Here is a 57671-nt window from a genome sequence, read left to right as displayed (position 1 = left end):
TGGCATCTGAATTTTGAAATAACAACTTCCAACATGGTCTTTCTCGGCGTTTTATTCTTCGGAACCTGGGGTATTGGTAAAGTTTACAGCAGTACCTGTTCATTATTGGCAGTAGCGGGTTTTCATTCCCTGAATAATTTTTTCAGAAACGGACTGCATGAAAGGGAATTGATCTTAATTCTGGCATTATTGGTCATCTGGATTGGATTTATGGTTTGGTATAAGCGGTAAGTATAATGCCAGTGCTAAAAACTAAATTAGTCTCTAATAAATAGCCGGATGCAAATGAGAATAAAAGACGTTGTCGTGCTAATAGTCGTTTTGTTTTTAGCTTGTAAGGGAGTAGCACAGGTAGAGACTGCGATCCTCCTGCCTGAAAAGAAAGATAGCATAGCATCCAGATACCTGGATAGGAAACAGGAAATATTAATTCATCTTCCCGGCAGTTATGCGAAGTCCGGACTGAATTACCCGGTTATCGTTTACCTTGATGGCCAGGATCAGGGGCTTAAAAATCTATTGATAAGTAACCTGGACAGACTGATGTATGGAAGGGAAATTCCAGAGGCCATTGTAATTGGAATACCCCACCATCATGGCCGGGGCGACTTATCCATAGAAAGCGCATCGGAGGATACAACCCCATTCATGAAATTTGTTACTACTGAACTCATCTCTTTTCTTGATCAGAATTATAGAACACTGGATTTTCGCACATTTATAGGGCATTCATTAGGCGGGCAGTTCCTGGCTTACAGCATGACACGCTACCCCGATGTTTTTAATGCTGTAATAGCTATTAGTCCGGCGTTAAACTATCCGGATACCGAAAGTTGGTATAAAAGAAAAACACTGACGGCCCTGGAGCACTTCGCCCAAGGGAAGCGCCACAACCATCTTTACTTTTGTGTAGGTGATGCGGGTTTCCAGGATGCTGGATTCAAAACCGGGGCGGAAGAGCTGGCTGCTATACTCACTAATGCCAATAACTCCGGGCTTTACTGGAAATTTGATGTATTGCCCGGTTTCACCCACGGCAGTTCACCTGCTGCGGGTATCCCGATGGGATTGATACAGGTGTTTAAATATTGGCCTTTCCTGGAAACAAGGTCTTATGAAATATTGGTGAAAAATCAGGGAAGCCCTTTAAAAGAAGTACTTGAGCAGGAAGCAAGAATTAAAGACATTTATGGGGTTGATATTCCGCTGCCCAGGTCTGTTTATTGGCAGTTCGGGAAATACGAATTAGGTAAAGGGAATTATGATAATGCCGTAAAATTTTTTGAAAAGAACATGGCATTGGATAAGAATGGCTCTACACCAAGAAGTTTAATGGGGGACGCTTTAGCAAAAATGGGAAAGAAGGAAGCTGCTAAAAAATACTACCAGGAAGCTATCAACCTGTTGAAAGAAGGTGAATCCAGGAAGGAGCTGGAAGAAAAAATAAAACAATTAGACGGGAATTGAGCTCGTGGCGTTTTTTAAGAGAGTATAACGTCCTGGTATAAAAGATTTTTAATATTAAAAGCGACAAAAATGAAGTATTGTATAATATTATTGGCAGCTATTATAACATTGGTTTCCTGCAATGAAAAGAATAAAACTAATCATATGGTGAGTGAAAATGAAAAATTGGTTCAGCAATATTTTGAACATTTCAACAACCATGACTGGGAAAAGCTGGCAGCGATGTATACCGAAACTGCTGCATTCAAAGATCCAAGCCTGGGAAAAGGTATAGTTAAACAGACCAGGCTACAAGTTGTTAATAAATACTCGGAGTTAGCTCAAATGTTTCCGGATGTAAAAGATAAAGTAATCCAGACTTATCCTTCGGGCAGCAACCATATCATAGTTGAATTTGTGTCTACAGGTACCGCACCAGATAACACCAAATTCGAGCTGCCAATATGTACCATTTTCACTATCGAAAATGGTAAAATCAGTAAAGACTTTTCCTACTTTGATAATTTTTAATAAGAAATATCCTGCAATATGACCAAATCCAGAATCGTTTTCAGCATCCTGATCTTATTGGCTAATGTTTCGTGGAGTAATGCGCAGGACAGCGTCAAAGTTTCTGCCAGGGATTTCAAGGCTTTAATCGGGAGCTGGCAGGGCGCTTTAACCTATTTAGACTACCAGTCCGGCAAACCCTACACGATGCCTGCAAATTTGAAAGTTTACAGGATCGGGAAAAGCAACAACTATGTACTTTCCAACATTTATCCCAATGAGAAAAGTGCCAACAGTACCGATACTTTAAAAATAGCATCCGACGGCAGATCTATTGGTACAGAGCGGATAATATCTAAACGGAAGCTCGAAAACGGCGACCTCGAAATTGTTACCGGGAAATCAGGTACGGATGGTAATGATAATAAACCAGCCTTATTCAGATACACCTATACCATTGGCAGATCTGTTTATAAGAAAAAAAAAGAGGTGCAATTTTCCGGGGAAACCACCTGGGTAAAGCGGCATGAATATATTTATCAGATACACGAATGAAAAAAGGATACAGTTAATGCCGTTTGTGTATAGGTTTAAAATTATATTCGTTTTTTCTACTTATACCTATTTTCCCGTATAAACTAAAACTAGCCTGAATGGACCCAAAAGAACTTGCAGAAAAGAACAAATTCCAACTCGACAGAATTGCCTTATTCAGTGATGCCATCTTCGCCATCGCCATTACATTGCTGATCATTGAAGTGAAAGTACCCAAACTCGAACACGAGTTTGTCAATGATCATGAACTCTGGCATGCACTTTTCCACCTGTTGCCTGAGTTTATCGGCTTCTTTATCAGCTTCCTGGTGATTGGTATGTACTGGATGACGCATCATCGTTTATTCAAGTTCATAGTAAGAGTAAACCAGAAACTGCTTTGGGGCAATCTCTTATTTATGCTGCCCATTGTAGTCATGCCATTTAGCACTGCCTTATTCAGTGCCTACTACAACTCTTCCTTAAAAGCGCCCCTGCTGATCTATGCTGCCAATATTCTGGTGGCAGGCTTGCTTGTGTACAGGTTATGGCGACTGGTATACAACTCTAAAAACAATTTATCGGAAGGACTCACTCCCGAGCTGTTCAAATACAATGCAGCCAGGGCCCTGGTCATTCCTGTTATTTTTGCTTTCGCATTGTTGTTATCTTTTGTAATGCCCAACCTGGCCTACATCATCCCGTTACTCACCCCGGTGATAACCCGTTTAATCAACTGGTATTTCATTAAACGTTATCCTGCGGCCATAAAAACCTACCTGCAATAACGATCTTCGTCACTGATTGTAGAAGCCTGCAACCTTTCAATAACAAAAGCCTGTATCATTCTCATGATGCAGGCTTTTTTATGCTTGCGGTTAAACTTCTCTTCAACGCTTTCGTTTAACCAGCTTTACTTTTAAAATTCTCACATCTTTTAACGGCCGGTCTTTATCTACTCCCTGGCTGGTAGGAACGGCTGCTATGGCGTCAACCACTTCCATGCCGCTGATCACTTCTCCGAAGATGGTGTAGTTTTGGTCCAGGTGCGGGGCGCCGCCTGTTGTTTTATATACTTCACGGTGTGCGGCCGGGATCTTTCTTTTAAGTCGGGTTTGTTCTAAGGTGTCCAGTTTCCCATCGGTAAAAACACGGCCTTGCACAATATAAAACTGCGTTGAGGCGCTGGCTTTCTGCGGGTTTACATCGTCTCCTTCCCTGGCAGCGGCAAGTACGCCTCTTTTATGGAACAGCGTAGTCCTGAATTCTGCCGGAATAGTATAGGGCAAACCACTGTCGCCCAGTAATTTGCCTGCTGGTGCATTTTTACTTACGGGGTCGCCGGCCTGTATCATAAAGTTTTTGATAACACGGTGAAACAGGAGGCTGTCATAGTAATGTGTTTTTACCAGCTTCAGGAAATTATCCCTGTGTAAAGGAGTAGAATCTGATAAGCGCAGTACAATGGAGCCGGCAGTTGTTTCCATAAGTATATCGCGCTTGCGGTCTCTTTTGCGCAGTTTGCCCGGTGCCTGGGCGAATAAGGTGGCCGACATTGCTGCCATAATTGTGAGGAGCAATAGCCTGGTAAGCAGATTAGTTTTTTGCATGCAGTAAAAATAATCTATTTCGCCTTAAGCTATCCCGCCGATAACATACCCACGCCGGCTGCCGCACCACGCTGGCTGCCGCACCACGCTGGCTGCCGCACCACGCTGGCTGCCGCACCACGCTGGCTGCCGCACCATGCTGGCTGCCGCACTACGCTGGCTGCCGCACTACGCTGGCTGCCGCACCACGCTGGCTGCCGCACCCACGCTGGCTGCCGCACCCACGCTGGATACCGTGCCCACGCTGGCTGCCGTACCACACTGGCTGCCGTACCACACTGGCTGCCGTACCACACTGGCTGCCGTACCACACTGGCTGCCGTACCACACTGGCTGCCGTACCACACTGGCTGCCGCGTTAACTAAACCCAGGCTTCAGTAACAGCCCGTGCGCTCATCTCCACCCACGACGCACAGCCCGATTTAGAGAGTATCTTTTTCCGATGCGTATCCACCGTGTGTTTTGAAATGTGAAGTGTTTGCGCTATCTCATGTGAATTCTTGCCCGAAAGCACAAACCGGATGATCTGTTTTTCCCTGCGTGTGAACCGTTCTTTTGAGGCAGTAAGCAAAGGCTGGTCTGGTGGCACATTGTAGTAAGAAGGCTCGTTGTCCAAACCAATAAACGAAAGCGTGGGCGTGCCGGAAGGTTTAAGATGCGTAATATCCGTATGAATGCCAAGTGACCGGAGCAGGTTGCTGTTATTATGTTCAATGATCACCAGCTGGTGCAGGATCCGTTTATAGTTATCATTACTATCACGTACCCTGAAATCGTACTGCACTTTATACTTCAGGATCTTATCCTGCGGAAGTTTACTGAAAAAGTTGACGAGCTGTTTCTCGAAGGCTATAAAATAAGGCTGGTCTTCTGCATGTATTCTATTGAGAAAATCAGATGCTTTCAATGTTTTCACATCATAGCCGAGAATGGATTGGATCTGTTCACTTACAAATTCAAATTCAGCGTTACTGACGTTAAAAATAAAATAGTAATAATTCCCCGGTTGAAACAGGTTGAGTAACTTTTTATGGATCTCCAGTTGGAATTCCAATGGAGTGTAAGCTACATTATGGGTAACCTCTTCCCATACTTTCCTCACCTCGTTATAGAAAACAAGTGTCTGTTTACCCATCCCAGCTGAATTTTGGTAGCTAAATTTAACTGAAATTAGCCTATAAACACGCTGTTTATCCCATTTTACTTAAGTTTCATCTATTAATAATCCACCATTCTAATTGCTCAACCTGTAGTAAGGAAAAGTCAACGCCACTTCAAACCCCAGCTTTTGCGCCAGCATTACAGAGCCTGTATTCTCCAGCCTGCACGACCATAGCGGCTCGTAGTTGTTGCTGATACAGAAATCAATCAGTGCAGCGCTTACAGCTGCTGCATAACCTTTTCCCCTGAATGCAGGAAGCGTTTCAATACCCAGTTCCAGTTTATCGCTGGTCATATAAGCAGAAAATGCGGTAGCTGCCAGCTGGTTATTATCAAGTAAGCTGAATGCTTTGCCATTGGCGAGAAAATCATCTTCGCTGTCCCAGAAGAAATTTGGTGTAACACTGCCTTCCATTTTACGGAACAGCTCACGATCGGTTTCAACAACCGCCACGCCCGGCGCCGTGCTTTTGTGTGAAACGGCCTGGTATTTTTCAATATTAAATTTGAAGTTAACCCTGCTGTTGAGCTCCACAATTCCATGCTGCTGCTGGCCGGTATTTTGTGCGTTGGCAATCAGTTTATCGCCAAACAGTTCACATAATACCAGGTGCCATTTATTAGGATAGGCCTGCATCCACTCATGCTTGTTCCTGCTTTTGTTTGTATTGAGCGCATGCTCTTTAAAGGCAGCATTGAAAACAGGATCATCACTGCGGCCAAGCAAAAGGCTCATCCCATAGGGGTGTACAATGTAGAAACTTTCCGGCGCTTCTGTGTTATCAACAAATACCTGTCCGGATATCTGATGCTCCACTACCGAACGGGCAAACAGGTTATTAAAGCTTACCCGCTGCAGGGCAGCGTTTACTTTTGCATAGTCTTTTGGAGACAACAGTTTCATAGCAGTGTATTTATGAATGATACAATAAGAACAAAACCGCTTATACGGAACAGTTGAAATAGTTCTGCATTGCTTGTTAGGGAAAGGTTGCTCTTTTTTTTGAAATACACGGTGACTTAAGCGCGAAATGGGGTATATGGAACGTTACAAAGGCCATAAAAAAAAGCGGCGCAATTTGCGCCGCCCTATAAAAGATCTGTTTTCTATTCTCCCTTCCCTTTTTCTCCTTCAAAATTATCTGTCTTATGTTTGAACAGAATATTGAAGGTGGTAAGGGAGCCATAGATCCGCGTAATATATTGTTGCAGGTTCACCTTGTCTTCATCGGTGAGAATGGTATGCGCATTAATGCGTTGTTCCATTACCCTCAACCTGTCGCGAAGCATCACGATCTTATGGAAGAACTGGTCGATAGGAATTTCTTTTTCCTTCAGACTGCTGTCGCCGGGGCGCAGGATCATTACGCCGTTTTTCCATTTTTCACCCAGGGGAACGATTTCAGTAACATCGCTCCAGGTGCGCAGGATCTTGATCAGCGCTTCTTCGGCTTCATTAAAGCTTACATTGTACTCAGGTTCAATCCTTTCTATCACTTCCAGGTCTTCTTCTTTCTTCAGTTGCCTGATACCCTGTTCTATAAAGGCGATCTCATAAAAACGCTTGTGTACATGTATAACAACCCCTTTTCCGAAAGAGGGATGTTGTACACGGGAGCCTACTCCTAATATTTCTTCCATAGCTTCGGTTTGAGTTCCGCGAATATATTATTTTCTTTCGCCTATCTGCTGACGCCACATGGCGTAATACAGTCCTTTTTCGGCCAACAGGCTTTCATGACTGCCGGTTTCGGCCATCTGCCCTTTTTCGAGCACAAAAATCCTATCGGCATGCATAATAGTGCTCAGCCTGTGTGCAATAAGCACCGTGATCTGTTCGCGTTGTGCGGAGATCTGTTTAATGGTGCCTGTGATCTCTTCCTCTGTAATGGAATCCAATGCAGAAGTAGCTTCATCAAAGATCAGCAGCCGCGGATGACGTAACAGGGAGCGTGCAATACTTAAACGCTGGCGTTCGCCACCGCTCAGTTTCAGGCCGCCTTCACCAATTACCGTGCTGATGCCATGTTCTGCCCGGGACAGCAGGTACTGGCAACTCGCCTGTTTCAGCACATCTACCAGCTCTTCGTCGGTAGCATCGGGGCGAACAAAAAGCAGGTTTTCGCGGATGGTGCCGGCAAACAGCTGGGTATCCTGTGTTACAAATCCTATTTGTTCACGCAGGCTGTCGAAATGAATATCCTGGTTCTCTACGTTGTTGTAAAGGATCTTTCCCTGCTGTGGGGTATATAAGCCTACCAGCAGTTTCACCAGGGTGCTTTTCCCGGAGCCGGAGGGGCCTACAAACGCAATGGTCTCTCCTTTCTTCGCGGTAAAGCTGATACTGTCCAGTGCATTATACATAGCCGTCTGGTGGCGGAATGTGACGTCTTCAAAAGAAAGCGTTTCCAGTGACCCTATATCTTTCGGTTGTGACGGCATACGTTCTACCGGTTTGCTCATCAGCGTTTTGAAATTGTGCAGCGACGCCTCTGCTTCACGGTAAGAAAGAATAATGTTCCCGATCTCCTGTAAAGGCCCGAATATGAAGAACGAATAAAGCTGCATGGTAAACAACTGGCCTACGCTCAACTGGTCTTTAAAGATCAGGTACATGAGCAGGAACAGGATGGTTTGACGTAAAGTATTTACAAAAGTGCCCTGTATAAAGCTGAGGGTACGGATGCTTTTTACTTTTTTAATTTCAAGTCCCAGGATCTTGTAGGTATTGTTATTCAACCTTTTTATTTCCTGTTCGCTGAGGCCCAGGCTTTTCACCAGTTCAATATTCCGCAGGCTTTCAGTAGTGCTGCCCGCCAGCGAGGTGGTTTCCTGTACAATCGTTTTCTGGATGACTTTGATCTTGCGGCTTAAAAGGCTTGTAAGCCATGATAGCAGCAGGATCCCCACAAAATAAGTAGGGGCTACCGACCAGTGGATACTGATGGCATATACCGCTACAAACACCACACCTACCACGATGCTGAAAAAGATATTGATGAAATTGGTAATGAATTTCTCACAATCAGTACGCACTTTGGTAAGGATGCTTAGCGTTTCTCCGCTGCGCTGGTCTTCAAAATCCTGGAACGGCAGTTTCAGGGAGTGTTGAAGTCCGGTGGTAAAAATGCTGGCCCCGAATTTCTGGATAACCACGCTCACACAATAATCCTGGAATGCTTTGGCAATACGTGACACCATGGCCACGCCCATACTGGCAAGCAGCAGCAGGGCCACTCCGCCCAGGTATTGACTGATGCCACGGCTTTCCAGTCCTGCCTTATCTGTAGTATGCGGATGATTGGCGAACCGGTCTATGATACGCCCGAAGATGAGCGGGTCTAATAAAGAGAATGTCTGGTTGATACACGCCAGGAACAAAGAAAGCACTACAAGCCATTTGTATGGCTTGAGATATTGTAACAATATTTGCATAGTGCGTGCAAAATTACGTCCCTAATCCAAAATAATAAGTTACTTCTTAGTTACCCTGTATCTTCGTCCGCCCATTCTCCTCTTTCCACCCAATTCTCAGCCGTCGATTCTCTACATTCGCCACCTACACCTTTGTCCTCTGTTCTTTGCTTCGTCTAATTAAACCTTTGTCCCCCATTCTCTGGCTTCGTACACTTACATCTTTGCCAACTAATCCAAGGCTTTCATTCATCCGATCAGCCTTCCTATATCTCCGCCCTCTCAACCGACTATTTATATGCCATGACCTGGGCGCCCATTGTCCTGAATCTATTATTCTATCTTTTATTCATACTCCTGCCCCCACTGTTCGCGGTCGAGGCTACGGTAATGGATGGCTTCTGCCAGGTGGGCGGCCGAAATAGCAGCTGCGCCCTGCAGGTCGGCAATGGTGCGGCTAACTTTAAGTATCCGGTCGTAGGCGCGTGCCGAAAGATGCAGCCTGTGCATGGCGGTTTTGAGTAGTTCAAGACTGTCGGCATCGAGCTTGCAATACCGGTTTAGCAAACGGGTGTTCATTTGGGCATTGGTAGTAATGCCTGCACCTGCAAAACGCGCCGCCTGGATGGCCCGCGCTTTCACTACCCGCTCCCGGATAGTGGCGGACGATTCTGGTATACGCTCCCCGGTATGCGCGATGGCTTCAAAAGGAACCGGCGTTACCTCTACATGAAGGTCAATACGGTCTAGCAGCGGCCCCGATACCCTGTTAAGGTATTGCCGCACTTTACCGGGGGCACATACACAATCTTTGGCCGGGTGATTATAATAGCCGCAAGGGCATTGATGCGTTGCCATTTTCCACATTTTCCAAAATTATACCTAAGCCATTGAATTGTAGGTATTTAGAGAATCCTAAGACTTTAAATGAGAAAATTCTCAATAAACGATTGGAAAAGCGGATGTTACAAAAGGAAGTAGCTAAATTTATAGGGGTAACAGAAGATTGTGTAACACTGTGGGAGAATAACCGGTCAAAACCAATGGTAAAGTACTATCCCAAAATCATAGAATTTTTAGGCTATTTTCCATTTGAAATCGATATTTCCAGCTTCGCAGGTAAGATTAAATATTATCGTTATATTAACGGGTTTACTCAAGAGGATCTTGCTAGAAATCTGGGAATTAATGAATCAACAATTTTTCATTATGAGAAAGGAACCCATAAACCTAATGGCAGAATACGCCAGATTTTGTCATTGTTACTTTCTGAAGTAGATCGGCATATCTCAATAAATCCTGAAAAGTCCTGTATTTATACATAACTTTTTGGCTTTGGGAATTACTCGATTTTAAATTCTTGTTCTCAGTGGTGGAAGTTTGATGCTGGCATTGCAATAGGAATTCTAAGAAAATTGTATATATATTATGTGGACTCCGTTTAAAATCAATTGAACGGAGTCTTTGTTATTATATAATATAACACTGATCTTTTACAGTCGTTTTTGCCTGGACTCTTATCGAGTCACATATAATCTCCTTACTTCCATAAATGACAAATTTTTAATGTACACCTGTAGGTTTGGTGTACAGAGTCGCCTTTTTGTTACACCATCTTTGAAGTATCTAAAATGACAATAATGACAAAGTGCCGCCAATTTAAACCGCCCGAACGAAATGAGGTATATGTCTATTTCCGGCTGTTGAATTTATCAGAGAAGCATTCCGACGCATTCTATTTTTACTATGAATCAAGAGCGTGGAAGAACGAAAAAGGAGAACTATTTAGAAATTGGAAAGTCCTTGCCTACAATTGGATATTAAGTTTCCGAACCTCAATTCCTTTTAAAAAGAAGGGCAAAGCCAGTGCAAAAATCGTCGGACACCTTTTTCCTATCAGATAATGCGATTTGAATTGTCAATCATATCCAGATTAGTCAAATTAAAACTGTTGCTATGAATAATAGCGAAACAAACTTTGATGTAGTAATTGGCCACCGTGACTTTAAGAATTCCACTGAAACACATCATTTTGGGAATATGAGAGATGCGCTTTTAATGCTATGCGAGCAAGATCCTACCGAGTTATTTCGTTTAGATGCCTCCAATCCCTTACAGTCTTATCAAGAATATTTTATAGCTGATGCCGGGAAGAAAGTTGTCGAGATGAAATTTTTTGAGCATGGACCTAAACCATACCAGGAAGCTCCGCCCTCTATATACTTATCTTTTCCGGATGGGGTTGCGGAATTTGAATCGAAGTATCAAATTCCCTTGAATTTACTGCATGGTTATGGTCAATCCGATTTGTGCCTGCCCACTATTCATGTATTAGGTGCCGGAGTGATGTCTTGTCCTTGGGGATATATGTCTGGATTGTCAACATTAGATGTTGACCAATTTAATACTAATAGGAAGTTCGCTGTCACCAGTGTTTCACTAAAAGCATTTAAAAATGAATCCGATTTGCTGTTTGGGAAGGATTTTATAGTAAGCAGCGATACCCATCATTTCCCATCCTTAGAATCCGCAACCAAACATGCGCTTCAAAGTAATTTTGACCTGATGTTACATTGGGGGGATGATGTAGAGCAAATTAGGAATATATCAATTTCCGAACGTGTGCAGTGGAACGGCTCATTCAGGGATGTGGAAATAGCAAGAATTGCACCCAAGGGAAGTGAGATTGAGTTTAAAATTATTGACCAAAAACATCTAAATGCCCGGTTGGATATTTTGGAAACAAAGGGAAGAACAAGTGCTACTACCATCGCGGTATTTGATGAAGTTAACTCAACTTATGGACCTTGTATCAATTCCGAGAGGATTCTACAGAAAGTTAGCGACTTCCAAATGAAGGAATGGAGCGCTCAAGGTATGAAGTCTAGGGTGTTATCGAGTGAGCCAAATGACAGACGAAAAGGGATGCGAGCGTGATATTCATCCCCTGTATTAATTATTCTTGCACAAATGGCTTAGAAAACTCAATCGGCGGCAGCCGATGCAACGCAAATTGAACTTGCAAAGTTTACTAATTGAAGTTTTGTTTTTGGTTTTTCAACTTTTGATTGTCGTTGGGGCCTCTCAATGTATCTGAAGAAAATATCCAGTCTTCCACAATCTCAGTTGAGTCATATTTTCTATCTCCTAAAATTTTATTTTATGTACTTGCATTATAATGTTGAACCCCACTTTTTGAAAGAAAAGTTTGAAATATTCCATCCAGTTGGGAGTATCGCTGAATCAGACTCATTTGCAAAGCAGTTGATGCAAAAACAAGATCAGGGGAAAACCTATAGCGATTTTTGCTTGATGGACATGTCAAAAGAGAAGGTTTTGAAGCCATATTCAATAGACGAACTTGCCAAAAAGCCTCGTGTTATCAAAGAAAGAGGGAATGAGAGGGGAATGAAACTGTAAGATACTTGAAATGTTCCATCCTTATTGTTAACATAGAAAACGGATAGAAATGAATGAGATTATAATCACAAACGAAGAATTTGTCGTAGATCTATTTAATAATTGCATTCGACAGAATGATAATCGAGATAATAAAATTCTATTATCAGACATGGAGGTAGACAAGGGTACTGGTTTACATCGATTTTTATTCGACTACAATACCAAGAATGTTTATAAGTTGCCGCAAAACTGTCATACCGTCCCTATGGATGTTGCATACATTGAACTCCCCCCGATGCGGGTCTTTACTCAAAACAAAGACAATGTTTTGTCATCACAAACGCCTGATAACTTCAGCCTGGAAATTAGTTCTTCAAAATTTGTCGGAAGGGAAATTCCAATAATGACGCTTTTAAGTGTTGATTTTCTTGTTGACACCAGGAACAAGGAATTTACACAGTTATCAAACAGAGAAAACAAAATTCCATTTACAGCAGTCGGCTTGGATAAAAAAACTGAGATTTTTCAGCTTAATTACTGTACCGGCATAAAGAATCTGGTAAGCCTATCCAATGATAGGGATTCGCTAAAAGCGACAATTAATATTCCTGGGTTATGGAATATAGACCCAGTTGGCGAAGCAATCTGGAACGGAAAAATTTCGGGTTTTAAACAAACCGAAGAATATATGCACCATTACAGAATGTATCATAAAACAAATATTAATCTGAGTGTTCCAAAAAAGCAGCGTACCGTCAACCCATCTTCAAGTGGACGAAGAAAACGAAATGGGTGAAGTTGGCCTTATGGATAAGATGTTTCAAGTTTTAAGGCGTTATAGGATATTCTATTACCAATTATTTATGTGTTATGGAATATGAGTTTGAATATGAAATTTATTCAGAGATTAAAGTTTTGCAATCGAAAGGCTTTTTGTCAGACGACCTAAATTCAAAAAACAAGTTCGGCAGTGTTGAAAAACAATTGCGGCAATATTTATATGGGGGATCAGTTGACGAGTGGAGACGCGAATATTACATGGGAGAGTTCGATCCAACTCCAATGACAGTTTACACAGATGGACATTTAAATAATATTGAAATAGCCTTGTCGTTTAAATACCAGTTTGATAATTCTGGACTCAATTTCCGTGGATTGGGTTATTTAATTGATGGACAAAAAGGATCTTTGGATGTCCATTCAGTGAATTTACTTCCCTCAGTATCAGAAATAGTCACAACTATAAAAGCTCAATCTACCTTGAAAAATAAAAGCAAGCCCAGGGTAATGAATGACCTTTCTAAGAATAATCGTCGATTAAAATGAGGCGAATTTAATAACTTTTTTACAATACATATCTGCTATTAGTGGTTTCCTGGCTAATAATAGGGGGCCTGTGTGCCTGCTCCGCTGCACACAGCAAGCTGTGGGTTTGTTACACAAACCCGCTTGGATGGCATTGCTCCGAAGTCGCGCCATCTGGATTGATTAGGTCATGATTGTGGAAATGAAATTGTAATTAAATCAGTATTAGATGAAGAATAGTGTGAGAGAAAATCATGATAAGCGCACCTGCTGGTGTAATATTCGACTAACGGAAAAGGAACATGAAGCCCTTTTCGGAAAATTAAAAGATACCACATATAATAAGCTAAGTGACTATTTGCGTAGTATCATTTTTAATAAGCCGGTGAATGTCAAAGTTCGTAACCAATCACTGGATGAATTTATGAATGAACTTATTGGCTTGAGACAGGAATTGAATTACCTGGGTAACAATTTCAATCAAGTGGTAAAGAAGCTAAATAGCATACCGCCTTCTAGGGAATATTTGACTTGGTTAGGTGTATCAGAGGATTTACAACGACAACTACTTTCTAAAATAGGAATCATTCAGGTTCGCATTGACCAATTTTCTGATAAATGGTTGCAGTCGTAAACGAAGGCACAGATATACGTGGAGCTGTCGAATACAACGAGGAAAAGGTCGCTTTAGGTAATGCTAAGATGCTGTATGCACATCTATATCCTAAAGATGCTTTCGATCTTTCTTTTAAGGAAAAGCTATTTCGCCTAGAACATCTTGCAAGGTTAGCGCAGAAGGCCGATAATGTTTGCGAACATATTTCTATCGGTTTTCATCCATCAGAGAATATATCTGAGGAACTTTTACAACAGCTAGCCGTTGAGTATATGGAGAAAATTGGTTTTGGCACCCAGCCCTTTTTGCTCTATCAACATTTGGATACGGCTATACAGCACGTACATATTGTTAGTACCAAAATTAAGGATGATGGACGCGCAATCGATACATCCTTTATAGGAGTAAAGAAATCAATACCGGCAACTGAACAATTAGAGGAAAAATATGGATTGGTAAAAGCTAAAGAGCAGAAATCTAGCGAAAGTATTGCTATCAGAGCTGCTGATATTGACGCTATTAAATATGGTAAGAAGCCCACCAAAAAAGAAGTATCAAAGATTGTTCGGTCGGTTATATCTCTTTATGAGTTTGGAAACCTGTCTGAATTCAATTCCATATTACGACAGTTCAATGTAGTGGCTGATCCTGGTGAAGAGGGTAGCAGGTTGCGAAAAAATAATGGACTTATCTACCGTGCTGTTGATGATGATGGCGAGGTAGTCGGGAAACCAATTAAAGCAAGTTCAATTTATGGTAGCCCCACTTTGAAGATTCTTCAAAAGTGTTTTGAGAAAAAGCAGGGATTGGCGGAACACAAGGAGCGGCTATTTAGAATAATCGATGAAGTTCTAAATAGCGGCGTTGATGAGAAACGCTTTTTAATGGGGCTGAAGGAGAATAGAATTTACGCTCAAATCTATAAGAATAAAGACGGTATGGCCTACGGAATTAGTTTTGTTGACAATGCAACTTTAACTGTATTCAAAGGAAGCGATATAGATCGATCATATTCTGCTAATAGGATTTTTGCGCGTATTCAACCGGATGTTGATAATCCAGCTGTTGCCTGGAACAAGCAATTTGTCGATTCTGTCATATCAAGAACAGATTTCAAGAAAGGTATTAAAGGGGTACTGTTGCAATGGTTAGGCGCTGGCATGCGTATTCGTTCATCCAATAATGAAGATGCCAGTCCGATTATTTCAATGGGTCATTTAGAAATACAGCCAGATCAATATTGGAAATGCGATAAGCGAATTGTTAATTATTTGGTTGCTAATGGAATCTCCGCAAGAAGAATTAATTACATAAACACGCATTTACCTAAAATAATGCCAGAAAGGTTTGCTGGTGAAGCAATAAAAGTACTATCTGAATATGTAAATACCCAGCTAAGTAATTTAATAGATGCTGCATTTGATGTAGTTCAAGATGAAGGAATTTCATACGAATTATTAAAAGAAGCTAGAAAGAAGAAAAAGAATAAGAGGGGTTAGATTATAATAATCTACCTAGATCCAATTGTCAAATCAAAATTGTGTGATATGAGTACAGGTGAAAATGAGCAGGGCCTTCGTAGCATTATTGATTTTGTCAGAAAGGCTAGTGTCCTTTTGTTGGCATTACATTTTTATGTGTTTTGCTATTCGTTTTTTGTGAACGTCGGCTTGTCTGCTGGTATGGTTGAACGTATCTTACTAAATGTTGGAGATACCGGTATTTTTAAAGAACCAATTTACACGAAGTTATTCTCCTTATTTCTTTTGGTTCTCTCACTCTTCGGTCATAAGGGCAAAAAGGAGGAAGATTTAAAGCCTAGAAATATTTTTGCATACATAGTTACTGGGGGGGTGTTTTATTTCGGTGGTACTTTGTTTTTCTACCTACATGCCGATCTAAATGTGATAGCTGTTTGTTATATGTTTATTGTAATCCTTGGCTACTTACTGATGCTATCTGGTGGAGCAAAACTATCCAGGTTAATTAGGCTAAATTTTAGGAAAGACATTTTTAACGAACTAAATGAAACCTTTCCACAACAGGAAGAGTTGATTAATAATGAATATAGTATTAATCTTCCTGGAGAGTATAATTTGAAAGGTAAAGTACGTAAGATGTGGATTAACATTCAAAATCCTTTCCGGGCGCTGCTCATTATGGGCACGCCCGGGTCCAGGCGAAAGGAAGTAGTAGAGATCCGGTAAGACTTATTTTGTCGTCAGGCACGTAATTACACAACATTTAGCTAAGGGCTTTACGATGTTTGTGTATGATTTTAAGTTTGATGACTTGACTCGTATCGCATACAATGCGTTTCTTAAGAATAAAAGTAAGTATAAGAATAAACCCTCGTTTTATGTAATCAATTTTGATGACCTTCAAAGGACACATCGATGTAATCCTCTTGAACCATCTCAGATGATTGATATTACGGATGCAAGTGAGTCTGCTCGTAGTATCCTTTTAGCTCTCAATAAGGAGTGGATAAAAAAAAGTGGCGAATTTTTCACGGAAAGTGCCGTTATTTTTGTTACGGCTGTTATATGGTGGCTTAGAAAATATCAAGATGGTAAATACTGCACACTTGCTCATGTTATTGAACTAATTCAAGCTGATTACGATGACCTGTTTCCATTATTGGGTTCTGAGCCTGAGTGCGAGTCTTTAATTCAAAGTTTTGTTTCTGCTTACTTGAACCGGGCGCTTGAACAACTTGAAGGGCAAATAGCATCTGCACGAATTGCTTTAGCTAGGCTGAGTTCACCGACAATCTATTATGTCATTACTGGAAACGATTTCACGCTGGATATTAATAATCCAGAGTCGCCAAAAATTGTCTGTATGGGTAATAACCCGTCAAAAACGCAGACTTATGGCGCAGTATTGTCATTGTATACAAATAGGTTGCTGAAACAGGTGAATCAAAAAGATAAACTAAAATCCAGTCTGGTTTTCGATGAATATCCTACTATTTACCAGCCACTTGATTACAGTGTTTCTGTGAGTAGAAGTAATCTCGTTTCACATACAATTTGTATTCAGGATTATTCGCAGATGAAAAAGGATTACTCTAGGGAGCAGGCAGAGGTGTTAATGAATGTTTGCGGTAATATTATTAGCGGTCAGGTTTTGGGAGATACAGCAAAAATGTTAAGTGAACGAATTGGGAAGATTGTACAAGAGAGAGAAAGTGTAAGCATAAATAGGAACGACACTAGTATCAGTAGATCAACACAAATGGATTCGGCAATTCCACCTAGTCGTATTAGTGCCCTCAGTTCCGGTGAATTCGTAGGTCAGGTTGCTGACGATCCTTTAAAGATTGTGAAGCTAAAGAATTTCCATTCTCGTATTATAAACAATCACGATGCTATAAAGGCCGAAGAGAAGGCTTACAAGTCATTGCCAATAATACGACAATTAGCTATCAATGAAGTTGAGAACACCTATATTAAGATAAAAAATGACGTAGTTGAAATAATTGAAAGTGAGATTCAGAGAATTAAATCAGATCCCGATTTAGTGCATCTACTTTTCGTAAAGCCGGACCAAAATAACAGCCGAAAAGCGGCATAGGTAAAAATCTAATCTAATCTTAATTGTGTTAGTAAGTGAGTTTACGGGCGACAGTTTTATGTGTATAGCATTTTTGCTACACATTAAGGCTGTCGCCCAGTATTTGATTGTTGCTTGTATCAAAGTTCTCCTGAATTATTCCGATTAGCTCTGAAATGTCTTCTGAATTCAATTTTACAGATTTATGCCATTGCCACGTAAGTACGCGATTACCGCCATAATTATGATATACAAAGCTACCCCAATAATACTCGTCCACATAAAGATGGTAACTACCTTGAACGTTGGATAGTTCAACTATTTTCTTACTATGACCGAACGTCGCCTGCCAGGTTACACTTTTCATACAGATGGTGAGATCGTGAGTTAATAGCGTTTTGGTAAGAAGTTCCTTTGGTATCAATCATAGTATTAGTTCCTGCTTGTATCCCTTGTTGCTTGGTAATATTCCATTATAGGAGAATAATAGCGTGAGGGATATTTTCAGGGCTTCAGCAATTTTGGCTATTGTTATGAGTTCAACATTATGGCTGCCATTTACAATTTCGCTTATTTCTCCTTCACCAATTGATGTCATAATGCTCAGATCTTGTTGTGATACACCTAAATGGGACATAATTTGAAGTAACCGACGCCCGAAATTTAATTTTTCTATATCTAATGTAACAGGAGTATATGTCATTTGCTTTACGGGTAAGAAAGGTGCTTCAAACAGGAAATTAATATCTATTTGTAGGCCAGATTTTAGTTTGTAAAGTGTAGCAAACTCAACATTGTTCTTACCATTTTCTATTTCACTGATCCTTGTAGTTGCTAAATTTGTTGAAACAAATATATCTATCTGTCTCTTTTTGCTTTCTCTTCTTATTCTCTTACAATTATATGCCAGCAGCTGCTTTCCGTTGTTAAACCGATCCTCAAACCCCATGTAATCCTTTTCTCTGAAATCTGCACCTGCTTTTTAAATATTGGATTCGGTTATAACGTAACTTTTGATAAAAATAATTATATTTGAATTATTTGGATAGCGGTTTGATTTTAAAAATGTACCGAGTTAAACGGTATAATCATCAATTAACCAACGATAATTAGATCCAAATCCCTTGAATGTCTAGAATATAGTTTCTTCAAAAAATTTATTATAAATTATTGATATAGAGTTTAGTTTCTACAGTTTAGATAAGTTAGAATTGCTATCTAAACTGTGATACATGACTATTTGATAATTTGAAACTATTATTTTTCTGCTATCAAGGCAACTATGTATTATTCTCCTTTTAGCTAAGAGTGCTATTTTGGACCAAATTTAGTTTGTAAAAAGAAATATATTTAATCAATTGGCAACCCTGAGTAAACCTCTTTATTTTATGATCTACTCCCTCTGGATGAACCTAATTAATATTGGCGTAGATGCCAAAACTCCAACTGACACAGCAACTAGCATTAGGTTGGTAAACACAATGAATGCTGTTACAGCAGGTTCAGCAATTTTTTTAGCTCCCTTGCTTACCTATACAACCGGAAAGCCGATTCTTCTGCCTGGTTATATAGAAGCAAGTTTGTTTCTTATTTCTTTTTGGTTAAATCATAAGCGTAAGCATTTTTTAGCTGCCTCTTTAATGTTATTTACCCAAAACGCGGCTGCTTTGTATTTTGGTTTGCATTTTGGTCTTTTCGTTCCAATTGTTAGTTTGTGCATTGCATTGGGGCTTACATCGTTTTTTTTATTTCAGGGAACGATCAAGTGGTTACCCGGCTTTCTGCTTTCATTTCTTGTTATAAATGCCATTTACTTTTCCGAAAAAAGTAACTTAATTGTTCCTTGGAAGTTCCAGGTCAATGAGGAAAACAGTATTGTTTATTTAGCTAATGTGGTAATATACTTGCTAAGTGCTATTGTAGTGGGATTTTATACGAAGCAAATTCGCGCTGCTAATCGGTATAAGACCAAATATCTTACGAAGACCAATCATGAAATCAATCGTCATGTGTTTGCTTTGCAGGATATAGTGAATGGGCTGCCGATTAATAAGGACTCTGGTAAAATTGTAATATCAGACTCAGATATAAGACTACTAAAAAAGTATATTCAGAGTATAGGGAATGTTGTGCAGGGTGGTTTGCAGCTTGTTAAAATTGAAAGCGGTCACTATGAAAGAGCTAATTACGAGCATTTGGAGTTGGATTCCTTGCTTATTGACATAAAAGATGAAGCTGAGGCATTTTTAACCATGAGAAACCTTCGTCTAACATTTAATGTTGATCCAGCTGTTCCAAAGGTAATTTATACTGACAGAAATAAACTAGGTTTTATCTTGTCCAATTTAATTTCAAATGCTATAAAATTCAGCAATAAAAACAGTGGCATAATAGTTAATATATCAATGTCTCAAGATTCTATTATTTATCAAGTGTTGGATTTCGGTAAGGGAATGAGTCGGTTGAAGTTGAGTGAAATATTCCATAGGTTATTTGTAACCGAAGACAATCTTCTTGTACAAGGGAACGGTATTGCCCTGCCGATGATAAGAGAGTTCGTTGACTTGCTAAAGGGCCGGATAACGGTAGATAGTGACTTGGGAAAAGGTACATGCTTTACGGTATATTTACCTAACAAGGAAGAGGATGAGACCGTGGAACAAGGTGATATTAAATGGGACGGTTCAATATTGAAGGGGCGCAAAGTGATTGCCGTGGATGATGATATAATGGGGCGTGAGTTTATGAGGAAAATCTTATTGCAAATGGGAGGCGAGGTCTTTTTGTGTAAAGATACCTTAGAAGCAATGGAGGCATTCAGATCGGTGAAAGCAGACTTAATCATGATGGACATTCGTTTAGAAAGAAATGTTGATGGCCTTGATTTTATAAAAGAAAACTATTCCTTAATCAGTGGTATCCCAGTAATAATGCATTCTTCCGAAGACAGTGATATACTCCAAGCCCAAATAGAAAAGGCTGGATTTATATATTTGAAAAAGTCATTGTCAGCTGATGATTTGCATAATACTCAAAGAGTTATTCGCAATTTGATGAGGTTGCCATTAAACCTATAACTGTTAATTTCTATTTTGAAATCCTCCTAACATAATTTTATGGGGAAGGCAATATAATGCCTCCAGTATTGAAAGTGCGTGCATATGTAAGGCCGGCGCTGTAAATTTTCGCAGAACCAAAACCTAACATATGTTTGACATCGCCCTTTTTCCCCCACCAAGCTATCCATTTGAGCCAATGATGAGCAATTGGTGTGATCAAGTAATCGAGGACACCTCGAATTGGCTCCAAAATGATTATGGTTTTTTACCCCCGAAAATGCAGGAAAAGTATCAACGGAGCAATTTTGGGAAAATTTCTGCAAGGTGTTTGCCTAAAATGAACAGTTACAGGCATTTGCAAGTTGCGGCCAAATTCATGCTCTGGGGTACTATCTTTGATGACTACTACGAATTCGCGAAAATTGACGAATTGAAATGCCTTCTGTTAAAAGTCAAAGGCATACTGGATGGCAATTCTGAATTAGCACTAGACAACCCTCTTTTGTGTATTCTATGTAATATTCAAAGAGATCTTAAAGAATTGATGTCCGATAGTTGGATAAATATTTTCACTTCCAATGTTTGCGTTTGGATTGAAAGCATGCAAGAAGAAACTTTTTTTAAAAGTTTTGATAATTTCCCTTCAATTGATTATTTCTATGATCTTCGAACAAGAACTATCGGGGTACAGAGTTACCTGGATTTAATTGTGATGCAATTACCTACAGAGTTGCCTATCGAGGTAATGAATAGTCCTTATTTTAGGGAGTTATATCATTTGTCTGCGAGAATTTTCAGTTGGTGTAATGATTTTTTTTCGCTACCCAAAGATTTCAATCGCGAACCCCTGAATATAGTGTACGTCCTTCAAAACGAGTATAAGCTCGATATTGCCAGTGCCTACAGGATGGCAATGAAAATACATGATGATGATGTAAGGAAATTTTGTGAGCTGGCAGATGCAAAACCAGATTTCGGGAAATGGCAGCAATCGGTCAGTTTTTTTGTTAGGCTTTTAAAGACTATGTTTCGTGGTCAAAACGATTGGTATCTATATGATACACTTCGCTATAGAATGGATATTAGTCAAAATTTAGATTTGAAGTAACTTTTGAGAGTTGAATGGTTTAGAGTCAAGGCCAAGTGTCTCGGCTCTAAACCACTATTCGCTAAAGTTTTTCTTCTAATTTTGCTTTTCTATAAGATTAGCAATGAAACAATAAACGAGCTTGAATATAGCCCTAGATGATTGAACTATATTGCCCACCTTCTAGTACATGACACGTCTATATATTCAGGTCTTATAATATCTTTTAGTTTGTTTTATCCTCTATAAATTTAGTTTTTATCGAGGTTAGTTTACTTAACGTTTCTTGCGTTATTTTTATGTAAACATCCAGAATTCCTATTGTTTCGAGATAGCTTAGACCGTCTCTTGAGTGTTCTTTGTGGCTCCTAGGTGGGAATGTGACAGCGCGAAGTCTTCTATAAAAGGTTGGAATACTCCATCCGCATATTCTGGTTACTTCATCACGTGCAGCTCCGGGAACGCCATTTATGGTATAAAATGTTTCACTGAAAGGATGTATTTCAGTTGCTTTATTAGGGCTTGCGCTTTTATTACGCTTATCCGTTTTTGATCCGGTCCTTTTCTTTCTATTCATAATTTAACTTTTATTAATTATTACTTTATGATACACTGGTAAATAGTGCTTTTTATATCCCAATAACGAAGTGTGAAAAGATTCGACTTCAATACACACTGTCATGGCCATTTTGGGGGAAATAAATAAAGTTGTAGTCTGATAAATTAAGTTCATCCAAGATCTTAATAATCAGGTACGATGAATCATAGCATGCTGTTGTTTTACATGCTCCTTACTCATTTTTGATCTTGGGTGAACCACTTATTTTTCAACCTGTTTGGCAAGCGGAAATAAATGAGTCAGCGGGTTTTGCTTCCCGACATGAGTTATAAATTACCGTTAATAAATTGAATAGGCATTTACACAGAGGAGTAATAATTGCCTCTATATAACAAACGACTGGGGAGCGCGATTTTCTACCGCGAGATATATATTTATTACCTTTATGTGTTATGTCAATAAAAAGAAAGAAATAGCGACGATGCTTAGGGTGAGGATAGCTATTATTAAGATGAGAATAATTTTGTTTAGACGTTTTCTTCGTTGACCTCGTCTGATAATCTCGTTTATCTCATTGGATTTAGGCCGATTAGCAACTTCTGAAACTATAGCAGGAGGGAAATACCATTTCTCAAAATTCTCGTAAATGTCATGCCATTTCTGGTTTTCAGCTACTAGCCGGGCGAGCATAGCTTCTTCCTCTTCGGTTGCCTCGAAGCGGAATTTCTTGTTAACTAAAGCTATAAATTCCTGTTCGCTAATGCTCATATGAAAGTGTAAGAAATAGTTCAATGCCGAAGGGCTTCTTAGGAAGGAAGTTTAGTCGGCTGATTTTGCTTTCCAATTTTAATTGGGAAGATCCTTTTGCCAAAATAGTAATTTCATCTTGTTCTTTTGATGGCATTTTGCTGGTCAATTTCATTTGATAGCATCTTCTGAACTTTGATAACCAGATTTTTGATTTGTTTCCAGCTCGTTTTATATTTCAGATTTACAGCATTTGCAATTTCCTCCTGGGTGGCTCCAATGGTTAATAGAGCAATAAAACGTACTTGGTTATCGGGAAGTCTTTTAATAATGTTGGATAGATCCACTTTGCGCTCGATTTTTTCGGCTTCAGTAAGGGTATAGCTATAGGATTGGGTTTTGTTATGTTCGTTGATGACTGCTGCATGTTTTTTATCGTCTTTTAGTTTGTTAATAGCAATTTTGAAGATCAAAGTTCTTAAGTCTGGATACTTGCTGTAATCATCTATCATCCAAAATCTCGTAAAGGCTTCCTGTGCAATATCCTCTGCCTCTGCTCGATCACCGAGCTGAGTAGTAAGCCAAGCCACTAAGTGCGGAACCATTTGCTCATAAAAATTGGAGAACGCTTGGTGCTTTGTGGACTTGTTGTTTAGTTGTTGTTTAATGTTTTCCTCAATAATAGGTAACATGCAGCCTAGGTTATTACGGTTGTTTGGCCGAATGTAAGCTATTTTTTTATTTTTTCTCTACTAAGCCGAACGCTACGTCACGTATACAAGAATGGTTAGATTCTACTTTCTCAGATAGATCTTGTTATTATCTATCGAGTAGTTTACCTCATTTGTTTCCTTTAAAGTGTTTAGAAATTCGGAAATAGGTTGATTCCGATCCATAACGCCATAGAACTCTTTCTTTCTTATATCTGGCGCGACATTTACCTCTACTCCGTACCAACGGCTAACTATTTTACTTACTTCCTCTAAAGAGGTATATTCAAAATAGTATTTCCCTTTTAGCCAACTCAACACTTCCTGTTCATCGAATTTTTCGGTACGCATAAATTTGCCAGGAACATGGATCGTTTCAGTGCCCGGTGTTAATACCAAGCTGTCTTTTTCCGTGACAGTCTTGATCCTTCCTGTAACCAATGAAATTCTTTCCGCTTGGTTATAGGTGTTCACATTAAATGAAGTACCAAGAACCTGTACCGACGAATTTGGCAGATGAACAATGAAAGGCTTGTCCATTTTTTGCGCTACTTCTATATATGCTTCTCCGCTAACCGTGATTTCCCTTTTCGTGCCAGTAAATGATAGTGGAAACGATAGTTGCGTAAGCGAGTTCAGTTTTAGTCGAGTCCCATCCGAAAGGATGATATTATAGCTTTTTCCAGCCGGTACTGTTAATGTACTGAAGCCGGGATTAATATCTGTATTATTTATTGTATATGTCAAGGTGTTTCCTTGGTTTTTTAGTACCAGTTCGCTTTTAGTAAGCGTATCGACGTTATCAAGGTTGATGATCTCACCATTGGAAAGCGCCAGCTGTATACTATTAGAATCTACCTTGTGTCCAATTTGAGATGTTTCTTTTCTTTGATTTAGCACAATAGCTACAGATATTACACAAATCAAGGCGGCAGCAGCGGATGACAAGAAAATTAAACGACGAATTGGCCGTCTGGTGCCTTTCGGTGTTTCTCCAGTAATGTCGGATAGAGAAATATTGTTACTTAATTGCGCTCTTCCATTAACTGCTCCTTCACTATTGTAAACATTCTCGTAATATCTATATAATTCCCGCGCGTGTTCACTCTCCATTAGCAGCCTTTTCAGTACTGCTTTTTCTTCTTCCGATATAATACCGGTAAGGTCAGCTACAATGAGGGATTCTATCTCAAAATCTTCAGTGTTCATATGCTATTCTGTTATATAGACAACACAAAACGGGAATCATACCTTTTTTCAGGAAATTTTGTTCAGGAAATTTTTAACCAGCTTGCGTCCTTTCGAAACGTAAGAGCGGGAAACCTCTATGGGAATGTTCATTTTGGACGCAATTTCCTCATGTGAGTTCCCTTCATAACTCAGCTGGAACGCTTCTTTCGCTAGTCCACCCTTGATTTTTCCAAGCGCCATTTGGACGTTGTTATGAACTTCTTTCAGGCTCATGGGTAGATCAGGAGGCTGTACCTGGCTTTGCGTATCGGCGCATTTTTCAATAGTAGATTGATACCGATAGTTGGTTTTAATGAGATTGAGGCTGCAATTAACAGCGGCAGTAAGCAGATAGTTTCTAAAGTTGTTAATTTCTGGAAGGCTTTCTCTGTTTTCCCAAAGTTTCTTAAACACCAATTGAACGACCTCCTGAGCGTCGTTTTGGTCGTGTAATTTGGCATATGCCATTGTATGAATGGAATTACTGAAGCGTTGAAATGCCCAGTTGAATGCCTTATGGCTTCCATTCCTTAAATCTTGTATAACGTCCTCATCGCGACTATACATATTATTACTACGTATTAGTAAAAGCTGTTTTCAAATATAATGGTACATAGGTAGTAACGAAAACATAATCTCTGTAGCCCCTTCGTTTCCGGAATATTTGTCTAAGACCAATCGTAAAATTAGAAATATTTCTCAAAAGGTTACCTTAAATATCGATTTGCAATTTCTAAGGATCAAGTTGCTTTTCACTATCGAAAATAAACTTGCTTTTTATTGCTTCACTAGGGCAGATCTATAATATGTACGCGTGTACGAGTGATTGAGATTTGTGTAATACTGTTTTAATTATATTTATTAATATCTGATAATTAGTTAATTGCATTTTTTCTCAAAAAAACTTGTCCTTTTTAGCTATGTTTTTCTTTTTGCGTTGTCTAATCTATACGCACAATCATTTCGACCAAAATCAGTAGGGCCAATCATTATTCAACCAAACGCAACTGCACACTTATGGTGACAAACAAAAGGTATGATTACCTCTTCTTAAGGAGGTGGTTTATAATTATTATTCTACAGGTGGCTTTTTTCAAAACCTATTCACAAGAAATGGAGCCAGGTAGTAAAAGGGTTACAATACATGCCAAGCAGGAAACGCTTGCCTCTATTTTCAAAAAGATTACCCGGCAGACAGGTTTAGACTTTGCAGGGTCAGAAGATCATTTAGATAGACAACAAAAAGTCACATTGAATGCTGATAATATTACTGTAGAGCAGATCCTATCGACATTATTGGCAGGGAAAGGTGTTATATGGTCAATAAAAGATGGAAGAATTACAATAAAGAAAGATGTGTCAGCCAGGGAGGGAGATGTAAATATGGGGGTTAAAAACTCCCTTTCCGCTGATGCTTTAAAGCCTGTGACTGGTATTGTTTTAAACGAGAAGGGGGAAGCCCTGGCTGGCGCTACCATTGTAGTGAAAGGTACAAACGGCGGTACTACCACTAATTCAGAGGGCAGATTCATTTTGCAACGAGTGGCTGATGGCGCTGTTTTGTTGATTACCTACACTTCCTATGAAAAGGTAGAGGTTATCGCTAACTCAAATAAGCCGCTGCAAGTCAATTTGAAACCTGTGGTGAATTCGTTGGATGAAACCATAGTGATCGCCTACGGAACTACCACAAAACGTGTAAGCACCGGAACTGTAAGTAAGGTGACAGCCGCCGAGATCTCCATGCAACCTGTCTCCAATCCATTAGCCGCGTTAGCTGGGAGAGTTTCAGGCATGACGGTTACTCAGACAAGCGGAAATCCCGGAGCGGCCATTAATATACAGATTAGGGGAATGAATAGTATTTCGCAAGGTAATTCTCCATTGTTTATCATCGACGGAATACAATTCACTAATGATTACTTGGGACCTAATACCGCTAATCTTACCGGAGCTAACAGGGGACAAAGTCCTTTTGCCAGTATTAATCCCGCAGATATAGAATCTATTGAAGTGCTGAAAGATGCCGATGCAACAGCTATATACGGAAGTCGTGGTGCCAATGGTGTGGTTCTTATTACAACCAAGAAAGGCAGACCAGGAAAAACTAAGGTTGATGCTAATGTATATTCTGGTATCGGTAAAGTAACGAGGAAAATGACATTTTTGAACACACAAGAATATATTGCTATGCGGAAGGAAGCGTTTAAAAATGATGGAAGGACAATGACAAATACAAATGCACCTGATGTACTATTGTGGGATAACAGTCGATATATAGACTGGCAGAAATTACTGATTGGAGGTACAGCCAATTATCTAAATGCTAATATTTCATTATCTGGAGGTAATGCACAAACTCAATTTCTGCTGGCGGCCAATTATAATAAGGAAACAACCGTCTATCCAGGAACGTCAAGTGATAAACGAGCAGGTCTTCATATTAATTTAAATCATACGTCGGCTGACAATAAATTTTCGGTGAATGCAAACGTATCATACACCAACGATAATAATATGTTACCACAATTTGATTTAACCAATGCTATCAACTTATCACCTAATAGTCCTTTTCCCTACGATAGCTTGGGAAATTTGAATTGGTCTGAAAAGGGAGCTAGCTTTTTAAACCCATTAAGTAACATACTTACAACTACTAAAAATATAACAGACAATCTTATCACGGGGTTGAAACTAAAATATAAAGTAATTCCAGGGTTAGATATTCTTGTTACTGGCGGATTAAATTTCATTCAATTAAACCAAACGTTTTTATATCCTAAGGCAGCACAAAATCCAGCCTATTCTCCTATTATATCAGCATCTTTCGGTAATACAACAACAAGAAATTGGATAATAGAACCGCAATTAAACTACACTAAATCTATCGGCAGTGGAAAAATTGACGTTTTGCTTGGAAGCACATTCCAGAAGAATAAAAGTAATATAGGAAACACTGATGCTTCTGGATTTCCCAATGACGGATTAATTACCGCACCCGCATTTGCGACCTCAATAACTAGTACTAACTCAATAGTTGACTACCGTTATGAGGCGATATTTGGAAGAATTAACTATAATCTTAGCGGAAAATATTTGCTAAATTTTACAGGTAGGAGAGACGGTAGCAGCCGTTTCGGGCCTGGGAAGCAATGGGCTAACTTCGGATCGATTGGAATTGGATGGGTTTTTTCTGAAGAAGATTTTATAAAGCGTTCCTTTAAGTTTTTATCTTTCGGAAAGTTTCGTTCTAGCTATGGTATAACTGGAAATGATCAAATAGGTGACTACCAATTTAGAGACAATTACAGTAACGCCCCTTATCCTTACCAAGATCAAACAGGGTATATTCCTTCCCGTTTGTTTAACTCAAATTACGCATGGGAGAAGAATAAAAAGACGGAAGTTGCAATGGAGTTAGGATTTCTCCATGATAGAATATTACTGGCAACAAACTACTTTCAAAACCGTATCGGTAATCAGTTAATAAATTACAAAATACCATCTCAATCCGGGTTTGAAAATGTTTTAAGAAACTTTGACGCAGTTATTGAGAATAAGGGTTGGGAATTTGAAATTTTGTCAAAGAATATTTTACAAAAAAACTTAAGTTGGATCACCAGTTTTAATTTGTCAATCATACGAAATAGGTTAAAGTCTTTTCCTGGTTTAGAATCATCTAGTTACGCTAATACACTTGTTATTGGCGAACCGATAGGTATAATAAAAACTATTGAAGTTGTTGGTGTCAATAAAGAATCCGGCGAATATGAATTTAATGGTTCAAGTATTCCTAAAGATCAAATATTTGTAAATGACCTATCCCCAAAATATTTTGGCGGTCTTTTGAATGATATTACATATAAGGGGCTGACACTTAGTTTTTTGTTTCAGTTTATGATTAAGGACGGTTACAATTACAATGCTTCTATTTACTCTCCGCCTGGGGTTGCAAGTAATATTCCGGCCTACCTTGAAGGACGTTGGCAAAAAAAAGGTGACCAGACAACTATACAACGATATGCCACAAGAGGGAGTGCATACACTGCATATCAAAATTTCGTGTTTTATTCCAATGGCATCTTCTCCAATGCTTCTTATGTAAGGCTGAAAAACTTATCGCTTTCTTACAGTTTACCTAAAAAAATACTAAAAAATTTGGCTGCAAGAATATATGTACAGGGACAAAATTTGATAACATTTACTAATTATAAAGGCTTAGATCCAGAGACTTCAAATTTTTCATCTGCTTCATTGCCACCGCTTAAAGTTTATACTGCTGGTATTCAAATTACTCTGTAATCTTTTACTATAATAAACCTTGTCTATGTTCCTTTATATTTTTAAGTGTAATTATAAATGCACTATATATGGAAAACTTAAAATTTTTGCTGCAATTATTTCCGTTGGTTTTATAGTGTCATGTACTAAGTTTCTCGAAGTTGATGCTCCTAACGATAAATTGGAATCTAGCAACGCATTTCAAGATAGTGTAAGTGCTTCTTCAACCTTGACGGGAATTTATAGCAAGTTGATGGAAGGAAATAATGGATTTATGGGCTATAAGTCGGTTCTGCCAGCATTGGAGGCTGACGAATTAATTTATACGGGATCAAATAATACTTTATTAGAATATCTAAATAATAATATCCAGGTGAACAATTCTATGGTAAGTGCTATTTGGACCGAGATGTACGGAAACATATATAGATGTAACTCTACCATTGAAGGTGTTACTAAATCAAATGGCATTAGCCCATCAGCCAAAACGAAGTTAAAAGCTGAGGCTCTTTTTATTAGGGCATTCTGTTATTTCTATTTGGTAAACAATTTCGGTCCGGTTCCACTAATATTAGAAACAACCTATCCAAATTCAGCGCAAGCTAGCAGGAGTGACGTTCAGGAAGTTTACAAACAAATCATTTCTGATTTAGTTACTGCAAAAGCTGGTTTGCCAGATGTTTATCCCACTTTAGATAGGGCACGTCCTAATAAGTGGGCTGCCACCGCACTTCTATCTCGATCCTACCTATATACGAAGGACTATTCCTCAGCCGAATCAGAGGCGTCAAGTATAATTCAAAGGACTGATCTTTATAATATCAATCCAGATTTAAACTTGGTTTTTAAAAAAGAAAGCTCAGAAACAATCTGGCAGCTTGCACCGGTTACATCTATCTTCAACAGTTTTGACGGTGCTCTTTTTATCGGCTCGTCAGGAAATATCCCACCATATGTATTGACACCAGAATTGTATAATGCATTTTCGTCCGGTGACAAACGAAAATCTTTCTGGATCGCAAGTCAGGTAATTGGCGCCAATACTTATTATTATCCTAACAAGTATAAAGTAAAGTCGGGGAGTGCTGGGAGTATTATCGAATATGAGATTGTCTTTCGTTTATCTGAACAATATTTGATAAGGGCAGAAGCCAGAGCGATGCAAAATAAGCTGATCGGTGCAAATAGCGCTTCCAGCGATATAAATGCAGTTAGATTTAGAGCTGGCCTAAATGATATAACAGCTACTACCCAAGAAGCAATTCTTTTAGTCCTTGAAGCCGAAAAGCGGTGTGAATATTTTGCAGAATGGGGTCATCGTTGGCTGGATATTAAGAGATGGCCCAGTATTGCTAATGCTGGAAGTAGCAGAGCTGACGATATTTTAGCCCCGGTTAAAGGATCGAATTGGCAAGCAACCGACGTACTTTATCCGATACCGGCTGATCAAATTCGTTTAAATGGGAATTTGACTCAGAACGACGGTTACACTAAATAGTAAAATTATTAAGGTTAGTTCATTAAAATGTGGATGTTATGCGTATAATATTTTTTGTAATTGGCGTACTGCTATTTTGCTTATCAATCGTTGGTGTGTCGAATGCCAGACCAACAGACGTGAAATCGCCGTTGAAAATCGGTGCTAAGGTACCTGACATTAATTTTATTAATGTTGTCAACTCTGATCGCAAGCAAGTCAAACTTTCCGATTTTAAAGGAAAAGCTATTATTTTAGATTTTTGGGCTACTTGGTGTGGTACCTGTGTTGGGAAAATTCCTGCTCTTAATAAATACCAAAAAGAGTTTGGGAGTGACTTGCAGATATTTTTAATTGCCAACGACGACGAATCTAAAGTCAGGACTTTTTATGACAGACGGCCTGGACTAGTGCTACCTAGTGAAATTATTTCTTCTATTAGTGCGGGCAGCTATTTACAAAGCCTCTTTCCGCATTTAGTAATTCCACATTATATATGGATTGATCGGGAAGGTTACCTTGTTGCAGTGACTGGCGCTGAGGATGTTACAGAAGAGAATATTAAGTCGTTTATTGCTGGCAATTTAAAACGCCTTGAAATTAAAACTGATTCGATTCAACTTAATTCGAAAAGTGGAATGGTTATAGATAGTATTCACGGTACACGTGCCAAACGAATTTCTATTAACCCGCTTATCAAGGTTCAATCTATGGTTACCCAATTTGATTGGCGTGTGACTCCCGGATTGGGAAGAAGTAACCAAACGGATAATATCCGATTCGTTGATCTCTGCAATATGCCAATTTCAGCACTTTACTGGTATGCTTTTTTTGGTTTAGATAACTATAATCGGCTCTCCGGTATGTTGATTGAGACTAAGGATTCAATCTCGATTAGTAGTCCCGGCAGTGAATTGAGGAAAAACGAGTCGCAATATAATTTATGGCAGCGTTCGAATTTTTACTCATATCGCTTAATAACCCCCAAATCTTTAGACAGTAGTGCCTTTATGGAAAGGATGCAAAATGAGATAGTGTCAGCGTTTGGTTATCAAGCCAAATTCGAATACAGAGAGGAACCCTGCTATGTACTTAGACTTAATAGTAGATCGGAACACTTATTAAGCAATGGTAAAGTTCCTAACATAGATGCTTCTTCATCGTATATGCAATTAGAAAATATGCCAATCTCAGCTTTAGTAGATGCTATTAGCAACCATACAGGTTTATTGGTTAGTAGCTCTCTAAGGAGACCTCGGCTGAATATCTATGACGAAACAGGATTAAAACAGAATATTGATATTACTCTTCAAGGTGATTTAAGAAATGAAGAGGTGCTTAAGACTGTGCTTTACAAAGAGGGTATAGATCTTGTAAAAATAGTCAAGCGCCAGAAATTCCTTGTAGTGAAAGACAAATAATATGAGAAAAATGACAGCTTATGCTGTCATTTTTCTGTGTGATACTAGTTTTCGTTCTTGAAGATTGTCTGATCTGGTAATGTTGCTCCTTGTGCAAAGTGGTATGCGCAATCAATGGTACCACCTGGGCACATTGCGCGAGCCTGTGCCTCGGTTAATCTAGTTCCGGTGCCAGTTGGGTTTAAGTACCATCCTTCATTAACAAAACGAGAGCCTGCAAATGCAGCGCCAAATGCGAATACTGCTACTACGGCAGTTAAAAATTGTTTTTTCATAATACGCTAGATCTTTTAAATTTAAAAGATCCGAAAACTTAAAAACGGTTAACACGATATGCCTACTCTTTTATTCAGGTTTTCGGCTACCCCTGATATGCGCATATTCTTTTATCTATACAAATTCTTTAGATAGGTCAGTAATATATAATATTAGTTCGCTGTATCGTCACTCATCTCTAAAAAGAACTATATCAGGCGTGGTTGCTCCTTCAGCGAAGTGGTATGCACATGGGATAGTGCCTCCTGGGCACATTACGCGAGCCTGTGCCTCGGTTAATCTAGTTCCGATGCCAGCTGGGTGTAAGTACCATCCTTCATTAACAAAACGAGAGCCTGCAAATGCAGCGCCAACTGCGAATACTGCAACTACGGCAGTTAAAAATTGTTTTTTCATAGTGCTGTTATCCTTTTAAATTTGAAGAATTATTATTTTTTGAATGGTTAACTAATTCCTAAGCTAGCTTATGTCGATTTTCGTTAGGTATAAAATTTGCCCAGTTTAAATGTTATTTTAAATCGTATATCTCCAGGGTGGAACTTTTAAGTACCAATATTCGATTGTCATTTATAACCCAACTTCGCAATTTCTCTTTAACCCCTTTTGCGGCTATAGAACCTATATACTCCATGTTTTTTAATGAATAGACATCCAGTACTAGATCTTTTGAGAATGAATTACGGTCGTCCGAATCTGATCTAACTCCCGATTGTACATAAAGAAAATCTGCATTTATAGCGGCACCAATATTTATATATTGGATTGGAGCACCATTAGTTACAACATTTCCACTTTTAAGCTGGTATTGAGAAGCTGTATATCTATTGGTAAAAAACGTATCAATAGTTTTACCAACTTTTTTGATAGTCATATCTTCATTCAGAACTGTTACCCTATTTGAATTTCGTCCAATGTACATCGTTGACTTGTCTACATTATTATAAAGTAAGATTCCCTCGGTTGATAAGCCACCATCGCCATTATCGTCTGTAATCCTTGGAGCGGTTGTAAGCATCTCCCCCAATGAATTAAGTTTGTATAATGCTTGATCCCTAACTCCTGGTATAAACTTTCTCACAATCATTCCCGAATCAGTTAAAACCAATTTAGTAAAAGGTTCCTTCAGTTTAACGATACTTGATACGTCGCCTTTCAGGTTACCTTTGATTATCAAAGCTGGTGTAGAATTGTAGAGCCAAAAGGTACTATCCCTTACGATTAGCTGGTTCGATGCATCTAATTGATTTATCAAGTTTGGAGTTGATAAGAATTTTATTGATTCTTGATTTCCATTTGATAAATCTAGCCGGACAGCAACGCCCTTCTCCTTACTTGAAAAATAGATGAATCCGTGTTCCACACCAGCGATATTTTTTATTGTCGGTAGTATAGCGAATGAATTTGTCTTCGTTATCATATCGTACAACCAGGTACGTCGAAACCCATTCCCTGATTTGTTAATATCGGGGGCCGCCGCAGCCAACAGGCAGATAACTCCTACTGGAAGTAGCAAACATATTATTAATGGTATCCATTTTTTCATATCCCCATTTTGACATTGGTTAATCGATGTTGTTGGTAAGATCCTGCTTTGATCTCAACAACTGAACCTACAACCGCAATAACCAGAAAGGCTATATTAAACCATAGATGTGTATTCCAATCTAGTGCGGATAAAACACCGCCGCAACTGCAAGGCAAGTAGTAGCTAAAGTGAAGCATTGCATATACATAAGAAGTGAACATACTCATAAGCAATACCGATGCGTGAAAGGCGTACACCCGTAGTTGTTTTACATACAATGCAATAGATATAATTATTTCCGTGACAGGTACTAACCATGCAACAATGCCTGACCATCCGAATATAAACGGCGACTTAGCCATTTGTTCGCGTGTCATGTCATAATCGAATAATTTGGAGAAGCCGGTATATATAAAAAGCAGTATTAATAACATTGCGCATCCATCCGAAATTCTATAGTTTTTCATGGTAAGTGAATATCCTAGTAGTAAATAATTGGCCTAATCAGCCTTGGGAACAAACAAGTAGCTTATAAATAGATCTTTATTATGTAAACGTGGTATGGAGCTACTCTTTGTTGCAGCATGCATTTACCTGGGGTGCCAGGGGTAACAATGTTCTTGCATAAGGCTGTTTCCGTAGTAAAGGTAGGAAGGACAGAATAGCAATAGTTAGGAGATCGGGAATATGTTTGTGCTTACTTCATTTTGACCGACTCATTTAATTGATCACAAAAGTCGGCTTATTAACCATATAATATTCCGGTTTGATTAACTATCCATACATGAGTGGGGCCGATTTGAAAAATGATAAAAATCATTAATTTATCCAATATGAATTAGTGTTTGGCAACCGGGAAAATCGTTAAATTTAGGTTCAAACCTTAAATGATGCAATGATCCATGACAAACCCACTCAATTCGCTGGATCGTAACTAACCCGGCTATGAAACCTATATGCAAGGTGACAGGTTTGAGCCAGGATTAGATTTGAAATCTTGAATATCCTTGAACAAACACCGAACTAACCCAAGTATTATGGAAACCTTATTTGCGCTTCTTAACAGCATACAGCCTCTTTCAGCAGACTTGCAGGAGTACCTGATAGAAATTCTTAAAACCAAAAGTATTAAGAAGAAAGATTATGTTTTGAAAGCTGGACATATTAGCCGTGAAATATATTTTATTGAAGAAGGATTGTTTAAATGCTTCTATCTGGTCGATGACCGCCCCGTGTCCTCCTGGTTTATGAAAGAACGGGATTTAATCATCTCGGTTAAGAGTTTTTTCGGTCAGGTCGCGAGCTATGAAAGTATTCAGGCTTTGGAAAATAGTGTAGTTCATTATATTTCCTTTGACGACTTGCAGCATATATATCGCCGGTTTCCAGAGTTTAACTTTCATGGCCGCATTCTTACACAAAACTACTATATCCTTTGTGATTCCCGCTTATATGCAATGCGTACTAAAAGCGCATTACAACGTTATCAATTCATACTTCAAAATGAGAAAGATCTAATCGACCGCGTTCCGGCCAAAGATTTGGCGAGTTATTTAGGTATTTCAGAATACACATTTAGTAGAATAAAAAAGTATGGAGTTGCTAAATAGCAATTTTTCCAATTTACTTCCTTCTTTATTTTGGAGTAAATTAAAATTTATGAAATACAGATTCCTATTTATGGTTCTTCTTTGGGGTATGTATTCCTGTCAGAAGTCCACTTTTTCAGAACAATTCCGCATAACTACGGATTCATACCAGAATAATGTTGCAAGGGCATTGTATGATAGTATGCCTCATGAGGTATATCATTTGCTGGATATGACGAAAATGAAAAAAGGTAATCCCATCAAAAACAAATACGGTGTGCGGATTCCATTTAGGGACGTACCTATCAGTAAGAAATTTGTTCAATTAGTAACGGATAGCAATGGTAGGGTTTTATCAGGAAGGGTAGTTGAGATTGCTCAACTGTATGCAAAGCCAAATATTCCCCACAACCAGCAATCTGTAACAGGATCGTTTTCAAAAACTTCATTGGATGGAAAAAATACATCATACTATAATATAGTCGATGGCCGCGCCGTTAAGACCAAAAGTACGGCTTCAAATCTTGCTAGGGGAGGGGGTAGCGGAGGTGGAGAAGACGATGCAGACGAACCAGACCCTATTATGGATGATGGAACTAGTCTCCCGGACTTTATTTTAGTATGTACACCTGCTTCGGTAGGTTATAGCATGGATTTTTACTTCATTTTGCCGGATTTCTCCGATTACACTAATGACAGCTATTATCTGGGCTACTATCAGGAGCTGGATGTGGACACTAATATCCCTGGTGATGTTATTACAGAAGTAGAATTTCCCATTAATAATGATATTGTTGCATTGGAAAAATTGCTAAAGTGCTTCCAAAACGTTTCATCCTATGGAGCAACATATTCTGTTAAACTTTGCACTGATATTCCGGCCAACAGTAACTCTGGATGGCTCATAAATGGGAATTTGTCTCCAGGTCATGCCTTTTTGACCCTAACCAAAACTAACGGAGATAATAGCGTTACCCAGTCATTCGGATTTTATCCAGGGGAGGATGGACGGCCAAGTGATATTCATAATGATGCCAATCATGAATACAACGCGAGCTTAACAATGAATATCAGTGAAGCGCAATTTCAGACCGTCATACAGACTGCTGAGAATAAAGCCCAAAGTGAATCCTATGACTTAAATACTCAGAATTGTGCTAATTTTGCTTTAGACGTGTTTAATTCCGTCCGAAGTAATCCTATTCAAGTTGATCCTATTATCGTCACTGTCGGTATTCCCGGAAATCCACCTTCGTCAGTTGATATATCAATTGACAAATCTCCACAAAAGTTATTTGATAAACTATTGGATATGAAAAATGGAGGTGGAAGCGAAGCTGGCGCTATATCTATTGATCGAACCCATGATTCTAAATCTCCTACAGGCAATGGAACCTGCAACTAAAAAAAAGCGACACTACGTTCGCACAATTCTGATTATACTGCTATTGGTGACATTGAGTAACTTTCCCCCGCTTCAATGGCCGTTCTACTTCATCGATAGAGGTGATTGCGATTTCTCTAATGGTGATGGCTCGTTTTACTTTCATGAAGTGTCATTTAAAGAGCGAACTTATGAATCTATGGGAAAGGCCCAGTTTGAAGGATACTGTCAGCAGGTACAGCAAGGTAAGAGAGAGGGTGCATTGGAAAGTTGCCAGGTATATCGCTTAACTGCTATAAATCCGCTCAAATTTTGGTTATATAAGGACTTTCTTTTTGACGAAAAATACAAAGTTAAATACAACTCGTCCATCGCCCGGCCTAGATAATAGTGTTGGCAACCCTTTTAGAATCCTGACCTAATATTCCTTCTATGGTGTTTTGTATAACACTTTACAATCACTCAGCTTCGGTTAGCGGTATTTCGAGATCACCGCCTTTGGCTTCAAACGAATCCTGTTATATTTTTTCAGGTAAGCCATTTCAATCGAATCTGACAGCCTTTCTAATGATAGTATATCAGTGGCATAATTAACATTAAACTTGAGGGGAGAACACTTTCCATATGCACAGGAGTCTTTCTGCATGCTATAACTATCGTTAATTGCCAGAAAGCTAAATGCTTTCGACTATCCTGTTCAATTTTTCAGGCGGAAAGATAAACATCGAAAACAACGTATGTTGCTGTGGCCATGCCATAATGATCGAAATTGAACATCATGCTGTCGTTACTCCTGAATATCATGGCCCAAGCCTTACCGATGCCGGTATTTGTGCCGCCCGATCCATATTGATTAAACATGAAGAGGATTCTGTTTTGTCCGGGATGTAGAAATCGGCTCAATTCTATTCGTGTGGAAGGCCCGCATTCCCCTCTGTCTATTTTCAAGTGCGGTTTAACAGTCCCATAATAAATCCTTTGAGCTAAATCCCACCCTTCACGATCATCATTCGCCAAAATTTTTACATCCTGTATTACTTCCATAGGGGCGAAATGATACTGGTAAATCGAATTATCGTTGAATTTATGATTGTAATCAAAGGTGAATATTCTGTGTGAATTTGGGAACTCGTTATCAGCGTCTACCTTGTCTGTATTAAAGCCAATGGTAGAGAATCGGCAGATTATATTGTCGCTAACAAGGTCTCCAGAATCATTATATAATCGCTTATATAAATACAAATCAAAACTGCTTGTTGTCAACCGGGTATTCCATCCTATACAAGTGTAGTCTACAGACTTCTTCTCATTACCAGCATATATAAATTCACCAAGCACTATTTCTTGGTTTAGTATAACGTTTCCCTCATACCAGAGTGATGGCAATTCTCTTCCGTTGGCACCTTCCAAAATCCTAATCTTCAAACCATTGTTACAGCGAACGACTTTAAGTATCACTTTTTCTACCATAGGGTTGTAATTAAATTTGAGCGAGTATTAGTTAACCTTAAGGTACGAAATAATCAATTTGAGACTACCTGATTTAATGGGTCGAGGAAGTCCATTAGAGATCAGGTATTATCTACTACGAGATTATAATAAGGAATTAAATGAAAAGGGTAGAAGAGAGGATCTAGCAACGCTCTTGGTACCACACTGTTTCCTCAACTAAAAAGAAATTTTAGAGACTTGCTAAATAGCAACTCGATGTTGTAACATCTAATTTAGCTTTGTAAGCATAGAGGAATTGTCCAATGAATCGAAAGATAACTATTGATGTAATGAGGTAATGTCTCAAACTGACACTTTGGCCCGTTTTTGGATGTATGGCGATTAAAATTAATGCGAAGGCGTGGTTTTATATTTTGGAACGCTTGCTTCATTATGAACAATAAGATTTTTGAAAGGGTGGGAAACTTATATTAGATGCTGTTAACCTTAAAAAGATGTCCTACGAATTTTACCAACTTGAAGAACTGATAAGAGAATGCTTATCACCTGAAGCTATTTCAACCAAACTGGCAGACGAGAAAGGTGCAGGTCGCTTCCTTCAAAAGGTTAAGGAGAAAGTACAAAATCTAAAGACCTTACTGGTAAATAGCGTAATAGCGGCCCCCAATGAGTTAGCCGCTGAAACACTCGTACAATTCTCCCAAAAAGAAATTAGCATCTATCTGCACGAAATCTTGGAATACCTTGACCCCAAGAAACACCCAAATCTTCCTACAACCGCTGTCTCTTTTTTTTCGGCATCGAGTAAAGAACTGGAAAGTGTTCTTTCGTTTATATTGAGGCATTTTACCCAATATTTTGATTTGGAACAACCAGTTACACAATCACATAAATTAATTGCTTGTCAGAAACTAAGTAAATTAATTCGTGACATAAAAGTGCAATACAAACATGATGCTATAGATGTGAGTCTATTGAATATGGTTCTCAGGTCAGTAAATAATATTATTACATCTAAGTCAGAGATCTCCTATAGAAGAATGAAGTATATGGAAGAATTGACTGAACAACTAGGTAAACTGACAGATTCTGACAATTCAATAGGAAACTATATCCAATTCTTTGACGTGATTGCCGAACAACTGGAAGAGGTCGGCATACCAGAAAAGGATTTAACGATAAAGCTGCATATCATTTTATTATACCTTAACTATAACTCACCGCAATATATTAGCCATTGTGTTAAAGCACTATGGTCTAAAATGAGGGGACACGACCGCAAGCAAAAACTAGCGATACTTAGCCTGTATGGCAAGTTGATGAAGCAGCTTAAGTCAAAACCAGGGTTTAGTTTTGTTCCAGAATACCCGTCGGCACTACAGCAAATTAGTGACTGGATTGAAATTGAATCTAATTATTTGACCAATAAAAGCTCTGAGGATACTGAGCTTATTATGCCAGAAGCGCCTAATACAGTTGGTAAGATAGAGAAAGTTGCCTTTGGCATGTCTTCGGCTAGACTTGCTGTAGTACTTAATGTCTTTATGAGCGAAGAAATTAAAGCGATCACAGATCAGAATGTCGCTAAAGTGTTCCGCACATTCTCAGCCGTAGCAATTACACCTGGATCGGATAATCTCAACCCGGCAGGATTGAGGTCTAAAGCAAATAATCTAAGAAAAGAGGCCGTGGAGTGGACTACAGACTTTTTTTATAAGTGCTACACGTACTTGCGTCGGCGGCATCTGAATAAATAATTTTTAGACGTTATCTAATTGATAACCAATTGAAATGGGGGTGGGCTAATAGCCCACCCCCATTTTCTTTTCCGGCAAAAAAAATTTCCTTTGATGTTCATTAGCTAATGTATTGTTGAACCATATCAATTTCCAGGGTAGGTAGAACCTACCGGCTGATCAGTGCTTTTTCATCCCTGCCTAACCATTGTTAATCAAAAAAGGAAAAGAAATGAAAAAGTTTATTGAAAAACTCATATCTCAGCTTGATGAAGATCTTGCCAATGTGGACGAAACAAATGAAATCAGTCAGACACGTACAAGCATGGACATTGTTTCCCGTCAACTCCATGAACTTAAAAATTACATATTGGACTACCAGTTTCTTAACAAGGAAGAAGAGATAGATTTTTTTAAAACCTATCTGCCACCATTGTATAGTAAGCTGTTGTATTACAAACAGGTATTGCACTGGGAGGTCCGTTCACCATTTGCAAGTCAGGCACAACGGGCTTACTTGGAGGCCGAATTGAAACGTTTTACCGATGCACTGGAATTGGAAAGGGAGTTTATCGCATATTGTCGTACCGGTAATACCACAATGGATGAAATCTACTTCACCCGGAATGAAGCCTTCGCCACTCACTACGAACCAGATTTAGCTATCACATATGACATTCGCTTTTGCACCAAAGGAAGCCTTCGTTTATCTCATGTACTGGCTAATGAAATGCTTATACGTAATATAGAGAACCGACTACAGGTGAATAACGTTTCAGCCGAAAAAGCGGGCAAAAGCTCTCATCAAGCGGATGACTTGGTATTTACTGGTAGCAAAAATGATCTTACGGAATTAATATTTGCACTGCATTCATCCGGTGTATTCGGTCAGGCTACAGTAAGGCAGATTGCGGACTGGATTCAGGCTTCGTTACACGTCAGTTTAAATAACTATTACCGGGTGTTCCAGTCACTTCGCATCAGGAAAGACCCTGTTCAGTTTCTTCATTTTTTGACAAACGCTTTAACAAAGAGAATGGATGAAGCTGACCTGAATCCACGGTATTAAAAAAACTATATACAGGTGTATATCTGGTGTATAAATCCCCCCTTCCTGTGATAGTATGTTTGTGTCGTGATGATTGACAAACATATTGATAACACAAAATCAAAATAGTGATGTTAGCAGGGATATTGAGTTGGGGCCAGTTGTTGACTTTGTTGGGTGGCGCGGCGGCAGTGTATTACGGTTATGTGATAGTGAAGTATGGTAAAGTGCTATGGAAGAGTGGGCCGCCGCCCACTCCATCAAACAAGAAACGTATTTGGCACGTCGAAACACAGGATGAGTTGGATGATAACGAGCAATCCCCCGAAAGAGATGTAACACCAGCGCCGATTGCCGCTGATCCTCAACCAATGGTAAAGCCAGGATTTGTATTTGAACCAGGTCCGGAAGAACAGGCACTGGATACCATGTCTTTGGTGGTTGATAGTATTGAAATCATACTGGAAAACGCAGGCCCTGACTTTGACAAGGAAAAAGTTTTCGCCCAAATTACACAGGAGGTAGCTTCAGCTCCTGTACTACATCTCCCACCTTATAGAAGCATGCTAGCTAACGTGATTATCCGTAAAGCTGCTGAAGTTGCACGTTTGCAGCTTACCGCTGAAGAAGCCGAGGCATTAATTCCTGCCGCTTAGTCGCTTCAGTTCTGATCTTTTTTAATTCTAAATACATATTGTAATGAAACGACTGTGTGATGTATTGGTTCGTGTGAAGGATCATGTCTGTTCAAGAATAACATTATTGTTCCTTTCGGTTATGGCAGCAGCATTAAAGGCGGCAGCCCAGGGACAGGGACAGGGCCAGGGATCGGCTGGTTTAAATGCGGCAGAAGCAGCGGTCAAAAGTTACTTCCCGCCCGCTATCAACCTGATGTATGCGATAGGTGCATTGATGGGAATCGTAGGTGCTGTGAAGGTTTAGTGTGCCGTGAACGCTTAGCTGGCTTGAATAACAGCGAAAGCGATGCTCTGTAAAAGATGAGGGTGGGCCCCTCGGAACCGCCCTACAGGGGGAGGTTTCAAACCAGCGTATGCGGCTTTAGTTAAGAGCTTTGGTCGTGAGCAATGCGTTAAAAGTCTGTTAATAAACAGGCGGGTGACTATGTAGAAGGTGACCGCAAGGGAACCACTGATGAGGTACCGAAATATGGAAGAAGATGTCGAAACCGAACTCCTAGACTTGGTTCGGGATAAGCTGAGGGGAAACCTGCTTACTGCTTCAGCGGCATCCGGTATAGAGGTGGCACGAGCTGCATAGAGGCTTTTACAGGGAACACGGGAACCTGTCGTCAGGATGTTAAGGGAGAAGTTCAAGCAGAGAACCTGTAAGAATGAGAGTACCGATGCCTGGCACAGGGTCAGACTAACTCATAGTAGTGTTGAAGCCTTTGTAATGAAGGTGGAGCGAAGGGGTTAGCTTATTCAGCGAATTGATTTGAACAACTAAGAAAACTTAGGAGGATTTAATGAAAAACGCAAAGTCATTTGAGATCTCCAAACAACTTGTTTGGGAAGCATTCAAGAGGGTAAAGGAAAACAGAGGAACATCGGGAATTGATGATGTTACAATTGCTGATTTTGAGAAGAACCTCAAAAGTAACCTGTACAAAATCTGGAACCGTATGAGTTCTGGCTGTTACCTGCCATCACCTGTGAAGCTGGTAGAAATACCAAAGTCGAACGGTGGTACGCGCCCTCTGGGAATACCAACGGTAGAGGATCGTGTGGCGCAGATGGTGGTAGTAATGACTATCGAACCATTTATTGAACCACACTTCCATGCAGATTCTTATGCTTATCGAAAGAACAAATCAGCGCACGATGCACTGGAAACAGCGAGAAGTCGCTCGTACACCTTTCATTGGGTTGTTGACCTGGACATTAAAGGGTTCTTCGATAACATCGATCATGATCTGCTCATCAAAGCTCTGGAAAGGCATGTTACCTCTAAGTGGGCAATGATGTACATCAAACGTTGGTTAGCTGTCCCTTATCAGGTGAAGGATGGGTCACAGGTGCAGAGAAACAAAGGTGTACCACAAGGTTCCGTTATCGGGCCTATACTGGCAAATCTCTTCCTGCACTATGTATTCGATGAATGGATGAAAAGAAATCATTCTAACCTTTCATTCGAAAGATACGCTGATGATACCATCGTGCACTGTGTAAGTCTGAAACAGGCTGAATTTATCAAGAAGGCCATTCAGAAACGGTTAGCAGACTGCAAGTTGGAACTCAACGAGACAAAGACGAAGATCGTCTACTGTAAGAAGAACCATCGTGAGATTGAACATGAATGTATTCAGTTTGATTTTCTGGGTTACACCTTCAGACCGCGACGCGCAATTGACGTACACGGCGAAGTATTCCTAAATTTTTCACCTGCCATTAGTAAATCGGCCAGGACGAAAATATGGAAGACCATTAGGGAGTGGAACCATCATTACTGGGTGCAGCTCACGCTGGAAGAAATTGCTAAGCAGATCAATCCTGTTATTCAAGGCTGGATTAACTACTATGGCAAGTACAACATCAAGGTGTTGAAAAACATTCTTCAGCGGATCAATCTTAAACTGTCTCGTTGGGTTCGGAATAAGTTCAAAGGGTTTAGAAAATTCAAGACCAAGGCAATTTACAGGCTGGGTGACATTGCATTAGCAAAGCCTAATCTGTTTGCGCACTGGACCTGGGGAGCTAAACCTACTGCAAGTCCGAGAAATCGGAAAAGACTTGCAGCGTGACTGAATAAGAAGAGCCGTATGAGTCGAGAGATTCACGTACGGTTCTGTGAGAGGCTTAGGGTGCGATTCCCTTTGCCTACTCGATCAACAAATGGTCTGCCGGTGACCAGGACACATCGAAGGTGGCAAGCTCCTGGTTTGGTGCATGTATCTTCCTGGTTGTAGTGGCTAGCATTTTAAAAGCCTTTTATAATGTATAAAGGCCGTCAAAAAATTGGGGAAAAGGGCCGGGATATTATACTGACTTGCAATTAAAGCGGTCAGAAACTAACAGCCGGTTAGGCTGCGGCTAGTACCCAATCATACATAACAGGAATGCCCGGTTTATAGACTGTATGCGGTGATTATTGATCTCGTGTTGTTCTCCTGACGTAAGCATACAGCTATTGATACGAGGCAAGTCGGTGGAATACCGGGCGTTCCTGTTTTTTTTGTCTTCAATTCTAAAGCATGAAAGTATATCAGATCAATAAAGGTGTCAATAAGCCGCTGGAAGTAAAAGGCATTAAGGCGCAGTACCTTATTTATCTGGCGATAGGTGTAATAGTATTATTGATGATCTATGTAATAGGTCATCTTGCAGGAGCGCCCGGTTTTATGTTATTGCCAACTGTGGGTGTTTTAGGGTTTGTTTTGTTTACATGGGTAAGCCAGGCGTCGAGTAAGTATGGTGAACATGGATTGATGAAAGTCATGGCTTACCGCCGGGTGCCTTCTGCAATTTTATCGTCTTCCAGGAAACTGTTTTTCCGATTAACCGAAAATGTGATGAATGATGATAGTGGTATTAGCGTTAGTTCTCGTCGTAGTGACAGCAGTAGTATTACAAATTAAGCCACCGGCAGATACTACGAAAAAGCTGGAAAGAATCATCCCCATTTATAAAGTCGAAAACGATGCTGTTATCAGTAAAAACGGTGACATTACCATTGCTTTCCAATTACGCCTTCCAGAGATTTTTACATTAAGTCCGGAGAATCTGGATGCCATTCATCATGCATGGGTAAAGGCGATGCGCATTCTGCCTACCGGGACTATTTTGCACAAGCAGGATTGGTATGTAGATAAGAAATACAAAGGCAACTTTAATCGGGAGGACCATACTTTTCTGAGTTATAGTAGTGAGAAATATTTCCATGAACGGCCATACCTGGACCATCATTGCTATCTGATGTTAACCCTTCCTGCCAAAGGAAGAAAGCCAGCAAGCTCAGTGTTATCAAACTTATTGCGTGATTCTTTTGTACCACCGCAGACAATAAACCCAGCAATTTTTCAGCATTTTTTGGACAAAGCAGGGCAATTTGAGAAACTAATAACAGCTAGCGGTGCCATTCAGTCGAGGAAACTTTCTGCCTCTGATTATATTGGAGATCAGAATAGCGCTGGCCTATTTGAAAGGTATTTATTCCTGGCTCCAGGTGATAACAACCCGGAGATAAAAGACATCACATTTAAACCTGATTTGAGAATAGGGGAGAACCTCTGCCAGTTATATACCCTTAGTGATGTAGAAAACCTTCCGTCTATTTGTAGCCCTAAGATTCAGAATGAGAAGTATTCTACTGATAAAACAAAATTCTTTGTCGGATTTGCATCGCCGGTTGGTCAGCTTTTGAGTTGTAACCATATCTACAATCAGTACGTTATTATTCAAGATCCGCTCAAGGAAACCAAGCAGTTGGAAGCGAAACGCAGGCGTATGCAGTCTCTTTCCAACTATTCAAGGGAGAATAGTATCAGTCGTGATGCGGCTAACGATTTTCTCAATGAAGCCATTAGTGAACAGAGGCAGTTTGTCCGTGCGCACTTCAATGTACTGGCGTGGTCCGATAATGCTGGCGATGTAAAGGATCTCCGCAACAAGGTGGCTACCGCCCTGACGCAGATGAATGCGGTTCCCTGTCTGGAAATAAAAGGTGCGCCGCAATTGTTTTGGGCTGGATTGCCAGGTAATGCCGCAGACTTTCCAATGAATGAGACGTTTTCTACGTTCTCCGAGCAGGCAATTTGTTTTTTCAATCAGGAAAGTTCGGCGGAGACTTCTATAGCGCCTATAGGTATTAGGTTGGCAGATCGGATAACAGGTAAGCCCCTATTTGTGGATTTAGACCTGGCTCCGCGTGCCAATGGAGTAATCCAAAATCTCAATCGTGTCATCTTAGGCCCTAGTGGTTCTGGAAAGAGCTTTTTCACAAATGCCTACATGCGTTCTTGCTATGAACAGGGGGCGCATGTGGTGATTATCGATGTCGGGCATTCGTATTCAGGTTTGTGCTCTCTGGTGAAGGGCTATTATTTCACCTATGAAGAAAAGAACCCGATTAAATTCAATCCCTTCTACATTTCCGTTGGGGATACGCTCGATACTGAGAAAAAAGAAAGCATTAAAACGTTGTTGCTTGCCCTATGGAAGAGAGATACGGAAGTCTTTAAACGCAGCGAATATGTCGCATTATCCAATGCTTTAACAGCATATTACGTGTATCTGGATTCCAACGCGCAAGTGTTTCCTTGTTTCAATACCTTCTACGAATTTTTCAGGGATGAGTATGTAGCTATACTGGAAGCAGAGAAAGTGCATCAACGGGATTTCGACATTAACAATTTCCTTTTTGTCATGAAACCCTATTACACTGGGGGAGAATTTGATTACCTGTTGAATGCCACCGAGAATTTGAACTTGTTGGATGAGCGGTTTATAGTTTTTGAGTTGGATAATATTAAGGATAATCAGGTCCTCTTTACGGCAGCCACGATCACGGTTATGCAGCTCTATATTAATAAGATGCGCAAGTTAAAAGGCATCCGGAAAGTTATTCTTATAGAAGAGGCATGGAAGGCACTTATGAAAGAGGGATTTGCAGAATACATCAAGTACCTCTACAAAACTGTTCGCAAGTTTTACGGTGAAGCAATCGTCGTTTCCCAGGAAGCGGATGACATGATCGCAAGCCCCATAGTGAAACAAGCAATCATCAATAATAGTGATACTAAAATCTTGCTGGATCAAAGTAAATACCAAAACAAGTTTGACCAGATCCAAGAGCTGTTAGGCTTAACGGACAAGGAAAAGGCACTTATTCTTAGTATGAATAAAGCGAATGAACCAGGTAGAAAATACAAAGAAGTCTTCATTAGCCTTGGTGGGACCGTAAGCAAGGTGTATAGAACAGAAGTGTCCCGACAGGAGTATTACACCTATACTACCGAGCAAACGGAGAAAACAAAAGTACAGCAGCTAGCAGCCATTCATGGAAGTATGGAAAAAGGTATTCAGGCAATGGCAAATGCGGCATAATCTTAAAAATAGATGGTATGAGTGAAACTTATTTCGCAAAATCGATGGTGATGGCATTGGGTTTTGATTCCATATTACCCATCCAGGAAATTGATGCAATGGCAGCGCAACAACTGCCTGCATTCTCCTTGTATTGCAGGAAAAAAGAGGATAAAGCCAATTTTCATTTTAAAGTTGATTTTATAAGGGATGGTTCTGAGATGTATCATGTCGATGGATACACAGCGGCACTCCTGGTGAATAGGGATTTCGATCAGGTTTATATTGGATCTGTTTCAGTAAGGGATTTGGAAGAGGATTTTAAACAACTGCCTTGGAATGAGCGATATGCCGGAGACGCCCGCACACGTTTGGATGCCTGGAACAACTTGTATGCTGCAATAGAAAAACTGGTATGGATAATTTCTTCACCATCACATGAGGATAGATTAATTGGTATCTACCTTGCTTTAAATTATTTACCACTATCGATGCTGGGGTCTTTCTATATAACCCGTGATGTCTTTACCGTACTTCCAAAAGATATGTTGATCCATGTCGATTTTTCGGGAGCAACGGCCTACTATCCTGTTGATAAGGCGACATCGGAATTATATAGCCGCCTTGATACCCAAGAGAAGAAATCTTTATTCCGGTTCTTTAAATAGCAGCTGTATAATGAAAAAGTCCTTATTGATTGGCCTGTGTTTGTGTGTTTTATTTACCGTGGCTCCAACTCAAAAATCCCACGCTATCGTATGGGTAGTAGTGAAGGCAGCAGCCAAAAAGGTTATCAAGGCTATCGATCTGCAAGTGCAGCGATTGCAAAACAAGACCATTGGTCTTCAGAATGCGCAGAAGGTCATAGAAAATACCTTGTCAAAGCTAAAGCTGGATGAAATTTCCGGTTGGGTTAACAAACAGAAGGAGTTGTACCAAACCTATTATGATGAATTGGTAAAGGTAAAGAACGTTATCACTTATTACCAGGAGATCCGCGTTATCATTCAAAAACAAGTCGATATGGTAAATGAATACCGGGAGGCTTACAATCTTTTCCGAAATGATACGCATTTTACCCCGGATGATATAGCTCATATGGGAGAGGTATATGATGGCATCTTATCTCAAAGTGCGCAGAATCTTAAATCGATTAACTTGGTAATCAATTCTTTTTTTACCCAAATGAATGATGCGGCCCGGTTGGAACTGATACATGAAGCAGGAGCCGCCATTGATGAAAATTATAATGATTTACGTCGATATAATAGTGCTAATAAAGCCAAAGCATTAAACAGGGCAAGAGATGAAAATGATCTGCTTGCGTTACGTCGGCTGTATGAGATCATCGATTAAGTGTAAAAGCCCGCTTTTAATTCGGTAATAGTCATAGCAGGAGTGGTATTGTAAATGTGTTTGTATGAAAAACGTGATCTTGTTAATGTCTTTAATACTGCTAGCTCACTTCGGGCATGCGCAGACCTGGGATGAGTGGTTTAATCAGAAGAAAACGCAGAAAAAGTACTTGCTGGCACAAATTGCCGCCTTTCATACCTATGCCGAGTATTTGAAGAAAGGCTATGATATAGCAAAAGGTGGATTAAACGCTATTCATGATATTAAAAATGGAGAATTCGGTTTACATCGTGATTATTTCAATGCATTAAAACAGGTAAGCCCTGTTGTTCGGCAGTATGCTCCCCTGGCAGAAGCAGCTAATAATATCGTCTTTGCAATTAAGCTGTGTACGGAGGCGAAACAGAGAATGATAGGTAATGATCGTTTTCTGCCAGCACAAAGGGAATTTTACGTAAGGTGTATAGATACATTGATCGGTCAAATCACTAATACGTTGGATGACCTCATCGCGATAACCACTAACGGACGATTCCAGATGACGGATGATGAACGCATTCAGCGAATTGATGCGGCCCTCAAAGCGAACCGTGCGCAGTCTGCTGATGCAGGAAAATATTATCAGCTTGTAATTTCTATAGATAAGAATATTGAAAAGCAATTGTCGGAAGATAATGCTTTGCAGGTGTTGTTAGATGTTAAATAGTGATGTATGAAGTGGCTTTTTACAGTATTGTTATTACTGTTGATAATACCCCGTCAAGGGAATGCACAGGGAACGGAGTTAGCTCAGTTGTGGCTGAATGTTGATAAGCTAACACAGCTGCAAAGCATTTTGCAGGATATGTATAAGGGGTACAGAATACTTTCAGATGGGTATAATAAGGTTAGAGACGTAGCCAGTGGTAACTACAAATTACACGAAGTTTTTTTGGACGGACTTTACATTGTTAGTCCGGAGGTAAAGAAATACAAGCGTGTCGGTGATATTATTTCTTGTCAGTTATCGATTTTAAAGGAAGGAAAGGAAGCCTGGCAAACGTTTGGATCGGCCAGCGTGTTCCAAAGCTCTTATCGAGATTATATCAGCCGTGTATTGAATAACCTGTATGATGGATCGCTCAGGAACTTATCTGAGTTGACAATGGTAATCACGTCTGGTTCCTTAAGGATGTCGGATGATGAGCGCCTGAAAGCAATTGACAGGATCTATGGCGATGTACAAGGGAAACTTACATTCCTTCGGTTGTTCAATATCGATACCAGGACTTATATGGTTAACCTTATTCGCGAAACTGGTGAAAACAATGGCCTGCAAACGCTGCTAGACCTGAAGTGATTTTTGAGCTGTTTTAAAATAGTGTAGATATGAAATGTAGTTGTGTGGTTTTAATGGCTATAGCTGGCGGGCTGCTGATACCTTCGATAGCATCAGCGCAGAGCGTTGCAGACCATATAAATGGATTGCAGGCTGTTTTAGATAAGTTGTACAATGATATGCTACCCAAATGTAGCAGTCTGATCGGGGTGGGCAGGGCCATCGCTTGTCTTGCTTCCGTTTTTTACATCGGTCACAGGGTTTGGCGTAGCATGGCGGCAGCGGAACCTATTGACGTATACCCGTTGTTGAGACCTTTCGCTATCACGCTTGTCATATTAAACTTTCCCGCCGTTCTGGCAGTGTTTAACGGTTTTTTATCTCCGACAGTGAACGGTACAAAAGAGATGGTGGTCAATTCTGACGCCGCTGTAAAGGAACTGTTTGCAAAAAAGGAGGCGGCAGTAAAAAATACCGAACAATGGCAGGCATTAGTAGGCGAAACCCAGGAAGGAGACTATTCGCTATGGGTGAAATATGCGCATCCCAGTGACGGCGGTGGTGGCATGTTCTCAAGGATCTGGAAAGAAATGCAATTTATATGGGATAAAATGAAGTACAACATGCAGAATGAACTTAAAATGGTACTGTCTACCATCCTGCAAATCCTGTATGCTGCTGCATCTCTTTGTATTAACACCCTGAGAGTTTTTAATCTTATTTTATTAGGCATATTGGGACCGCTGGTGTTAGGACTGAGCGTATTTGACGGGTTACACCATACACTGCCTGTTTACCTTGCCAGGTATATCAATATTTACTTATGGCTGCCTATCTGTAACATACTTGGCTCCGTATTGGGAACCATTCAGCAACATTTGATTCAAATGGATTTAGACGCCCTTGCTACTAATGGGGTGACAAGTTTCGGATTGTATGATGCTGGCTATCTGGTGTTCATGGTGATTGGTATCATATGTTATACTACCGTCCCTAGTATTGCCGACTGGATTGTGCATGCCGGTGGTGGGTCTGCATTACAACAGAAGGTGACCAGTCATGCGCATAATACGGCTGGTAAAGTAGTCGATGTTGCTACTAATCCATTTGGAATCCGGTCTTGATAAAATGGAATTTGATAATGTGGATCGTGAAAATTGTGTAGAATGTTCCAGCAGTTTAAAAATATAGAATCAGCGTTCAAGCATATTCGTTTGTTTACCGCAGTAGTGATTATTGCCACAATCATCATTAATTGTTATACCATTTATAAGAGTTATCTGTATGCGGGTGAAGCACAGCAAAGGGTATTTGTAATCGTAAATGGAAAGGCCATTCAGGCAGTCGCAGCAAGCAGGAAAGATAATGTTCCCATTGAAGCAGGTGACCATATTAAGGTTTTTCACAGCCTTTTCTTTTCTCTAACACCTGATGAGAAAGCCATACAAGCCGGTTTAAGTAAGGCAATGTATCTGGCCGATAAGTCAGCAAAAGATCAGTACGATGATTTAAAGGAAGCCGGTTATTATGATCAGGTTGTATCTGGCAACATCAGTCAGGAGGTTACCTGTGATAGTGTGCATGTAGATATTGATCACCATCCTTATCCATTTCGGTTTTATGGAAAATTGAGAATTGTCAGGCCAACATCAACAGTTACCCGCAATTTGATTACTGATGGTGTGATCAGGGATCTGAATACCAGAACTGAAAATAATCCGCATGGGTTCTTGATTGAACGCTGGACTATAGTAGATAACACTGATTTAACCGTAAAACAAAAGTAAGATATGTGGTGGAGACCTAGTAATAATAGTGATGCAACTGCAACCTTTTTATGGCGCAATCTGGCGGCTTTTACAGACAGGAAGCTAAGGAGAGTTGCTATCAGGTTAAATACGCTGTTAGACAAATTGACTGTAAAGCAGAAGAAAGCATTTTTCGGTTTTTTTATACTGATTTTCAGCGCAGCAGGTATTATCTGCGTCATTCCCGGAGTACATATTTTGCCTATAAATGGTATCCCCCCGATACAATCTTCACCGCCCCCTGTTTTTCCTGCGGAAAAAGGCAGGAGTTCACACTACAGTGAGCTGGATTCCATACGGGCATATAGTTTTTCAGTCATGCTGGACAGTATGCGCAGAACTGAAGAGGGACAAAAGGAAATTCAGTCCATTGAAAAGGAACATCCCGGCTTGCTGGATAGCATGCTGCAAATTATTAATTCATTGTATCCAAAGAAATAATAACAATTATGGAAAAAGAGAAATTGAAAGTGAGGATATTGTTATTCATGCCAGTGGTAATCATTCCGCTTCTATGCTTAATCTTTTATGGCATGGGTGGGGCAGAAAGTACTAAAGAGCCAATAACGGCAAAGCCGGGTTTTAATAAGAGCCTGCCTTCGCCCAAAGTTGAGGAAAAAGAAGGTATGGATAAGCTGTCGTTGTATCGGAAGGCAGAAAATGACTCTCTCTCATGGCGAAGCCTGGCTCAACGAGACCCATATGCAATTGCTCCGCTAACAGACAGTGAAGAGGTATATCATCCCGATGTTCCATCGATGAATTTTAAGAGAACGAAAGCGGGTAATCCTACAGAAGGAGAAGATAAAGTAAAGCAACAGCTTGCTGTATTACAAAAACAATTAGCCACTCCTGATAAACAAGTGTCCATCAATAGGCCCTATGAAGCGCGGGATACCATGCATAGTGAGACGGACGAACAATTAAAGCGTATTGAACAGATGATGCAGGCAATGCAGGCCGGATCAGGTGTGCCGGACCCGGAAATGATGCAATTGGACAATATGCTCGACAAAGTACTTGATATTCAAAATCCTGACAGGATAAAGAATAAGTTGAAGGAGGAATCATTAAAGAATAAGGGTAAAGTCTATCCCGTTACCATTTCTCCCAGGTCGCAAGGCGATGATTTACTGCCATCTGCTGCCAATACAGGTGATTCCATTTTTAGTAAATGGAAGGATTCGCTTACGCGCATATATTTTCAGCCCGGTAAAAAGAACCAGTTTTTTGATCAGGATGATATGGGTGAGCAACCAGCTGGAACCAATGCCATCTCGGCTGTAGTAGACGAAGAGCAAACGCTTGTTACTGGTGCCGCTTTAAAAATCCGGTTGACGCAGGATATATTTATCAAAGGACAGCTAATTCCCAAAGGCACAAACGCTTTTGGAATATGTAACCTCAACAATGAACGGTTAAACGGTGAAATAAAGGAAATACAGTACAAGGGAAACATCTATCCGGTATCGCTAATTATTTATGATGGTGACGGTATTGCAGGTATTCGTGTTCCAGGTGCTATCGGTAGGGATGTGGCAAAGGACGAAGCCACTAATGCAATACAAACATTACAAATGGCCTCACTTGATCCAAATATCGGAACACAAGCCGCATCGGCGGGCATCAGCGCTGCAAAAAGTTTGCTGTCTAAAAAAACAAAACTGATCAAAGTAACCATCAAGAGCGGCCACCCTATCCTTTTATTGGATGGTAACAACCAGGAATAAAATATAAGCTATGGCAAAAATTACATTGGAGCAGCTGGATAAACTTGGCCTGCAAGCGGCGAAAACACCATTGGAGAAGGCATTACAAACTGGTCAAAAACAGGTTGCTATTAACTTCCAGGAAAAGCAAGGAAAAGATGACCTGATTGTTTACCTGGTATTTCGATTGATGGCCGACCCGAAAACGGTAGACCTTATCGATTATGAAGTTTTATTAAAGCTCCCTATTGTTCTCGATCATCATCAAATCGGGAGTATTGACACTGCGATGCTGGAGCAACGGCTATCGGAAATTGATTGGACCCTGCCTGTACAGAAAGATGATTTAGCCTATAGTACAATGTTGTCGATTGCTATGCAGTTATATGAATTAGAGCAGGCAGGCACCGAAGGATATTCCATAAGTAAACAACTTCAAGTGAAGTATTTTACTGGAACTCCTTTTGCCCTATTAACAGCAGGCGATTTGCGTCTTAGGTCACTCTGCGAGAAATATTATCCCCGGCAATCTTTCTCCAATCATTTTCCTTCGCTAAAGGAAGCGCATTCTTTTATGCGGCATGAGTTAAAAATAAAAGGATGGCATTTGCCGGAACCGCCTAAAAAGAAAGCAGGAAGAATAAGCAGGCAGAAATCCTAACTGTGTGAGATTGAAATTTATTGATGACTAATAATAATGTGAAAATGAAAAAGGTGATGTTGTTTAATTTATTGTTTGTTGGATTTTTCTTTTCCAGGGTACACGCTCAGGTTGCTGGTGAAGTGAAAAACATATATGTAAGTTTTTACGAGACAGTTTTAGTGGTATTTGATGCTCCCGTTCAGGATTATGACAGGGGATCGGCAGATATACTGGCAAAAATTGTCAGCAATAACAAACGTGTCATTAAAATCAAAGCCAACCGGGAGAATTTTAAGCCGACTACCTTATCTGTTTTTACCGATGACGGTGCCATCTATTCTTTAAGAGTGTTCTTTACCGAAGTTGCGCCATCGTTAGAATATCGTTTAAAAGCACCGGGAAGGCCCTCTATTACAGGGTTGTTGCCTAAATCGGACACAGCTTCCCCAACCTTAAACACCATTAGGAGAAATGTGGATACCATCTCCTTATTCAAGAAAATGGCGCGGCATGCCAAAGCAAGCAATAATGGTATGAAAATCAACCTTCGCGGGATTTATGTAGACAATGGCATCCTTTATTTCCATCTCACACTGGCCAATCGATCCAATATCCCTTACATCATTGATTATAGCAAAACATACCAGCGGGATAAATCCAAAGCGAAGCGTACCTCTGTACTGGAACAGGAAATTTCGCCTGTTTATCAGTTATTATCCCCCGGTGAGGTTGTTTCCAATAGATCGGGGCAGACTTGGATTTTAGCTTTCCCTCAGTTTACGATAGCTGATTCCAAGTTTATGACAATCGACCTGTTTGAGAAGAATGGCGATAGGCATCTTCAATTGAAGATCAAGGGGAAAGACATCTTGAAAGCAAAACCATTATTCCCTGATAAAATGGAGCCATAATGAAAAAGGATACCGGTGTTAAAATGAATCCGCTTGAAGAAGCATTACAACGGTGGGCGGCCAAAGAGCAGTTGTACCAAAAGACATTAGGGGCAAATACCACGCAATCAAGATCTTTTTTAAAGGTGAAGCATAAACACCTTCGTAATCTTTACCAACAATTTAAAAATACGCAGGATAAAGATGTGAAGGCATCCTTGAAGATTTTAAAAGCGCATTTAAGAGCTGCCAGACAACAATTATACCCCTGGTGGCAACGTTGGTCTGTAGATATTGTCCGGGCTGTCTGGAATGTGGCTGCATTCCTTTTCAAGGAGGTTAGAAATGCCGCGATAATAGTAATAGCTAAACAGCAGGAGAAACGACGTATCAGTAGTACTCCTTATGACTCCAATGCCCAAAGCGTCAAGACGGCGGAACCTGCCTTGACGAATAATGTTTCGCAGCCAGCAAAACAGCCATTGCTTAAAATGAAACGGAAGGATAATGCACGGGTGATGCTGAACGCGCCGCGCATGGGTAAGGGAATTTCCTAACAGTGAACTGAATTTAGGCATATGGAGACAAATAGGGTAGAAGTGGCGATGAACCGCTGGGATGCGAAGCAAGCGGGGTACATCCAGAAATTTGGCCCGGAATTGTTGCAAGACCGGGAATTTAATCTGCTTCGCTTACAGGTATGGAAGCGAATCGTTGACCAACACAAAAAGCTAAATCTTACAGAAGGTGAGTATGATGATTTACAGTTTGTCAAAGGGCAGATACGACAAATGGATGCTACCCTGTTTCCTGGTTTGAAAGGCTTTTTTCAAAAGCTGAATTATACTGTAACGAGAGCGATTGACCGGATTTTTAATGGGAAACCTGCTTTTTTGAATGATTCGGGTATGTTAGCAGTAACTCCTGATAAGGTATCCGTTACGAATTCCGGGAAATTTGCCCAGAGCAACCAGCTTTCGGCAGTATATGTATCGCCACAAGTGAAAGCAGACCAATTGCAACCACCTAAACAGTCTGAAAATGTTGCAGTGCTTAATACGAATCCCATTGCCACGCCCTTTCCCCAGCCCTTCGTTGCTCCTAAGCAAGAACCTGAGAATTCACCTGTCTTAAACAATGAACCTGAAACAAAAGTGGCTGTTCCAGTGGAAAGAAAGTCTTTTCACCGGGACAGAGAGATTAAAACTACAACCGGCGGAATGCGGACTTTGAAATAATTTTTACATTTTAATTTTTGAGTTATGGATAATGTGCAGAATGATTTTGAAAACAACGTAGGTCAGAATTTTGCGGTATTAACAGATACAGTTCGTATCAGGCAATTACCTGAAACAGTTTTGGATACATTGCAGGAGCAAATGGCTACCCGAAGACCAGAAATTAAGACTTTCGGGATGGCCGGATTTGACGATAGCCCTACAATAATAAGTATTGAGGCCACCTTTAACTTGATAGATGATACCTACTACTATAATAGGGCGCTGGCTATGGTAAGTAAGGAAATCGATATTCATCATGAGAAAATTGGTGACCTCAATACTGCGGATCTGGAAGCCCGTCTGGCAAACCCACCCAGTCAAGATTTTGTAACACCTGAAAATAGCCATGAATACAATATTGCTTTTGCCGCTTATCAAAGTGAAATCACCAAGGACTTATTAATCGTTCAGCAGGAAAAACCGGAGATTTTCAACCGACTGATGGTGAAATATGGTCCTGACGTGGATATTCAAATGGATAAGGCCACACTAGAGCGTCAGGCGAAAATTGATGCCGATCATAATAAGTCGTTTGAATTTAGTGATTACTTTAAGTTGACCACCCTGGAAATGTATAACCTCCTTGAGGATGGGAACAGGAACGAAGAGAGAAGGGCTGTGTACAAAACGTTAAAGCGGTACGACTATGTGGATTCCGAAGGCAATATTGTCGAAGGGAATAACTTGAAAGACCGTCAGGACCTGAAGCGCGTCCCTTCAAAATTCGATACATGGCTGAGAATGAAGGAGCAACCCGATGGTAGTTTGGGAATAGAATTCGTTGGGGGCCTGCGTAATGTTGAATCTAAACTAAAGGGATTTAACTTCCTGAATATGGATGATGACCAGTACGTAAATAGGCTGGCTTACCATATCAGGAAAGGTAGTGAGGTTATTGTACAATTTCGTAATGCATCAGGTGTATCGGAATTATTAGTTTCTGCTAATCCCCCTGAGGGATTGAAGATTAAGAATATGGATGGAAAAGTCCTAAGTCCGGTACCTTTTTTAAAAGTACAGCCGGAAAGGAAAAATCTTTCCAGGCCGGTTGTACTAAGTACAAATGAACGCCAGCAAAAATATGCGCAGTCAAATCATACAGCTGGTCCTAATACGCCCGCTAACGGACAGCAGCCAATTGCGGCTCAAAACAATGATGGAGGCAATCAAAATACCCAAAATGCTCACCAGGGAGTAATGCAGCAGTTTCGATCATTTTTTGGACGTAATAGGGAGGTTGGGGAAGATAACAACAAAAATGGCAAGAGGAGGTAGTCGTACTGCAACGGGGAAAGATACACTCGTTTCACTTCCCCGTTGTTGCTTTTTGGGAGTCGGCTTTTAATATTTCTATTTGACCGCCGTTGCATTCTATGGTTCAACCAAATAAAAACAGGTGTTAATAAAAAAAGGGCTGGGGAAACAGTATACAGTTACTTCCCCAGCCAAGTTACTACAAGGAGATTTTCACTCCACCATTGACAACAA

59 protein-coding genes (1 of these 59 running past the window's edge) are annotated in these 57671 nt (G+C 40.0%); 42 read left to right on the top strand and 17 right to left on the bottom strand.

The window, feature by feature from the left end; genetic code table 11:
* The 5 genes from ESB13_RS18125 to ESB13_RS18105 form a co-directional block, all read left to right on the top strand.
* Positions 1–231, top strand: the final stretch of a protein-coding gene (locus tag ESB13_RS18125; protein ID WP_129005107.1) for a CPBP family intramembrane glutamic endopeptidase. Its footprint begins 432 nt before the window's first position; the window shows 231 of its 663 coding nt (coding positions 433–663); its start codon lies off the left edge, out of view; it ends in the stop codon at positions 229–231.
* A 54-nt stretch (positions 232–285) separates the two neighbouring features.
* Positions 286–1467, top strand: coding sequence for an alpha/beta hydrolase-fold protein (locus ESB13_RS18120; RefSeq protein ID WP_164974267.1), 1182 nt, complete (start codon positions 286–288; stop codon positions 1465–1467).
* 69 nt (positions 1468–1536) lie between these two features.
* Positions 1537–1977, top strand: a complete 441-nt coding sequence (locus tag ESB13_RS18115; protein ID WP_129005105.1) for a nuclear transport factor 2 family protein — start codon at positions 1537–1539, stop codon at positions 1975–1977.
* Positions 1978–1995: 18 nt separating this feature from the next.
* Positions 1996–2511 carry a hypothetical protein gene (locus ESB13_RS18110; RefSeq protein ID WP_129005104.1) on the top strand — a complete coding sequence of 172 codons (516 nt, stop codon included), beginning with the start codon at positions 1996–1998 and terminating at the stop codon, positions 2509–2511.
* A gap of 98 nt (positions 2512–2609) precedes the next feature.
* Positions 2610–3278, top strand: coding sequence for a TMEM175 family protein (locus ESB13_RS18105; protein WP_129005103.1), 669 nt, complete (start codon positions 2610–2612; stop codon positions 3276–3278).
* 102 nt (positions 3279–3380) lie between these two features.
* On the opposite strand, the gene ESB13_RS18100 is transcribed toward ESB13_RS18105, so the two are convergent.
* From ESB13_RS18100 to ESB13_RS18070, 7 genes are all read right to left on the bottom strand, one after another.
* Complete coding sequence (locus ESB13_RS18100) at positions 3381–4100, bottom strand: peptidylprolyl isomerase (protein ID WP_164974266.1); 720 nt, start codon at positions 4098–4100, stop codon at positions 3381–3383.
* 29 nt (positions 4101–4129) lie between these two features.
* On the bottom strand, positions 4130–4447 hold the full coding sequence (locus tag ESB13_RS18095; protein WP_129005102.1) for a hypothetical protein: 318 nt from the start codon (positions 4445–4447) through the stop codon (positions 4130–4132).
* A gap of 15 nt (positions 4448–4462) precedes the next feature.
* Positions 4463–5236 (bottom strand): LuxR C-terminal-related transcriptional regulator, encoded by a 774-nt coding sequence (locus ESB13_RS18090; RefSeq protein ID WP_129005101.1) that lies wholly within the window; start codon positions 5234–5236, stop codon positions 4463–4465.
* 99 nt (positions 5237–5335) lie between these two features.
* Positions 5336–6166, bottom strand: a complete 831-nt coding sequence (locus ESB13_RS18085) for a GNAT family N-acetyltransferase (RefSeq protein WP_129005100.1) — start codon at positions 6164–6166, stop codon at positions 5336–5338.
* Positions 6167–6369: 203 nt separating this feature from the next.
* Complete coding sequence (locus ESB13_RS18080; protein ID WP_129005099.1) at positions 6370–6903, bottom strand: hypothetical protein; 534 nt, start codon at positions 6901–6903, stop codon at positions 6370–6372.
* Positions 6904–6930: 27 nt separating this feature from the next.
* A complete protein-coding gene (locus ESB13_RS18075; RefSeq protein ID WP_129005098.1) occupies positions 6931–8697 on the bottom strand; it encodes an ABC transporter ATP-binding protein in 1767 nt (588 codons plus the stop codon).
* 324 nt (positions 8698–9021) lie between these two features.
* The gene (locus tag ESB13_RS18070; RefSeq protein WP_246022619.1) at positions 9022–9534 is read right to left on the bottom strand and encodes a magnesium chelatase subunit ChlI family protein; all 513 of its coding nucleotides are present in this window, start codon (positions 9532–9534) and stop codon (positions 9022–9024) included.
* Positions 9535–9638: 104 nt separating this feature from the next.
* Here ESB13_RS18070 and ESB13_RS18065 point away from each other — a divergent pair, with 104 nt between their 5' ends.
* The 9 genes from ESB13_RS18065 (at position 9639) to ESB13_RS24080 (ending at position 17578) form a co-directional block, all read left to right on the top strand.
* A complete protein-coding gene (locus ESB13_RS18065) occupies positions 9639–10001 on the top strand; it encodes a helix-turn-helix transcriptional regulator (RefSeq protein ID WP_129005096.1) in 363 nt (120 codons plus the stop codon).
* A gap of 631 nt (positions 10002–10632) precedes the next feature.
* Entirely contained in the window at positions 10633–11613 is a 981-nt protein-coding gene (locus ESB13_RS18060; RefSeq protein ID WP_129005095.1) for a hypothetical protein, read from the top strand.
* 225 nt (positions 11614–11838) lie between these two features.
* The gene (locus ESB13_RS18055; protein ID WP_129005094.1) at positions 11839–12096 is read left to right on the top strand and encodes a hypothetical protein; all 258 of its coding nucleotides are present in this window, start codon (positions 11839–11841) and stop codon (positions 12094–12096) included.
* 49 nt (positions 12097–12145) lie between these two features.
* The gene (locus tag ESB13_RS18050; RefSeq protein ID WP_129005093.1) at positions 12146–12874 is read left to right on the top strand and encodes a hypothetical protein; all 729 of its coding nucleotides are present in this window, start codon (positions 12146–12148) and stop codon (positions 12872–12874) included.
* A 74-nt stretch (positions 12875–12948) separates the two neighbouring features.
* The gene (locus tag ESB13_RS18045) at positions 12949–13404 is read left to right on the top strand and encodes a hypothetical protein (RefSeq protein ID WP_129005092.1); all 456 of its coding nucleotides are present in this window, start codon (positions 12949–12951) and stop codon (positions 13402–13404) included.
* A 208-nt stretch (positions 13405–13612) separates the two neighbouring features.
* Positions 13613–14017 carry a plasmid mobilization protein gene (locus ESB13_RS18040; RefSeq protein ID WP_129005091.1) on the top strand — a complete coding sequence of 135 codons (405 nt, stop codon included), beginning with the start codon at positions 13613–13615 and terminating at the stop codon, positions 14015–14017.
* A complete protein-coding gene (locus tag ESB13_RS18035; RefSeq protein ID WP_129005090.1) occupies positions 14002–15498 on the top strand; it encodes a relaxase/mobilization nuclease domain-containing protein in 1497 nt (498 codons plus the stop codon). Before ESB13_RS18040 ends, ESB13_RS18035 begins: the two co-directional genes overlap by 16 nt.
* Before the next feature lie 48 nt (positions 15499–15546).
* A complete protein-coding gene (locus tag ESB13_RS24085; protein WP_246022618.1) occupies positions 15547–16206 on the top strand; it encodes a YWFCY domain-containing protein in 660 nt (219 codons plus the stop codon).
* A 55-nt stretch (positions 16207–16261) separates the two neighbouring features.
* Positions 16262–17578, top strand: coding sequence for a type IV secretory system conjugative DNA transfer family protein (locus tag ESB13_RS24080; protein WP_246022617.1), 1317 nt, complete (start codon positions 16262–16264; stop codon positions 17576–17578).
* A 403-nt stretch (positions 17579–17981) separates the two neighbouring features.
* Here the strand turns inward: ESB13_RS24080 and ESB13_RS18025 are convergent, their stop codons facing one another.
* Positions 17982–18506 (bottom strand): helix-turn-helix domain-containing protein, encoded by a 525-nt coding sequence (locus ESB13_RS18025; protein ID WP_129005089.1) that lies wholly within the window; start codon positions 18504–18506, stop codon positions 17982–17984.
* A gap of 439 nt (positions 18507–18945) precedes the next feature.
* On the opposite strand from ESB13_RS18025, the gene ESB13_RS18020 reads away from it, so the two are divergent.
* On the top strand, positions 18946–20634 hold the full coding sequence (locus tag ESB13_RS18020; RefSeq protein WP_129005088.1) for a hybrid sensor histidine kinase/response regulator: 1689 nt from the start codon (positions 18946–18948) through the stop codon (positions 20632–20634).
* A 130-nt stretch (positions 20635–20764) separates the two neighbouring features.
* Entirely contained in the window at positions 20765–21724 is a 960-nt protein-coding gene (locus ESB13_RS18015) for a terpene synthase family protein (protein ID WP_129005087.1), read from the top strand.
* Between the two features lie 205 nt (positions 21725–21929).
* Here ESB13_RS18015 and ESB13_RS18010 read toward each other — a convergent pair whose 3' ends face one another.
* The 5 genes from ESB13_RS18010 to ESB13_RS17990 form a co-directional block, all read right to left on the bottom strand.
* Positions 21930–22280 (bottom strand): hypothetical protein, encoded by a 351-nt coding sequence (locus ESB13_RS18010; RefSeq protein WP_129005086.1) that lies wholly within the window; start codon positions 22278–22280, stop codon positions 21930–21932.
* Positions 22281–22712: 432 nt separating this feature from the next.
* Positions 22713–23030: a hypothetical protein gene (locus ESB13_RS18005; protein WP_129005085.1), complete on the bottom strand. Its 318-nt coding sequence runs from the start codon at positions 23028–23030 to the stop codon at positions 22713–22715.
* A gap of 113 nt (positions 23031–23143) precedes the next feature.
* On the bottom strand, positions 23144–23701 hold the full coding sequence (locus ESB13_RS18000) for an RNA polymerase sigma factor (RefSeq protein ID WP_129005084.1): 558 nt from the start codon (positions 23699–23701) through the stop codon (positions 23144–23146).
* A gap of 102 nt (positions 23702–23803) precedes the next feature.
* Entirely contained in the window at positions 23804–24928 is a 1125-nt protein-coding gene (locus ESB13_RS17995; protein ID WP_129005083.1) for a FecR family protein, read from the bottom strand.
* Between the two features lie 48 nt (positions 24929–24976).
* Positions 24977–25516 carry an RNA polymerase sigma factor gene (locus ESB13_RS17990; protein ID WP_129005082.1) on the bottom strand — a complete coding sequence of 180 codons (540 nt, stop codon included), beginning with the start codon at positions 25514–25516 and terminating at the stop codon, positions 24977–24979.
* 450 nt (positions 25517–25966) lie between these two features.
* On the opposite strand from ESB13_RS17990, the gene ESB13_RS17985 reads away from it, so the two are divergent.
* From ESB13_RS17985 to ESB13_RS17975, 3 genes are read left to right on the top strand one after another with little or no spacing between them, the layout of a single operon-like run.
* Positions 25967–29251 carry a SusC/RagA family TonB-linked outer membrane protein gene (locus tag ESB13_RS17985; protein WP_129005081.1) on the top strand — a complete coding sequence of 1095 codons (3285 nt, stop codon included), beginning with the start codon at positions 25967–25969 and terminating at the stop codon, positions 29249–29251.
* A 25-nt stretch (positions 29252–29276) separates the two neighbouring features.
* Positions 29277–30728 carry a RagB/SusD family nutrient uptake outer membrane protein gene (locus ESB13_RS17980; protein WP_129005080.1) on the top strand — a complete coding sequence of 484 codons (1452 nt, stop codon included), beginning with the start codon at positions 29277–29279 and terminating at the stop codon, positions 30726–30728.
* 38 nt (positions 30729–30766) lie between these two features.
* Entirely contained in the window at positions 30767–32128 is a 1362-nt protein-coding gene (locus tag ESB13_RS17975; RefSeq protein WP_129005079.1) for a redoxin family protein, read from the top strand.
* A 44-nt stretch (positions 32129–32172) separates the two neighbouring features.
* Here the strand turns inward: ESB13_RS17975 and ESB13_RS17970 are convergent, their stop codons facing one another.
* From ESB13_RS17970 to ESB13_RS17960, 3 genes are all read right to left on the bottom strand, one after another.
* On the bottom strand, positions 32173–32403 hold the full coding sequence (locus ESB13_RS17970) for a DUF6520 family protein (protein ID WP_129005078.1): 231 nt from the start codon (positions 32401–32403) through the stop codon (positions 32173–32175).
* A gap of 509 nt (positions 32404–32912) precedes the next feature.
* Positions 32913–33947 carry a hypothetical protein gene (locus tag ESB13_RS17965; protein ID WP_129005077.1) on the bottom strand — a complete coding sequence of 345 codons (1035 nt, stop codon included), beginning with the start codon at positions 33945–33947 and terminating at the stop codon, positions 32913–32915.
* Positions 33944–34396 (bottom strand): MauE/DoxX family redox-associated membrane protein, encoded by a 453-nt coding sequence (locus ESB13_RS17960; protein ID WP_129005076.1) that lies wholly within the window; start codon positions 34394–34396, stop codon positions 33944–33946. The genes ESB13_RS17965 and ESB13_RS17960 overlap by 4 nt, the downstream gene beginning before the upstream one ends.
* Positions 34397–34966: 570 nt before the next feature.
* Here ESB13_RS17960 and ESB13_RS17955 point away from each other — a divergent pair.
* Both ESB13_RS17955 and ESB13_RS17950 read left to right on the top strand, forming a co-directional pair.
* Complete coding sequence (locus ESB13_RS17955; RefSeq protein WP_129005075.1) at positions 34967–35539, top strand: Crp/Fnr family transcriptional regulator; 573 nt, start codon at positions 34967–34969, stop codon at positions 35537–35539.
* Positions 35540–35588: 49 nt separating this feature from the next.
* Positions 35589–36923: a hypothetical protein gene (locus ESB13_RS17950; protein WP_129005074.1), complete on the top strand. Its 1335-nt coding sequence runs from the start codon at positions 35589–35591 to the stop codon at positions 36921–36923.
* A 684-nt stretch (positions 36924–37607) separates the two neighbouring features.
* Here ESB13_RS17950 and ESB13_RS17945 read toward each other — a convergent pair.
* The gene (locus ESB13_RS17945; protein ID WP_129005073.1) at positions 37608–38372 is read right to left on the bottom strand and encodes a hypothetical protein; all 765 of its coding nucleotides are present in this window, start codon (positions 38370–38372) and stop codon (positions 37608–37610) included.
* A 476-nt stretch (positions 38373–38848) separates the two neighbouring features.
* On the opposite strand from ESB13_RS17945, the gene ESB13_RS17940 reads away from it, so the two are divergent.
* The 21 genes from ESB13_RS17940 (at position 38849) to ESB13_RS17840 (ending at position 57458) form a co-directional block, all read left to right on the top strand.
* Entirely contained in the window at positions 38849–40111 is a 1263-nt protein-coding gene (locus ESB13_RS17940; RefSeq protein ID WP_129005072.1) for a hypothetical protein, read from the top strand.
* A gap of 211 nt (positions 40112–40322) precedes the next feature.
* Complete coding sequence (locus ESB13_RS17935; RefSeq protein ID WP_129005071.1) at positions 40323–41159, top strand: RteC domain-containing protein; 837 nt, start codon at positions 40323–40325, stop codon at positions 41157–41159.
* Positions 41160–41269: 110 nt separating this feature from the next.
* Positions 41270–41794: a hypothetical protein gene (locus tag ESB13_RS17930; protein ID WP_129005070.1), complete on the top strand. Its 525-nt coding sequence runs from the start codon at positions 41270–41272 to the stop codon at positions 41792–41794.
* Between the two features lie 43 nt (positions 41795–41837).
* Positions 41838–42080 carry a DUF4134 family protein gene (locus ESB13_RS17925; protein ID WP_246022616.1) on the top strand — a complete coding sequence of 81 codons (243 nt, stop codon included), beginning with the start codon at positions 41838–41840 and terminating at the stop codon, positions 42078–42080.
* A 544-nt stretch (positions 42081–42624) separates the two neighbouring features.
* Entirely contained in the window at positions 42625–43899 is a 1275-nt protein-coding gene (gene ltrA, locus ESB13_RS17920; RefSeq protein WP_129005069.1) for a group II intron reverse transcriptase/maturase, read from the top strand.
* Between the two features lie 122 nt (positions 43900–44021).
* The gene (locus ESB13_RS17915) at positions 44022–44099 is read left to right on the top strand and encodes a DUF4134 family protein (RefSeq protein WP_456236428.1); all 78 of its coding nucleotides are present in this window, start codon (positions 44022–44024) and stop codon (positions 44097–44099) included.
* 250 nt (positions 44100–44349) lie between these two features.
* The gene (locus tag ESB13_RS17910) at positions 44350–44733 is read left to right on the top strand and encodes a DUF4133 domain-containing protein (RefSeq protein ID WP_129005068.1); all 384 of its coding nucleotides are present in this window, start codon (positions 44350–44352) and stop codon (positions 44731–44733) included.
* The gene (locus tag ESB13_RS17905; protein WP_246022615.1) at positions 44672–47200 is read left to right on the top strand and encodes a TraG family conjugative transposon ATPase; all 2529 of its coding nucleotides are present in this window, start codon (positions 44672–44674) and stop codon (positions 47198–47200) included. Before ESB13_RS17910 ends, ESB13_RS17905 begins: the two co-directional genes overlap by 62 nt.
* Before the next feature lie 17 nt (positions 47201–47217).
* On the top strand, positions 47218–47847 hold the full coding sequence (locus tag ESB13_RS17900; RefSeq protein ID WP_129005067.1) for a hypothetical protein: 630 nt from the start codon (positions 47218–47220) through the stop codon (positions 47845–47847).
* A gap of 10 nt (positions 47848–47857) precedes the next feature.
* Positions 47858–48535 carry a conjugal transfer protein TraI gene (locus ESB13_RS17895; protein ID WP_181955311.1) on the top strand — a complete coding sequence of 226 codons (678 nt, stop codon included), beginning with the start codon at positions 47858–47860 and terminating at the stop codon, positions 48533–48535.
* A gap of 64 nt (positions 48536–48599) precedes the next feature.
* The gene (locus tag ESB13_RS17890; RefSeq protein WP_129005066.1) at positions 48600–49241 is read left to right on the top strand and encodes a hypothetical protein; all 642 of its coding nucleotides are present in this window, start codon (positions 48600–48602) and stop codon (positions 49239–49241) included.
* A 6-nt stretch (positions 49242–49247) separates the two neighbouring features.
* Positions 49248–49874, top strand: a complete 627-nt coding sequence (locus ESB13_RS17885) for a TerB family tellurite resistance protein (protein WP_129005065.1) — start codon at positions 49248–49250, stop codon at positions 49872–49874.
* A gap of 29 nt (positions 49875–49903) precedes the next feature.
* A complete protein-coding gene (traJ, locus tag ESB13_RS17880) occupies positions 49904–50977 on the top strand; it encodes a conjugative transposon protein TraJ (protein ID WP_129005064.1) in 1074 nt (357 codons plus the stop codon).
* Positions 50978–51019: 42 nt separating this feature from the next.
* On the top strand, positions 51020–51640 hold the full coding sequence (traK, locus tag ESB13_RS17875) for a conjugative transposon protein TraK (protein WP_129005063.1): 621 nt from the start codon (positions 51020–51022) through the stop codon (positions 51638–51640).
* A gap of 3 nt (positions 51641–51643) precedes the next feature.
* On the top strand, positions 51644–52102 hold the full coding sequence (locus ESB13_RS17870) for a hypothetical protein (protein ID WP_129005062.1): 459 nt from the start codon (positions 51644–51646) through the stop codon (positions 52100–52102).
* Between the two features lie 8 nt (positions 52103–52110).
* The gene (traM, locus tag ESB13_RS17865) at positions 52111–53391 is read left to right on the top strand and encodes a conjugative transposon protein TraM (RefSeq protein ID WP_129005061.1); all 1281 of its coding nucleotides are present in this window, start codon (positions 52111–52113) and stop codon (positions 53389–53391) included.
* 10 nt (positions 53392–53401) lie between these two features.
* Positions 53402–54031 carry a hypothetical protein gene (locus ESB13_RS17860; protein WP_129005060.1) on the top strand — a complete coding sequence of 210 codons (630 nt, stop codon included), beginning with the start codon at positions 53402–53404 and terminating at the stop codon, positions 54029–54031.
* Positions 54032–54075: 44 nt separating this feature from the next.
* Positions 54076–54924 (top strand): conjugative transposon protein TraN, encoded by an 849-nt coding sequence (traN, locus tag ESB13_RS17855; protein WP_246022634.1) that lies wholly within the window; start codon positions 54076–54078, stop codon positions 54922–54924.
* Positions 54924–55460: a hypothetical protein gene (locus tag ESB13_RS17850; protein WP_129005058.1), complete on the top strand. Its 537-nt coding sequence runs from the start codon at positions 54924–54926 to the stop codon at positions 55458–55460. Before traN ends, ESB13_RS17850 begins: the two co-directional genes overlap by 1 nt.
* A 21-nt stretch (positions 55461–55481) precedes the next feature.
* Positions 55482–56141 carry a hypothetical protein gene (locus ESB13_RS17845; RefSeq protein ID WP_129005057.1) on the top strand — a complete coding sequence of 220 codons (660 nt, stop codon included), beginning with the start codon at positions 55482–55484 and terminating at the stop codon, positions 56139–56141.
* A 24-nt stretch (positions 56142–56165) separates the two neighbouring features.
* Positions 56166–57458: a hypothetical protein gene (locus tag ESB13_RS17840; RefSeq protein ID WP_129005056.1), complete on the top strand. Its 1293-nt coding sequence runs from the start codon at positions 56166–56168 to the stop codon at positions 57456–57458.
* The last annotated feature ends 213 nt before the right edge of the window (positions 57459–57671 follow it).

This window comes from Filimonas effusa (assembly GCF_004118675.1).
GTDB classification, from domain to species: Bacteria; Bacteroidota; Bacteroidia; order Chitinophagales; family Chitinophagaceae; genus Filimonas; species Filimonas effusa.
This window is presented reverse-complemented; position numbering and strand designations above follow the sequence as displayed.

Excerpts from the sequence above, each read along its gene's own strand:
- ESB13_RS18120 (WP_164974267.1), top strand. The coding sequence starts at position 286 with ATGAGAATAAAAGACGTTGTCGTGCTAATAGTCGTTTTGTTTTTAGCT.
- ESB13_RS18115 (WP_129005105.1), top strand. The coding sequence starts at position 1,537 with ATGAAGTATTGTATAATATTATTGGCAGCTATTATAACATTGGTTTCC.
- ESB13_RS18110 (WP_129005104.1), top strand. The coding sequence starts at position 1,996 with ATGACCAAATCCAGAATCGTTTTCAGCATCCTGATCTTATTGGCTAAT.
- ESB13_RS18105 (WP_129005103.1), top strand. The coding sequence starts at position 2,610 with ATGGACCCAAAAGAACTTGCAGAAAAGAACAAATTCCAACTCGACAGA.
- ESB13_RS18100 (WP_164974266.1), bottom strand. The coding sequence starts at position 4,100 with ATGCAAAAAACTAATCTGCTTACCAGGCTATTGCTCCTCACAATTATG.
- ESB13_RS18090 (WP_129005101.1), bottom strand. The coding sequence starts at position 5,236 with ATGGGTAAACAGACACTTGTTTTCTATAACGAGGTGAGGAAAGTATGG.
- ESB13_RS18085 (WP_129005100.1), bottom strand. The coding sequence starts at position 6,166 with ATGAAACTGTTGTCTCCAAAAGACTATGCAAAAGTAAACGCTGCCCTG.
- ESB13_RS18080 (WP_129005099.1), bottom strand. The coding sequence starts at position 6,903 with ATGGAAGAAATATTAGGAGTAGGCTCCCGTGTACAACATCCCTCTTTC.
- ESB13_RS18075 (WP_129005098.1), bottom strand. The coding sequence starts at position 8,697 with ATGCAAATATTGTTACAATATCTCAAGCCATACAAATGGCTTGTAGTG.
- ESB13_RS18070 (WP_246022619.1), bottom strand. The coding sequence starts at position 9,534 with ATGGCAACGCATCAATGCCCTTGCGGCTATTATAATCACCCGGCCAAA.
- ESB13_RS18065 (WP_129005096.1), top strand. The coding sequence starts at position 9,639 with ATGTTACAAAAGGAAGTAGCTAAATTTATAGGGGTAACAGAAGATTGT.
- ESB13_RS18060 (WP_129005095.1), top strand. The coding sequence starts at position 10,633 with ATGAATAATAGCGAAACAAACTTTGATGTAGTAATTGGCCACCGTGAC.
- ESB13_RS18055 (WP_129005094.1), top strand. The coding sequence starts at position 11,839 with ATGTACTTGCATTATAATGTTGAACCCCACTTTTTGAAAGAAAAGTTT.
- ESB13_RS18050 (WP_129005093.1), top strand. The coding sequence starts at position 12,146 with ATGAATGAGATTATAATCACAAACGAAGAATTTGTCGTAGATCTATTT.
- ESB13_RS18045 (WP_129005092.1), top strand. The coding sequence starts at position 12,949 with ATGGAATATGAGTTTGAATATGAAATTTATTCAGAGATTAAAGTTTTG.
- ESB13_RS18040 (WP_129005091.1), top strand. The coding sequence starts at position 13,613 with ATGAAGAATAGTGTGAGAGAAAATCATGATAAGCGCACCTGCTGGTGT.
- ESB13_RS18035 (WP_129005090.1), top strand. The coding sequence starts at position 14,002 with ATGGTTGCAGTCGTAAACGAAGGCACAGATATACGTGGAGCTGTCGAA.
- ESB13_RS24085 (WP_246022618.1), top strand. The coding sequence starts at position 15,547 with ATGAGTACAGGTGAAAATGAGCAGGGCCTTCGTAGCATTATTGATTTT.
- ESB13_RS24080 (WP_246022617.1), top strand. The coding sequence starts at position 16,262 with ATGTTTGTGTATGATTTTAAGTTTGATGACTTGACTCGTATCGCATAC.
- ESB13_RS18025 (WP_129005089.1), bottom strand. The coding sequence starts at position 18,506 with ATGGGGTTTGAGGATCGGTTTAACAACGGAAAGCAGCTGCTGGCATAT.
- ESB13_RS18020 (WP_129005088.1), top strand. The coding sequence starts at position 18,946 with ATGATCTACTCCCTCTGGATGAACCTAATTAATATTGGCGTAGATGCC.
- ESB13_RS18015 (WP_129005087.1), top strand. The coding sequence starts at position 20,765 with ATGTTTGACATCGCCCTTTTTCCCCCACCAAGCTATCCATTTGAGCCA.
- ESB13_RS18010 (WP_129005086.1), bottom strand. The coding sequence starts at position 22,280 with ATGAATAGAAAGAAAAGGACCGGATCAAAAACGGATAAGCGTAATAAA.
- ESB13_RS18005 (WP_129005085.1), bottom strand. The coding sequence starts at position 23,030 with ATGAGCATTAGCGAACAGGAATTTATAGCTTTAGTTAACAAGAAATTC.
- ESB13_RS18000 (WP_129005084.1), bottom strand. The coding sequence starts at position 23,701 with ATGTTACCTATTATTGAGGAAAACATTAAACAACAACTAAACAACAAG.
- ESB13_RS17995 (WP_129005083.1), bottom strand. The coding sequence starts at position 24,928 with ATGAACACTGAAGATTTTGAGATAGAATCCCTCATTGTAGCTGACCTT.
- ESB13_RS17990 (WP_129005082.1), bottom strand. The coding sequence starts at position 25,516 with ATGTATAGTCGCGATGAGGACGTTATACAAGATTTAAGGAATGGAAGC.
- ESB13_RS17985 (WP_129005081.1), top strand. The coding sequence starts at position 25,967 with ATGGTGACAAACAAAAGGTATGATTACCTCTTCTTAAGGAGGTGGTTT.
- ESB13_RS17980 (WP_129005080.1), top strand. The coding sequence starts at position 29,277 with ATGTTCCTTTATATTTTTAAGTGTAATTATAAATGCACTATATATGGA.
- ESB13_RS17975 (WP_129005079.1), top strand. The coding sequence starts at position 30,767 with ATGCGTATAATATTTTTTGTAATTGGCGTACTGCTATTTTGCTTATCA.
- ESB13_RS17970 (WP_129005078.1), bottom strand. The coding sequence starts at position 32,403 with ATGAAAAAACAATTTTTAACTGCCGTAGTAGCAGTATTCGCATTTGGC.
- ESB13_RS17965 (WP_129005077.1), bottom strand. The coding sequence starts at position 33,947 with ATGAAAAAATGGATACCATTAATAATATGTTTGCTACTTCCAGTAGGA.
- ESB13_RS17960 (WP_129005076.1), bottom strand. The coding sequence starts at position 34,396 with ATGAAAAACTATAGAATTTCGGATGGATGCGCAATGTTATTAATACTG.
- ESB13_RS17955 (WP_129005075.1), top strand. The coding sequence starts at position 34,967 with ATGGAAACCTTATTTGCGCTTCTTAACAGCATACAGCCTCTTTCAGCA.
- ESB13_RS17950 (WP_129005074.1), top strand. The coding sequence starts at position 35,589 with ATGAAATACAGATTCCTATTTATGGTTCTTCTTTGGGGTATGTATTCC.
- ESB13_RS17945 (WP_129005073.1), bottom strand. The coding sequence starts at position 38,372 with ATGGTAGAAAAAGTGATACTTAAAGTCGTTCGCTGTAACAATGGTTTG.
- ESB13_RS17940 (WP_129005072.1), top strand. The coding sequence starts at position 38,849 with ATGTCCTACGAATTTTACCAACTTGAAGAACTGATAAGAGAATGCTTA.
- ESB13_RS17935 (WP_129005071.1), top strand. The coding sequence starts at position 40,323 with ATGAAAAAGTTTATTGAAAAACTCATATCTCAGCTTGATGAAGATCTT.
- ESB13_RS17930 (WP_129005070.1), top strand. The coding sequence starts at position 41,270 with ATGTTAGCAGGGATATTGAGTTGGGGCCAGTTGTTGACTTTGTTGGGT.
- ESB13_RS17925 (WP_246022616.1), top strand. The coding sequence starts at position 41,838 with ATGAAACGACTGTGTGATGTATTGGTTCGTGTGAAGGATCATGTCTGT.
- ltrA (WP_129005069.1), top strand. The coding sequence starts at position 42,625 with ATGAAAAACGCAAAGTCATTTGAGATCTCCAAACAACTTGTTTGGGAA.
- ESB13_RS17910 (WP_129005068.1), top strand. The coding sequence starts at position 44,350 with ATGAAAGTATATCAGATCAATAAAGGTGTCAATAAGCCGCTGGAAGTA.
- ESB13_RS17905 (WP_246022615.1), top strand. The coding sequence starts at position 44,672 with ATGATGATAGTGGTATTAGCGTTAGTTCTCGTCGTAGTGACAGCAGTA.
- ESB13_RS17900 (WP_129005067.1), top strand. The coding sequence starts at position 47,218 with ATGAGTGAAACTTATTTCGCAAAATCGATGGTGATGGCATTGGGTTTT.
- ESB13_RS17895 (WP_181955311.1), top strand. The coding sequence starts at position 47,858 with ATGAAAAAGTCCTTATTGATTGGCCTGTGTTTGTGTGTTTTATTTACC.
- ESB13_RS17890 (WP_129005066.1), top strand. The coding sequence starts at position 48,600 with ATGAAAAACGTGATCTTGTTAATGTCTTTAATACTGCTAGCTCACTTC.
- ESB13_RS17885 (WP_129005065.1), top strand. The coding sequence starts at position 49,248 with ATGAAGTGGCTTTTTACAGTATTGTTATTACTGTTGATAATACCCCGT.
- traJ (WP_129005064.1), top strand. The coding sequence starts at position 49,904 with ATGAAATGTAGTTGTGTGGTTTTAATGGCTATAGCTGGCGGGCTGCTG.
- traK (WP_129005063.1), top strand. The coding sequence starts at position 51,020 with ATGTTCCAGCAGTTTAAAAATATAGAATCAGCGTTCAAGCATATTCGT.
- ESB13_RS17870 (WP_129005062.1), top strand. The coding sequence starts at position 51,644 with ATGTGGTGGAGACCTAGTAATAATAGTGATGCAACTGCAACCTTTTTA.
- traM (WP_129005061.1), top strand. The coding sequence starts at position 52,111 with ATGGAAAAAGAGAAATTGAAAGTGAGGATATTGTTATTCATGCCAGTG.
- ESB13_RS17860 (WP_129005060.1), top strand. The coding sequence starts at position 53,402 with ATGGCAAAAATTACATTGGAGCAGCTGGATAAACTTGGCCTGCAAGCG.
- traN (WP_246022634.1), top strand. The coding sequence starts at position 54,076 with ATGAAAAAGGTGATGTTGTTTAATTTATTGTTTGTTGGATTTTTCTTT.
- ESB13_RS17850 (WP_129005058.1), top strand. The coding sequence starts at position 54,924 with ATGAAAAAGGATACCGGTGTTAAAATGAATCCGCTTGAAGAAGCATTA.
- ESB13_RS17845 (WP_129005057.1), top strand. The coding sequence starts at position 55,482 with ATGGAGACAAATAGGGTAGAAGTGGCGATGAACCGCTGGGATGCGAAG.
- ESB13_RS17840 (WP_129005056.1), top strand. The coding sequence starts at position 56,166 with ATGGATAATGTGCAGAATGATTTTGAAAACAACGTAGGTCAGAATTTT.